Raw genomic sequence first — 51,731 nt, 5'->3', positions numbered from 1 at the left:
GCAATACGCTATCACGCGCGGTCTGGTGGGCTCGTTTTTGTTAATAAGACACCCCCCCCCCCCCCCCCTTTCGTCGTGCCGCGCCGCCGCCGGACCCCACCGCAGACGGTCGTCGGCGTTCCCATGTCGGGCCCCGCGCGCCCGGCAGCCCCGCAACCCCGCGCCTCGCGCACCGCGGGCCCAGCGCTCCCCATGCCCCGCAACCTCGGGCCCCGCGCGCCCGCGCCCCGCAACCTCGCGCCTCGCGCACCTCGGGCCCCGCGCACCCCATGCCCCGCACAGACGAACCCCGCGCCGGCGAGCCCGCTACCGCCGCGTCAGGCGGAAGAGCCTGATCTCCCGCTCCACCCTGGCCTGGTACGTCGCGTACGGCGGCCAGAACCCGAGCGCCGTTCTCCACGCGGTCTCCCGCTCCTCCCCGCTCAGCAGCTCGGCCCGCACGAGGATCGTCTCGCCGCGCCAACTGACCTCCGCTTCCGGGGACTTCAGCAGGTTTCCGGTCCACGCCGGGTGCCCCTCCCGCCCGAAGTTCGACCCGATCAGCAGCCAGGTCCCGTCGGGCTCGGGGATGCAGGCCAGCGGCGTCACCCGCGGGAGCCCCGACTTCGCGCCCCGTACCGTGAGGATGAGGCCCGGCAGCATCTGGGCGCTGAGCATCACCTTCCCCCGCGTCAGCCGGTGCACCGCCCGGTCCATGGCCGGTATGAAGTGCGGCGCGACCTTCGCGAACGTCCGCGTGGACGACACCTTCTGCATCAGACGCACTCCGACGGCCACTACGCCGCCACCTCCCCGAAGAGTCCGGTCTCCTGGGCGACCCGCGCCCGCAGCCGGCGCGCGGGCCCGAAGAGCAGCTCGTCGGCGGTCGCCCGTTTGAAGTACAGATGGGCCTCGTGCTCCCAGGTGAAGCCGATGCCGCCGTGCAGCTGGATCGTCTCCCCGGCCACCGCCCGCAGCGCCTCCAGGGCCGCCGCGAGCGCGAGCGTTCCGGTGGCCGGTTCGCGGGCCGCGCCGTAGGCCAGTGAGCGCGCCGCCTCCACCTGCACGTACAGGTCGGCGAGGCGGTGTTTGACCGCCTGGAAGGAGCCGACGGGCCGGCCGAACTGTTCACGGGAGCCGACGTACTCGACCGTGCGGTCCAGGGCCGCCTGGGCCGCGCCGACCGACTCGGCCGCGAGTGCCGCCGCCGCCGTCCGTCCGGTCGCGGCGAGCGCACCGAGCACGTCGACCGGCTCCTCGCCGAGCAACTCCGCTTCGACGTCCCGCAGTTGCACGGTGGCCTGGGAGCGGGTGGCGTCCAGGGCGGGCTGCCGTACGCGGAGGAGTCCGGCGGCTTCGCCGCGCACCAGGAAGAGCAGGGTCCGGCTCCGCGCGAAGCCGCCGGCGTGCGCGGCGACGACGAGCAGTCCGGCGCTGTGTCCGTCGAGGACCTGTGCGGCCTCCCCGTAGAGCCGCCAGCGCCCCTCCACGGAGCGCGCCTGGATTCCGCCCGCCCGTCCGCCGCCGGCCCAGGAGCCGTCGGCGTTGTCGCCGGTCAGTCCGAGCGCGAGGGCGAGCGAGGTGCCGGCGACCGCGAGGGCGCAGGTCAGGGAGGAGTCGGCGATGCGTGGCAGGAGGTCGGCGCGCTGCTCTTCGCTGCCGAGGGCGAGGATCAGCGGGGCGGCGAGGACGGCGGTGGCGAGGAGCGGGGAGGGTGCGAGGGCCCGGCCGGTCTCCTCGCAGGCGAGGACGAGTTCGGCGGGGCCGCAGCCGACGCCGCCGTACTCCTCGGGCAGGGCGAGTCCGGCGAGTCCGAGGGTGCCGGACATCCGGTGCCACAGGTCGGTGTCGTACCCCTCGGGGGTCGCGACGGCGGTGCGGACCTCGGCGGGTCCGGAGCGTTTGGCGAGCAGTTCGCGCAGGGTGCGGCGGATCTCGTCCTGCTCCGCGGTGAAGGCGGCGTCCATGGAGCTCCCCTCCGTATCTGACGGCCCGTCATGTTAGGCCGGGGAGGGACAGAAGCACAGAGCCGGGATCAGCAGATCTCACCGGGGTCGCGCGCGGTCGCCCGAAGAAGATCCCGTACGAGGTCGAAGTCGACGTTCTCGGTACGCCGGAAGCGCAGGCAGCCCTTGCCCATGTCCTGGTCGGCCAGCCGGTCCTCGAAGCCCTCGCGGATGTCCGGCCGCATCAGATAGAAGGAGATGTACTGCTTCTGCGCCGCGAAGGCGATCTCCGGCTCGCCGCCGGGGCGGTGATAGGCGGGCATTCCATAGGCCATGACCTCCTCGAAGCCGTGGAGCTCCGTGCGGCACAGCTCGCGCAGCCGGACCAGGACCGTGAGCCGGTCCGTCTCCGGGATCTCGGCGAGGTAGCCGTCCACATCTTCGGCCGCGCTTCTCGGCATCCGTGCCTCCCTGTCCAAGGTCTTCCACGCATATCTGATGTACCGTCAGATTCATGCCCACCACTTCACGGAACCGCGCCGGGCGCCGCGTCGCCGTCGTCGGCATATCCCTCTCCGACTGCGGCCGGGTCGACGAGGCCACTCCCTACACTCTGCACGCCCAGGCCGCTCGCCGCGCCCTCGCGGACAGCGGACTCGACCGCTCGGTGATCGACGGCCTCGCCTCGGCGGGCCTCGGGACGCTCGCGCCCGTCGAGGTCGCCGAGTATCTGGGGCTGCGCCCCCGCTGGGTGGACTCCACCGCCGTCGGCGGCGCCACCTGGGAGGTCATGGCCGCGCACGCGGCCGACGCCATCGCCGCCGGGCACGCCAACGCCGTCCTGCTGGTCTACGGATCGACCGCCCGCGCCGACATCAAGGCGCGGCGCCGCACCGCGAACCTCTCCTTCGGGGCACGCGGCCCGCTGCAGTTCGAGGTCCCGCACGGGCACACGCTGATCGCGAAGTACGCGATGGCCGCCCGGCGCCATATGCACGAGTACGGCACCACCCTGGAGCAGCTCGCCGAGGTCGCCGTCCAGGCGCGGGCGAACGCCGCGCTCAACCCGGAGGCGATGTTCCGCGAGCCGATCACCGTCGACGAGGTGCTCGACGGGCCGATGATCGCGGACCCCTTCACCAAGCTGCACTGCTGCATCCGCAGCGACGGGGGCGCCGCGGTGCTGCTGGCCGCCGAGGAGTACGTGCCGGACACGGCGAAGGCGCCCGTCTGGATCCTCGGCACGGGCGAGCACGTCTCGCACACCACGATGTCGCAGTGGGAGGACTTCACGGTCTCCCCGGCGGCAGTCAGCGGCCGGCTCGCCTTCGAACGGGCGGGGGTGCGGCCGGAGGAGATCGACCTCGCGGAGATCTACGACGCCTTCACCTATATGACGCTGGTGACGCTGGAGGACCTGGGCTTCTGCGCGAAGGGCGAGGGCGGTCCGTTCATCGAGGAGAAGGGCCGGCTTCCGGTCAACACCGACGGCGGCGGGCTCTCGGCCTGCCATCCGGGGATGCGGGGCCTGTTCCTGCTGGTGGAGGCCGTGCGACAGCTGCGCGGGGAGGCGCCGGGCCTCCAGGTGCGGCGGGCGGACGGGAGCCTTCCGGAGCTTGCGGTGGCGTCGGGGACGGGCGGCTGGTTCTGCTCCTCGGGGACGGTGGTGCTCGGTCGCGGGTGACCCCGGGGCCGGCGGCGGCCACGTCCGGGACCGCGCGCGGCGACCCGGAGGAAGGATCTATACAAGCGTCATAGACAAGCGTGTAGGACATCCGTATAGTCATCTGCGCGGGGCCGGAGAGGCCCCGCACACCCGACAAGGAGTCCCGCCATGACGCGCACGAACCCGCTCGTGAACAAGACCGTCCTGATCTCCGGCGCCTCCGTCGCCGGCCCCGCCCTCGCTCTCTGGCTCCACCGCTACGGCTTCACCGCCACCGTCGTCGAGCGCGCCCCCGAACTCCGCACCGGCGGCTACAAGGTCGACATCCGCGGCACCGCCGTCGAGGTCTGCCGCCGGATGGGCGTCCTCGACGAGATCCGCGCCAACTCCACCGACATGGACGGAGGTTCGTACGTCGACGCCCAGGGCCGCACGGTCGGCCGGATGCCCGCGGAGATCTTCGGCGGCCGGGTCGAGCAGGACGACGAGATCATGCGCGGCGACCTCGCCCGGATCCTGTACGAGCGGACCCGCGACGACGTCGAGTACCTCTTCGGCGACTCCATCGCCGCCCTGCACGACGACGGCGACGGCGTCGACGTCACCTTCGAGAGCGGGACCCGCCGCCGCTTCGACCTGGTGGTCGGCGCCGACGGACTGCACTCGAACACCCGCCGGCTCGTCTTCGGCGACGAACAGCGCTTCAAGCGGCACCTCGGGGCGTACATCTCGATCTTCACCGCCCCCAACCGGCTGGGCCTCACCCGCTGGGAGACCTACCACGCCCGCCCGGACAAGCTGATCTCCGTCTACAGCGCCGCCGGCGAGCAGGCGCACACCGCGAAGAACTGCTTCGTCTTCTCCTCCCCCGAGGAGCTCTCCTACGACCACCGCGACACCGAGCGGCAGAAGCGGCTGCTCGCCGAGGCCTTCGCCGGCGACGACTGGGAGATCCCGCGGCTGATCGCGGACTCGGCCGACGCCGAGGACTTCTACTTCGACTCGATCGCCCTCATCGAGATGGACCGCTGGTCCAGCGGCCGCGTCGTCCTGCTCGGCGACGCCGCCCACTGCACCTCCCCCGCCTCGGGCCAGGGCACGGGCCTCGCCCTGACCGGCGCGTACGTCCTGGCGGGCGAGCTCGCGGCGGCACACGGGGACCACCGGGTCGCCTTCGCGGCGTACGAGCGCGAGATGCGGCCGGGCGTGGAGCTGAACCAGAAGTTCGCCGCGGGCTTCGTCAAGGAGATGACTGTCTCCTCCCGCTGGAAGATCGCCCTGCGCATGGCCATGGTCCGCACACTCCCCCGCACGCCGTGGAAGAACCTCATCGCGAAGAAGATCCGCGACGACATCCAGCGCGCCGCCAACGCCGTACCGGTGAAGGAGTACGGGCAGGCATATGGGCCTACGGTTGCCGCATGACCGACTTCGACAGCACGCTCCGCTCCCTCCGGGTCTGGGACACCGACCTCCCGGGCTTCGCCCCCGAGACCGCCCCCGCCGAGCCGCTGCCGCTCTTCCACGACTGGTTCGTGGCGGCGGCCCGGGCCGGGCAGACCGAGCCGCACACGATGTCCCTCGCGACCGTCGACGAGGACGGACGGCCCGACGTCCGCACGGTCATGCTGCACGGCGCCGACGAGCGCGGCTGGCACTTCGCCTCCCACGCGACCAGCGCGAAGGGCCGCCAGCTCGCCGCCCGCCCCGAGGCAGCCCTCGGCTTCTACTGGCCGGTCCAGGGCCGCCAGGTCCGGGTGCGCGGCCGGGTCGTCACGGGCACGGCGGGCGAGGCGTACGACGATCTGCACGCGCGCTCGACGGGCGCCGTCGCCTCGGCGCTGGTCGGCCGCCAGAGCGAGGTGCTCGACTCGGTCGAGGAGCTGAACGTCGCCAGCCGGGCCGCCTGGGAGCGGGCGCAGGCCGAGCCGGGGGCCCACGCGCCCACCTGGACGCTGTACGTCCTCCAGCCCTCCGAGATCGAGTTCTTCCAGGGCGACGAGCAGCGCCGGCACCTCCGGCTGCGGTACCGCCTCGACGCGGCGTCGGGCTGGGTACGGGAGCTGCTCTGGCCCTGACCCGCGGGCGGGGCGCACCATGAGAGGAGGAGGTGGAACGAGATGGGTACGTACATGGACGTCCACCACGGCATGGTGGGGATCACGGGCGATCAGCTCCGGGAGGCGCACGCCGCCGATCTCGCCATCGAGAAGGACGAGGGCGTGCACTTCAAGCAGGCCTGGGCGGACCCCGAATCCGGCACGGTCTACTGCCTCTCCACCGGCCCCTCGGCCGACGCGGTCCAGCGGATCCACGAGCGCACCGGCCACCGGGCCGACGAGATCCACGAGGTCCCCCTCAGCGTCTGAACGAGCCCCCGAAGGCCCGGCCCGAGGCGGGGCGGCCGCCCTCCGCCCGACCCGCTCCGGGAGGGTCCGTATGGTGGCGTGCGAATACCGCTCGGACGTACGGGGGTTGGGTGCGGATCGCAGATCACGCCAGGTGGGACCGGGACTTCCCGGTGAAGTACCTCCTGGTCCAGGAGGACGACGACGGGGTGGAGCAGCTCTGGGGGAGGTGCGCGGGGGTCGACGGGCTGTTCGTCGACGACGTCCCGCCGCCGCGGGAGATCCTGACCCTCCGCGGATGCGTCCCCGACGGCCCGCTGAAGGACGCCCTGTCCGGTCCCGGCACCTCGTTCCGAGGCCTCGGCGAGATCGGTGTCGAGGTCTGGGACGGCGAGGAGCCCGTCCAGTGGTGGACCCTGGTCGACGCGGAGCTGGTGGCCCACCGGCCCCATCCGGGCGACCCGGCGCGGTACGACATCGTCCTCGGCGCCGGCGTCAGGCACGGGGAAAGCTTCGTCGAAAGGCCCCGGACACCGCGCCTCGAACTGTTCGCGGGAGCGAGCGTGTCCGCGAAGAGCATGGGCAGCTGCTCCACGGTCGACGGCCTGTCCGATCCGCGACCGGACCCGGCCCCCGTCCCGATGGAGCTGATCGGCTGCGAAGCCGTGGAGCCCCTGCTCGTGGGAACGCAGCGGCCGCGCCGGTGGAACCACGACTGGGTGCATCTGCTGGTGCTGGACCGCCACGGCACCGTGATGGCCTCCCCTACCGTGCGCCTGGCCATCGACGGAGCGCGCCCGTCCGTGCTCGGCGACGGGCTCGAGGACATCACCCTCACCGACGGCGGCGACGACCGGCGACCGACGGTGGCCCGCCCGATCTGGGAGCAGTGGTACCAGGGCCCGCCGACGGAGCCCAACCTCTGGGCCCCGTACGACTCGGAGGGCCGGGACGAGTGGCTGGAGCTGACCACACGCGCCTGGCGGGCACCGGCGCCCTCACCGGACCGTTCCGGTGGTGAGCACCACCTCGACGGCCGGTTCGTCACGGACGTCCCCGGCCTGCACTGCGCGATCGGCGAGGCGCTGCTCGGACCGGGCCGCTACTTCGGCCGGGAGTGGAACGCCTTCAAGGACTGCCTGGGCGGTGGGTTCGGTGTGGTCCCGCCCTTCACCCTGACCTGGCACGACTCCGAGGTCGCACGCCGCGCACTGGCGGACGTCGTGGAGGGTCCGGACGGAATCCCGTACTTCGAGGAGACCGTGCAACTCCTCGAACGGCGGGGCGTCACGGTCGTACTCCGCTGAGCCCCGCCTTCGGCGTCATCGGGGAGACCAGCGCTCGCTCTTCATGAGGTTGCCGAGCCCCGCCCAGGCGAAGTTCATCAGCGTCGCCGCCGCCTCCCAAGCCGTCATCCCCGTCGTCTCGTTGGCCCAGCCGGCCAGCGACTCCGCCGCCCCGACCAGGGCCTGGGCGAGCCCGGCGACATCCCGTTCGGCCAGCTCCGGATCCCGCTCCGTCTCACGGTGGGTCTGCTTGGCGGCGGCCCCGATCAGCGTCCCCACGTACGCCACGATCTCGTCGCGCATCAGCGCGGCCTCACTGGCGAACGGCTCCCCGTGCGTCCGCGCCTGCCGGTTCAACACCGCCCAGCCGTCGGGGTGCTCGGCGGTGTGCGTGAAGAAGGCCAGCAGCCCGGCCCACAGCTGCTCGTCGGCGGGCAGCCGCGGATTGACCGCGGCGGCCACGGCATCGAGCAGCGCCTTCGCCTCCCGCCGGATGCAGGCGGTGAAGAGCTCTTCCTTGGAGTTCAGATACAGATAGACCAGAGGCTTGGACACACCCGCCAGCTCGGCGATCTCGTCCATGGAAGCAGCCTGGTACCCCAGCTGTCCGAAGGTCTGCACGGCGGCATCCATCATCTGCTGCTCGCGCACCGCCCGCGGCATCCGCCGGACCTTCGCGCCACCGACCTCGGCCATCTTCTACCCCCAACTCGCGTGCATCGGGGGAGAGCCTACGTGTCGCACAAACACCTGTGCCCCTGTCCGGACGGGGACAGGGGCACGGGCACCGGGCGGAGCGACGGATCAGGCGGCGACCGTCAGCGGCTCGCGCTCGTCGACCGGGGACGAGGAGGCGGCGTTGTACGCGTCGACGTCCAGGATCTTCTCGCGGGCGGCGACGACGACCGGGACCAGAGCCTGACCTGCGACGTTCGTGGCCGTCCTCATCATGTCCAGGATCGGGTCGATCGCCATCAGCAGGCCCACGCCCTCCAGCGGGAGGCCCAGCGTGGAGAGGGTCAGGGTCAGCATGACCGTCGCGCCGGTGAGGCCCGCGGTGGCCGCGGAGCCGACGACCGAGACGAAGGCGATCAGCAGGTAGTCCTGGATGCCCAGCTGCACGTCGAAGATCTGCGCGATGAAGATCGCGGCGAGCGCCGGGTAGATCGCGGCGCAGCCGTCCATCTTGGTCGTGGCGCCGAACGGGACGGCGAAGGAGGCGTACTCCTTCGGGACGCCGAGGCGCTCGGTGACCTTCTGGGTGACCGGCATGGTGCCGACGGAGGAGCGGGAGACGAAGGCCAGCTGGATGGCCGGCCAGGCGCCCTTGAAGAACTGGATCGGGTTGACCTTGGCGACCGTCGCGAGCAGCAGCGGGTAGACGCCGAACATCACCAGCGCGGAGCCGATGTAGACGTCGGCGGTGAAGGTCGCGTACTTGCCGATCAGCTCCCAGCCGTAGTCGGCGATGGCGAAGCCGATGAGGCCGACGGTGCCGATGGGGGCGAGGCGGATGACCCACCACAGGGCCTTCTGCAGCAGCTCCAGGATCGACTCGGAGAGCGCGAGGATCGGCTTGGCGCGGTCGCCGAGCTTCAGCGCGGCGACGCCGGCGACGGCGGCCATGAAGACGATCTGAAGGACGTTCAGCTCGGTGAAGGGCGTGATGACGTCCGAGGGGATGATCCCGGTCAGGAAGTCGATCCAGGTGCCCTCGCGCTTCGGCAGCTTGCCGTCCTGCGGGGTGAGGCCGGTGCCGGCGCCCGGGTTGGTGATCAGGCCGATCGCGAGGCCGATGGCGACCGCGATCAGCGAAGTGATCATGAACCAGACCAGCGTCTGGGCGGCCAGGCGGGCCGCGTTGTTGACCTTGCGGAGGTTGGTGATGGACACCAGGATCGCGAAGAAGACGAGCGGGGCGACGGCCAGCTTCAGGAGCTGGACGAAGATGTCGCCGACCTGACCGAGGGTCTCCTTGAGCCAGCTGACGTCCTGGCTGCGGGCGAGCCAGCCGAGCAGGACGCCGAGCACGAGACCGGCGACTATCTGGGCCCAGAAGGGGATCTTCGGTATGCGGGAGGAAGTCGGGGACTTCGTCTCGGGCGTGGACGCGGACGCGGACACAGACACACTCCACAGGTGCGTATCGGGGAATACGGGGACGGGGGTGCGGTACACCGCGCTGAGGCGGTACCGCTGCATGATGCCGGGGTCAGAGCTCGCGGCAACAGACCGCGGACATACAGCGGCACAGATCGACATGCAGGCGCGCCACGAGCGGAGTGCTCACGGCATCGGAGAGGCGCACAGCTGTCTTCATGGCGAACACGTTAACACTTGAACTTTGAGAACCTCAAAGCCCTTCTTTGAGGTAGCGAAAGTCGCCCAGAGCCTCCGAAACGCAGAACACCCCGGTCAGGAGCCTTCGAAGCTCCCGTTCCGGGGTGTACGTCTGTGATGAACCTTACGCAGTCCTTACGCGCCGATCACGCGTCCTTCACGCGTCCTCGCGCGTCCGGTTCTCGGCCAGGCGGCCCTTCGCCCGGTCGACCTTGGCCACGATCTGCTCGGACATCGCGTCCCGCTGCCCGCGCAGCAGCACGAAGCTGAGCGGCGCGGAGATCACGATGGAGAGCAGGAGCACCCAGAGCAGGTTGGAGTCGCCGAGGCCGCGCGGCAGCACGCCGATGTAGACGAGGCCCCAGAGCGCGAAGAAGCAGCCGGCGAAGATGCCGAGGCGCATGAGGGTGTAGCGAAGGGTCGCAGCACCCGTTCCGTTCTCGGCCACGACGGCCCCTTTCTCTGTCTGTACGTTTTCGCCCCACCAGTGAAGCACGGCACGAATTCGATCAATTCAGCGGGAGCAGCATGAAGATGTCGTCGCGGTCGTCGCCCTCGGCCACCCGGATCGCGCCGGGCACCCGCCCGACCTCCTTGTAGCCGCAGGAGCCGTAGAAGCGGTCGACGCCCGTGCCGCCGCGACAGGTGAGGCGTATCGCCTCGATCCCGTCGAAGCCGCGGACCGCGTCCTCGACCGCGGCCATGAGGTCGCGCCCGTACCCCTTGCCCTGGTGGGAGGGGTGGACCATCACCGTGTACAGCCACACCCAGTGCTTCATCAGCCGGTGCGTGTTGTACGCGACGAAGGTGGTGGCGGCGACGGTGCCGTCCTCCTCGTACCCGACGACGAGTCGCATCCGGCCCTGGGCCATCGCGGCGAAGTGGGAGACGAGCTCGGGCCGTACCTCGTCGACCGTCACCGGCGGCACGAAGCCGACGGCGCCACCGGCGTTGGAGACGTCCGCCCACAGCCGCAGGATGCCGTCGCGCAGCTCGGGGGTGGCCGGGGGGTCGAGTTCGAAACTCAGGGACATCGGGCCGAGACCGCCTCAGACCCGCATCGGCTGGGGCGACTCGCGGCGGTCCGCGTCCGGTCCCGGGTACTCGCGGATGATCTCGTAGCGGGTGTTGCGCTCCACCGGGCGGAAGCCGGCGTCACGGATCAGCTCCAGCAGATCCTCGCGGCCCAGCTTGTTCGGCGTGCCGTAGTTGTCGGCGTCGTGCGTGATCTTGTACTCGACGACCGAGCCGTCCATGTCGTCCGCGCCGTGCTGGAGCGCCAGCTGGGCGGTCTGGACGCCGTGCATGACCCAGAAGACCTTGACGTGCGGCACGTTGTCGAAGAGCAGCCGGGAGACGGCGAAGGTCTTCAGGGCCTCGGCGCCGGTCGCCATGGTGGTGCGCGCCTGGAGCTTGTTGCGGACCTTGCCGTCCTGCATGTCGACGAAGTCGTGCTGGTAGCGCAGCGGGATGAAGACCTGGAAGCCGCCGGTCTCGTCCTGGAGCTCACGCAGCCGCAGCACGTGGTCGACGCGGTGCCGGGGCTCCTCGATGTGCCCGTACAGCATCGTGCTCGGGGTCTTCAGACCCTTCTCGTGCGCGAGGCGGTGGATCCGGGACCAGTCCTCCCAGTGCGTGCGGTGGTCCACGATGTGCTGGCGGACCTCCCAGTCGAAGATCTCCGCGCCGCCGCCGGTGAGGGACTCCAGGCCGGCCTCGATGAGCTCGTCGAGGATGTCGGAGGCCGACATCCCCGAGATCGTCTCGAAGTGGTGGATCTCGGTGGCGGTGAACGCCTTGAGCGAGACGTTCGGCAGGGCCTTCTTGAGCTCGGAGAGCGAGCGCGGGTAGTACCGCCAGGGCAGGTTGGGGTGGAGCCCGTTGACGATGTGCAGCTCGGTGAGGTTCTCGTTCTCCATCGCCTTGGCGAGGCGGACGGCCTCCTCGATGCGCATCGTGTACGCGTCCTTCTCGCCCGGCTTGCGCTGGAACGAGCAGTACGCGCAGGACGCGGTGCACACGTTCGTCATGTTGAGGTGACGGTTGACGTTGAAGTGGACGACGTCACCGTTCTTGCGGGTCCGGACCTCGTGGGCCAGGCCGCCGAGCCAGGCCAGGTCGTCGGACTCGTACAGAGCGATGCCGTCCTCGCGGCTCAGCCGCTCTCCGGAACGGACCTTCTGCTCCAGCTCGCGCTTGAGTCCCGCGTCCATGCGGCCGCCTCCCATGTCTGACGATTTCAGGCTCCACCCACCGTACTCTCAGCTCTCCTCGGGCAGATCTCCGACCCGGTTCTCCCACTTGGTGGAGAGCACGATCGTCGTGCGGGTGCGGGAGACGCCCTTGGTGCCGGAGAGCCGGCGGATGGTCTTCTCCAGACCGTCGACGTCGTTGGCGCGGACCTTGAGCATGAACGAGTCGTCGCCCGCGATGAACCAGCAGTCCTCGATCTCGGCGAGGTCCTTCAGCCGGCGGGCCACGTCCTCGTGGTCGGCGGCGTCGGAGAGGGAGATGCCGATGAGTGCGGTGACGCCCAGGCCGAGCGAGGCGGCGTCGACGGTCGCGCGGTAGCCGGTGATGACGCCGGCCGCCTCGAGACGGTTGATGCGGTCGGTGACGGAGGGGCCGGAGAGCCCGACGAGCCGGCCGAGTTCGGCGTAGGAGGCCCTGCCGTTCTCGCGCAGTGCCTGGATGAGCTGCCTGTCCACGGCGTCCATAGGTAAGAAGCCTTCCATTGTCCAGCGATACCGCGAGTATAGGTATAGAATCTAAGGCACACAGGGCCGACACCCTGTGAATCTTTCAGTCGATCAAAGACGATCTTTCAGGAGTGGTGTTCACCGTGTACACGATCGAGATGGCCTACGCCCGTATGCGCGAGCTGCAGGACCTGGCCAACCGCTCGCGTGCCCACCAGCCGTCCGCTTCGAAGCGCGCCGAGAAGAAGCGCGCCGCCAAGAAGCGCTAATCACCACGGGAGGCCCCACCGAGCTCTCCCTCCCAACGGCGGTACAGCCGGTGCGGCACCCCTGCCGCGTCGAGCACCCGCCCGGCGACGAAGTCCACCAGATCCTGGATGTGCGTCGCCCCCGCGTAGAACGCCGGAGAGGCGGGCAGCACCACAGCGCCCGCCTCGTCCAGCGCCACCAGGTGTTTCAGCGTCTGCCCGCTCAGCGGGGTCTCCCGCACCGCGACCACCAGCGGCCGCCGCTCCTTGAGCATCACGCTCGCCGCCCGCTGCAGCAGGTCCTTCGAAAGCCCCAGCGCCACACCCGCCACCGAGGCGGTCGACGCGGGCACGATCAGCATCCCCTTCACCGGGTACGAGCCACTGCTCGGCCCCGCGGCCAGGTCCCCCGCGTTCCAGTACCGCACGTCGTCGATGTCGGGAGCGAACGTTCCCGGCTTCCCGTCGGCGCCCCGTGCCAGCCACTCCGTCAGGTCCTCGCGCCAGTGCGCGTCCCGGAAGGCGATCCCCGTCTCGTCGAGCAGCGTCAGCCGCGACGCGCGCGAGACGACCAGATCGACGCTCTCCCCCGCTGCGAGCAGCCCCCTCAGGACGGCGGCCGCGTACGGGGTCCCCGATGCCCCGGACACCCCGACGACCCAGGGGCGACGCTGCTGTTTCTCTACCGGCTCCACGCCGACGAGCCTATCCGGCGACCCGGAACGAGAACTGTCCTAGGGGTCCCGTACGTTCACCCGAGGCAGAGGACGAAGCGCTTCAGGGGGTTGTCATGACGGATATCGACACCAGGCAGTGGGGTACGGCCGACCGGGCGAAGGCGGCGGCGTGGCTCATGGCGGGCTGGGTCGCCCTGCTGTGGGTCCTCGAAGCGATCGACCACGCGACCGGGCACGCCCTCGACACGTACGGCATCACCCCGCGCGACCCGGACGAGCTGGCCGACATCGTGCCGGCCTCCTTCCTCCACTTCGGCTTCGACCATGTCGCCTCCAACAGCGTCCCGCTGCTGGTCCTCGGCTTCCTGGCGGCCCTCGGCGGCATCCGCCGCTTCGTCGGCGTCGTGGCGCTCGTCATCGTGGCCGACGGCCTGGGCGTCTGGCTGATCTCCCCGTCGCACACCAACACTGCGGGCGCCTCCGGCCTGGTCTTCGGCCTCTTCGGCTATCTGCTGGTCCGGGGCTTCGTGGACCGCAGACTGCTGGACGTCGGCGTGGGGCTGTTGGTCGGGGCGGTCTGGGGCAGCTCGATCCTGCTGGGCATCTCCCCCACCAACACGACGGTGAGCTGGCAGGGCCACCTGGTGGGCCTGCTCGCGGGTGTGGGGGCGGCGTTCCTCTTCCGCCGCCGGCGCGGAACCGCCATCACTGCGGCGTGAGCCGGGGCGGGCTCCGTCAGCCGGACCGCTCCGTGAGCCGGCCCCGGCCCGTGGACCGGACCCGGCTCAGACGGTCAGGCCCCGCACCAGCAGATCGAGCAGCGTGCACACGAACAGGGCCATCCCGATGAACCCGTTGACGGTGAAGAACGCCCGGTTCAGCCGGGACAGGTCGTGGGGCTTCACGATCGTGTGCTCGTAGCAGAACGCCGCGACCACGATCACCAGGCCGACCCAGAAGAACGTCCCGGCCTCGGTGGCCAGCGCGTACCCGACCAGCAGACCCGTCGTCACCACCGCCGAGCCCCGCGCGCCCCACAGCGCCGCCGGGACGCCGAAGCGGGCCGGGACCGACATCACGCCGTGCGCACGGTCCGCCTGGACGTCCTGGCAGGCGAAGATCAGGTCGAAGCCGCCGATCCAGACGCCGACCGCGAGCCCGAGGATCACCGCGTCCCAGGACCACGCCCCCGTGACCGCGATCCAGGCCCCGATGGGCCCTATGGCCTGGGCGAGACCCAGGATCGCGTGCGGGTAGTTCGTGAACCTCTTCCCGTACGGATAGACCACCATCGGCACCACGGCGAGCGGCGCCAGGGCCAGGCACAGCGGGTTCAGCAGGGCCGCGGCTCCGAGGAAGACGACGACCGCGATGCCGGCGCCCGTCCACGCCGACCGCACCGACACCGCGCCGGTCACCAGCTCGCGCTGGGCGGTCCGCGGGTTACGGGCGTCGATCTCGCGGTCGATGATCCGGTTGCAGGCCATGGCGAACGTCCGCAGCCCCACCATGCAGATGGTGACGAGGAGCAGCTTCCCCCAGTGGATGTTCTTGTCCAGCTGGAACATCGCCGTCAGCGAGGCGATGTACGCGAACGGCAGCGCGAAGACCGAGTGCTCGATCATCACCAGGCGCAGGAACGCCTTCGTACGCCCCGGCTGGGCGCCGGGTACGGCCGCGGTGGTCACAGGCCGTACTCCTTCCAGCGGCGGTCCACCAGGGCGGCCGTCGCCGGGTCCGACTCCACCATGTCCGGCCAGCCGCCGTCCCGGGTGTAGCCCTCCTCGGGGAGCTTCTTGGTGGCGTCGATTCCCGCCTTGCCGCCCCAGAACTGCTGGTACGAGGCGTGGTCGAGATGGTCCACCGGGCCCTCGACGACCGTGAGGTCGCGGGCGTAGTCCGTGTTGCCGAGCGCGCGCCAGGACACCTCGTGCAGGTCGTGCACGTCGCAGTCCTTGTCCACGATGACGATCAGCTTGGTCAGCGACATCATGTGGGCGCCCCAGATGGCGTGCATGACCTTCTGCGCGTGCTTCGGGTACTTCTTGTCGATCGAGATGATCGCGCAGTTGTGGAAGCCGCCCGACTCGGGCAGGTGGTAGTCCACGATGTCCGGCACGATGATCTTGAGGAGCGGCAGGAAGAAACGCTCCGTCGCACGCCCGAGCGGCCCGTCCTCCGTCGGCGGCCGGCCGACCACGATCGACTGGAGCAGCGGACGCTTCCGCATCGTCACGCAGTCGATCTTCAGTGCTGGGAACGGCTCCTGCGGCGTGTAGAAGCCGGTGTGGTCGCCGAAGGGGCCCTCGGGGAGCATCTCGCCCGGCTCCAGCCAGCCCTCGATGACGACCTCGGCCTGCGCCGGCACCTGGAGCGGCACCGTCTTGCAGTCGACCATCTCGATCCGCTTGCCCTGCACGAAGCCGGCGAACAGGTACTCGTCGATGTCGCCGGGCAGCGGCGCCGTCGACGCGTACGTCACCGCGGGCGGGCAGCCGAAGGCGATCGCGACGGGCAGCCGCTCGCCGCGCGCCGCGGCCACCGCATAGTGGTTGCGGCTGTCCTTGTGGATCTGCCAGTGCATCCCGATGGTGCGCTTGTCGTGACGCTGCAGCCGGTAGAGGCCGAGGTTCCGGATACCCGTCTCCGGGTGCTTGGTGTGCGTCAGACCCAGGTTGAAGAAGGATCCGCCGTCCTTGGGCCAGGTGAAGAGCGCGGGCAGCTTGTCCAGGTCGACGTCGTCGCCGGTGAGGACGACCTCCTGGACGGGAGCGTCCTTCACCTTCTTCGGCGGCACGTGGACCATCGATCCGAGCTTGCCGAAGGCCTCACGGACCCCGACGAAACCGTGCGGAAGCTCGGGCTTGAGCAGCCCGCCGATCTTCTCGCTGATCTCGCCGTACGACTTGAGGCCCAGGGCCTTGAGCAGTCGGCGGTCCGTCCCGAAGACGTTCATCGCGAGCGGCATGGCGGAGCCCTTGACGTTCTCGAAGAGGAGCGCCGGGCCTCCCGCCTTGTTCACCCGGTCGACGATCTCCCCGACCTCCAGGTACGGATCGACTTCGGCCTTGATGCGCTTGAGGTCGCCTTCGCGCTCCAGCGCCCTGAGCAGCGAGCGGAGATCGTCGTAAGCCATAGGGGTCAGTATCCGCCACGGGCTACGCTTGGCCTGTCACCGGGGCCTTCGAAACGAGCCCTGCCGTTGCTTCCAGGGGGCTGTCCCACATGCTCAGGGCGCTGATGTACATCCTGCCGCTGGCGCTGACGATCTACGCCTTCATCGACTGCCTCAACACCCCCGAGGACGAGGCCAAGCATCTGCCCAAGGTCGTCTGGGTCATCATCATCCTGCTCTTCTGGATCGTGGGCCCGATCGTCTGGTTCGCCGCGGGCAAGATGCGCAAGGCCCCCGCCGGCGGCCGCACACCCTCCGAATGGCACCGCAACCACCGCCAGGAGTGGGTCGCCCCCGACGACAACCCCGACTTCCTGAAGTCCCTCAAGGACGAGAACAAGAAGGACGAGGCCGTCCTCAAGGACTGGGAGGCGGACCTGCGCCGCCGCGAGGAGGAGCTGAAGAAGCGCGAGCAGGGCGACGACGCCAAGGACAGCGACAGCTGATGGAGCTTCGGCTCCTGGTCACCTTCGAGAAGGTCGCCGGTGTCCTCTCCTTCACCCGCGCCGCCGCCGATCTGCGGTACGCCCAGTCCAGCGTGACCAGCCAGGTCCGCACCCTGGAGTCCTCGCTCGGCGTGGAGCTCTTCGAACGGCTCGGCAGCCGCATCCGGCTCACCGAGGCCGGTGAGCGGCTGCTGCCGTATGCCCGCCGGATCATCGAGCTGTCCGAGGAGGCGCGGGCCGCGGTCGTGGAGACCGAGGAGCCGGCCGGGACGATCGCGGTGGGCACGATGGAGTCGCTGACCTCCTACCGGCTGCCGCCGCTTCTGGAGTTGTTCCACCACCGCTATCCAAAGGTCCGGTTGGCGCTGCGCCCGACCCTCGGCGACGAGACCCGGCAGGCGCTGCGCCAGGGAACGTACGACATCGGCTTCCTGATGGAGCCGGAGACGGAGCACGCCGGCCTGGAGAGCGAGGTCCTCGCCGAGGAGCCGCTGGTGCTGGTGGCCTCGCCGCGCCATCCGCTGGCGGGGCGTACGGATCTGACGCCGGCGGACCTGGCGGCGGCGCAGCTGGTGGGGACCGAGCCGGGCTGCCCCTACCGCGACCTGTTCGAGCGAGAGCTTCGGGACTGGTCGCCGCCGTTCATGGAGTTCGGCACGATCGAGGCGACCAAGCGGGGTGTGGCGGGCGGGCTCGGCATCGCCCTGGTGCCCCGGGTCACCGTCTCCGAGGAGCTGGCGTCCGGGGCACTGGTGGAGCTGGACTGGCGTCCGCCGTTCACGCTCTTCACGCAGATCGCGTGGCGGCGGGGGAAGCGGCTGCCGGCGCATGTGCGGCTGTTCGTGGAGCAGGCGCGGCGGCTGGTGTCCGAGCAGCGAGGGTGACCTTCAGGCTCGCCAGGACGATCAGCGGGACGCCGAGCGCCTGGACGAGGCCGATGTGGTGCCCGTACACCGCCCAGTCGGCGAACATCGCGACGGCGGGGTAGGTGAAGGCGAGCACGGCGATCTTCGCGGTGGGCAGTTTCTGGTACGCCGCGTACATCAGGACGTACATGAGCCCCGTGTGGATGAGTCCGAGCCCGGCGAGCCAGCCCCACCCGGCGCCGAGCCGGGAGGCGGCGCCGAAGTCGGCGAAGGGCAGCAGCAGCGGGATGCCGGCCAGGACCTGTACGAGGGCGATCAGGTGGGGCCGGACGCCGGTGATCCGCTTGGTGACGATCGTCGACAGCGCGTAGAGCACGGCGGCGGCGAGCGCGAGACCGAGCCCCTTGAGGGAGGCGGTGTCCCCGGGCCGTATGCCGGAGACCAGCACGAGCCCGACGAAGGCGAGACCGAGCCAGCCGAGCTTCGCCGCCGTGATCCGCTCCCGGAAGAGCACGGCCCCGAAGATCACCAGGAAGAACGGCTGCGTGTGGTAGACGACGGTGGCGAAGGAGATCGAGGTGGCTTCGTACGCCTCGAAGAGGAAGACCCAGTTGAAGACGATGAACACCCCGCCGAGCACGGCGAGTCCGAGCTTCTTCGGCGTGAAGCCGTGTCCGGTGAGGTAGCCCCGGGCGAGGCTGTACGCGCCGAGGGCGGCGGCCCCGAAGAGGCACCGGAAGAACACCACGTCGAAGGGCGACGCCCCGGACTCGACGACGAAGATGCCGAGGGTGCCGGAGAGCACCATGGCGAGGGTCAGTTCGACGGTTCCCCTGGTCTCGTTTCTCATGCCCACGACGCTACGGAGAGCGGCGGGATCCGGTCCACGAGCCAGTGGGGCGTCCTGCCGATGGGGGCGATCGGCGCGTCCGATGGGGGCCTGTGCCGGCCCCGGCCCCGGGGACGCCGACCGGGTGGCGCGACCGATCTCGTATCGGTCTACGCCGCCCTGGGGCGGGACCGAGCGCGCGGCGTGACCCGGTCACGCCGCTGGGAGCTGCGCCCAGCAGCTCCCAGCCCTGGCGTACCACGCCGTCGTCGGCGTCGGCGTGGTCGCACCGGCCATCGCCGGCACGTCCCACGGACGACTCACAGACTTCGAAGCTCCGTACCGACTACCTGCCCTCGTAGTGGTGCTGCCCCTCCGGGTGGCCGCCTTCGGAGTTGCTGCAGGTGTTGCCGAAGGCGGGGTTGAAGGCGGAGATCTGAGCGAGGACAGGCTCCACATCCACGACGGACAACTCGGAGATTCCGCCATAAGGGACGTCCTGCGAAGCAGAAGCCCCGGTGTTGGCACAGTTGTTGTTCGGCCGATGGTTGACATCCTGGATGGCGAACCCGGACAGGATGCCCGAACCGCTGGTCGCCGCCTTGGCATCCGCATCGGCGAGGGCCATACCCGATCCGAGCGGTGCGAGTGCCGTGACCACAACGGCCATGAGCGACATTCGGCTGACGTTCCTCACTGGGTCTCCTTCAGTCATGGTGAGCGAGGGTCTTGCGAGGCGAACGAGGGAGTCCACCCCTGGTCACGAAGGTCACGTCCGTTGGAGTGGCGTGTCGACGACCAATAGGGGACGCCCTCCGGGGCACTTCGATCGCCGTCAGGCACTGGGCGTCACGGCGACCTCTCGCCGGGAGGGACGGGCCTCGCCGGGTGGCAGAGGCACCCGCACACGAGATGGCGGACGCCCCGGACGCCGGTGTCGCGGGGCTCGTGGTCCCGGCAGCGGTCGTGGCGGCCGACGATGCAGCGCGGAGAGCGGAACTCCGGCTCGGGAGCGGCCTCGAGGGCCCGGGCGAAGAAAGCCACGCTCACGGCATCGGCGATCTCCGGGGTCACCCACCAGGCGTCCCCCGCGCGGTCACGGTGCGGACCGTCGTGCCCCACGGCGAGCACACAGACCGAGCCCGCGCAGACCGGCCGCACCGCCTCCGCGACGGCGAATACGGACCGCCGCGCGCCGCAGCGGCTCATTGGGCTCCGCCCGCGTGGATGTCCCGCTGGTCGACGTCCAGCCCGACGGTGGCCAGCCACAGCGCCTGCCGCCGCCTGCGCTGGACCGCCCGCGCGTCGGGCGGGCCGGCCATGTAGGGGCGCGCCAGTCGTGACTGGCCTCCGTCGAGGAGCGTCGACTGTTCGCGGGCGTACGGGGATCGCCGGCCGGGGGCTCGGTGGCGCGGCGAGCGGGTCGGCCGGACCGGGCCCGGGCGGTGCCTGCGCGTTCCGGTGGGCGGCAGCGTGAGCGTCAGCAGCCAGAGGAGGGCGGGGATCAGCGCCCAGCCCAGTGCGTGCGCGATAGGGTTCCGCACGTCATCAACTCCGTTGGTAGTTGGTGGCCATGCCCCGGGGCCGGTTGCAGCGGTCGCCGGGGTCTTCGGTGTCCACGAACCTAGAGGTTCCTCACAGTCCTCTGTATACAAGTGCTGAGAGATCCACCCGATCGTGTAGATGCCTATCGCTCTATGTTGGACACATGAGCGAACACTCCACCGCAAGCGGTCCCCTGGATCCGTACAGCGCCACACCGCTCTACATCCAGCTGGCCGAGATCATCAGCAAGCAGATCGCCGCCGGCACGCTCGCCCCTGATCGCCCGATCCCCTCCGAGAACCGCCTCGCCGAGGAGTACGGCGTTGCCCGGCTCACGGCCCGTCGGGCCACCCAGGAACTCCGCGAGCGCGGTCTGGTGATCACCGTGCGCGGCAAGGGCTCCTACGTCACCCCTCACGCCCCCGGGCAGGAGTGACCCCTCCCCCGCGCGGCGCGTGATACCTCCGCCCCGCCGGGGAAGAGTCCACCCGTGGACATGGAACAGGCCCGCCGGTGGCTCGCCACCGCCGTCGCCGAGGCGCGCGCCGGGCTCGCCGAGGGCGGGATCCCGATCGGGGCCGCGCTGTACGGGGCGGACGGGACGCTGCTCGGACGCGGGCACAACCGGCGCGTGCAGGACGGGGACCCGTCGACGCACGCGGAGACCGCCGCCTTCCGGGCGGCCGGCCGGCAGCGCTCGTACCGGGGCACGACGATGGTGACCACCCTGTCGCCGTGCTGGTACTGCTCCGGTCTGGTGCGGCAGTTCGGGATCTCGCGGGTCGTCGTCGGGGAGGCGGAGACCTTCCACGGCGGGCACGACTGGCTGGCCGAGCACGGCGTCGAGGTCGTGGTGCTCGACGACCCCGAATGCGCCGCGCTGATGGGGGAGTTCATCGAGAGGCATCCGGCACTGTGGAACGAGGACATCGGCGATGACTGAAGCGCGCCTTCCGACGATCGATCTGACCCGCGATCCGGCCGGGCAGCTGCCCGCGGTCGACCGGGCCCTGCGCGAGGCCGGCTTCCTGCTGGTCGGCGGGCACGGCGTCGACCCCGGTCTGCGGGCGGAGATCCGGGCGGTCGCCCGGCGCTTCTTCCACCTCCCGCCCGCCGTCAAGGAGCCGTACGCGGTGCGGGTCGGCGGGCGGGGCTGGCTCGGGCCGGGCGCGGAGGCCAACGGGTACGCGGAGGGCACGGCGACCCCGCCGGATCTGAAGGAGTCGCTCTCCTTCGCGGCGGACGAACCGACCGGGGATCCGGCCGTGGACGCCGAGTGGTTCCTGCCGAACACCTGGCCCGCCGAGGTGCCCGAGCTGAAACCGCTGGTCCAGACGTACCTGGCGCAGATGCGGGCACTGTCGGACCACATCCTCGACCTGCTCGGCGAGGCGCTCGGCGAGGAGCGGGACTTCTTCACCCGGCACACCGGGCACCCCACCTTCGGCTTCAACATCAACTGGTACCCCGGCCGGGAGCGGACCGGCGAGCCGGAGCCGGGCCAGTTCCGGATCGGCCCGCACACCGACTTCGGCACGGTCACCGTCCTGGACCGGGAGGCGGGCAAGGGCGGTCTGCAGGTCTTCACCGACGCCGGCGGCTGGCAGGACGCTCCGTACGATCCCGCCGCGTTCACCGTCAACATCGGTGATGTGATGGCGGGTTGGACCGGCGGGCGGTGGCGTTCGGGACGCCACCGGGTGCTACCGCCGCCGGCCGACGCGCCCGCCGAGGAGCTGATGTCGCTGGTGTACTTCTACGAGTGCGATCCGGGGACCACGATCCACGGCATCGAGTCACACAGCTACCTGAGGGCCCAGCTCGACGCCATCGCCACGGAGTGACAACAGCTCCACAACGGAGTCGAAAAGGCTGCCGCTTTCCCAACTCTCTGTCGATATCCTGTAGTTGTCTGTGACGGGGGTGGCAGAGGGTGGACAGAGAGCTGTACGGCCGCGAGGCGGTCTTCCAGGATTCCGGACTCGCCGCGCGGCTCGTCGGGCTGACCCCGTACCGCTTCGCCCGCACCGCGTACGAGCACGGCGACGACCCGCCGGTCACCGTCTTCACCGGCGGCCGCGGCATGGGCAAGACGGCCCTGCTCAAGCAGGTGCGCAACGCCTACAAGGGGGCCACTCCGCTCGCCCTCCTCGACTGCGCGCACATCGAGCCGCCCGCCGACCACGGGCCCGGCTGGAACGAGCTCACCGGCGCGCTCGCCGAGCTCGCCGGGCAGCTCGCGCCGCGCGGGTTCGCCAGCGCGCCGGTGGAGTTCCCGCGGCTGTCGCTCGGCCTGGTCGCCGTCGCCTCCACCAGCTGGTCGAGGGAGGACGAGGAGCGGGCCCGGCACGATCTGCAGCGCCTCGGGCCGGTCCTCGCGACCGTCGACGCGGCGAAGGGCGCCGGAGCCACCTGGGTCACCAAGGTCCTCAGCAAGCTGGCCGCCAACTTCGCCGAGGCCACCGCGCCGATGGCCGGACTCCTCGCCGAGGCGACCGTGGAGACCGTCCTGGAGGAGGTCTTCGGCCGCAGCCAGCGCAGGTCGGAGAGCTGGTACGGGAACTACCGCAACGCCGGCGGCCGCGGCAAGATCGGCCTCCAGTACCTCGCCAACGACTTCGAGCAGGGCGGTCGGCGCCGCCAGGAGGCCGAGAGCTTCCTCGTCGGAGCGCTCGTCGAGGACCTGTACCGGGCCTTCACCGGGCTGCTGCGGGCCGGCGCCCGCAGCGGCCGGCCCGTCCTCCTCCTCGACAACGCCCATGAACCGCTGGGCCGTCGCCTGATCGAACCGATCCTCCGGGACCGCGCCGCCGGACGTCGCGACCGGGTCGTCGTCCTCGCCTCCTCCCGGGTCCTTGACCACGAGGGAATGCGGCGCGCGACCCGGCTGAGGCTGCCCGAGACCGCCCGGCTGGCCGCCTGCCCGCGCGGCACGGACGTCACCTCCGGCATCCTCGCCGTCGAACTCACCCCGCTCTCCCCCGCGCACGCCCAGTCCGCGTTCGACCGGCACGACCCGGCCGGCCGGACCCCCGCCGACCTGGCCCGGGGCGTCCACCGGCTCACCGGCGGGCGCCCGCTGGGAGTGACCCTGCTCGGCCGCACCGCGGGCGAGACGCCCGCGGAGCTCCGCCCGGCCCTCACTCCGGGCGGGCTGCTCGATCTGAAGGTGGAGCTGCGCGAGGACGCCCCGCCGGTGCCGGTCGCGCCGACGCTGCTCGGGGAGCTGCTGCCCGGGGAGCACCACGGCCGGCTCGCGGTGCTGGCCGCTGCCCACGACGAGACGTCCGCGCGGCTCCTCGCCCACACCCGGCTGCCCGGGGAGTCCCCGGACGGGGACATGGCGCTGGAGGTCCGCGACCGGCTGCGCGCCGAGGGCTGGCCCGAGAGCCCTGAGCACTTCGTCGCCGATCCGCTGCTGCGCGCCCTGCTGCTGCACCGGCTGCGGTTCGAGGACGGCGAGGGGTACGCGACCTGGCGGGCCGTCCACGAGACCCTGCACCGGCACTACGACCTGGAGGCGGGGCTCGCGTACCGGCTGCACCACGAACTGGCCCTCGGCCGCACCCAGCAGGCCGTGACCCATCTACGGGTCACGTTCTCCCGCCCGGACATCGAGCAGTGGCTGGGGCGGCTGCGGTTCATCGCCTCCGCCCCGTACCCGCGCACCCGCGACCGGACGGGCCCGGATCCGCGCCGCGCCGTCGCGCTCGGGCAGCGGCCGCCCGATCTGATGCCGGCCGGACTCGACGCCGACACCACCGAACTCCATCTGCGGCTGCGGCGGTTGCTGCACGCGGTCTGGCTGCTGACCGACCCGCTCGCCCTGCCCGACGGCGAGGTGATCGAGAAGCTGGCGTTCGAGCTGCGTCAGCTGTCCGGTCGCCATCTGACGGGCAACAGACCGCTGTGGGACGCGGCCACCCACTGGCCGACGGACATCCGCGCCTGGCGGGAGCTCTCGCTGCCCCCGGCGCGCGAGGACGGAGTCTGAGGACATGTTCGCCTGGCTGCGCTTCCACCTCCTGCACACCACCCGCCAGAGGATCACCACGGCGGTGGTGGTCCTGGCCGTGCTCGGCGGGCTGACCGGTTACGTGGTCAACCGCGCCACCACCCCGGAGGACCGTTCCTGCGCCGCCGGCGTGGAGCGGCCCGAGGGCAGTACGGAATGCGTCGGCGTCAACGGCGACGGATACGACTTCGGCGTCTCGTCCCTGACCGAGGTGGCCGGGCTGATCCGCGAGGAGAACCGCGCCCTGAAGTCCGGCGAGTACGCCACGGTCGCCCTGCTGCTGCCGCTGACCTCGCCGGACGCCGGGATGCAGGCCAAGGTCCTGCACGAGGTGCAGGGCGCCTACGCCCGGCAGTACCGCGCCAACCACGAGTCCAACAGCGAGACCCCGAAGATCCGGCTCGTCCTCGCCAACACCGGCAAGGGCAACGCCCATTGGCGTACGACGGTGGACCGGCTGAAGACGATGACGGGCGGGGAGGACCGGCTGCGGGCGGTCTCCGGGGTGGCCACCTCCTCCACCGAGATACGGCAGGCGGTGGCGGCGCTGACCGGCGCGGGCATCGCCGTCGTCGGCACAACCATCACCGCCGACGACATCGCCAACGGCCCCGGCGCCGGCAACAACCGCTTCCCCGGCCTCGCCCGCGTCTCCCCCACCAACGGCGACGAGGCCAAGGCGCTCGCGCACTTCGGGAAGGTCGAGGCGTCCAAGGCGCTGCTGGTCCAGGACACCCGGACCGGCGACCACTACACGGACACGCTGAAGTCCGCTTTCGCGGCCTCGCTGAAGGGCGCGCCGTACGAGCCGCAGCTGTTCACCTCGCCCGCCGACCCGACGGAGGAGGGCACGACGGCGAACACCTTCCGCCAGATCACTCATCTGATCTGCGACACGAACGCGGAGACGGTCTTCTTCGCGGGCCGGCACACCCAGCTGCGGCAGTTCATCAACGCGCTCGGCTCGCGCGGCTGCGCGGAGCGGGCGTTCACGATCCTGACCGGTGACGAGGGCTCGTACCTGGGAGCGGACCGCAAGCTCAACCGGGCAGCGTTGAAGGCGAAGCTGACCGTCCGCTACGCCTCGCTGGCGCACCCGGACGCCTGGAAGCCGGCGCCGGGCCGGCCGGTGGCGGGGACGGGCGGTTCGACGGCCGCGTACGACACGTTCCTGACGGACATCGCCCGCGCATCGAAGGAGCCGGTCGCGCTCGCCGACGGGCAGGCGATCGTCGCGTACGACGCCATGGCGACGGCGGTGCACGCCATCCGCCAGGCGACCCCGCAGGGCGCGCAGTACCCGGAGCTGGCGGACGTGGTCACCCAGTGGCCCCAGGTCAAGGGCTCGCTCCGGGTCGACGGCGCGAGCGGCTGGATCTGTCTGGACAACTACGGCAACCCCTTCAACAAGGCGGTCCCGATCGTGGAGCTGGCCCAGGACGGCTCGCAGAGGTTCGTCCAGATGGCCTGGCCGGAGGGCAAGCCGCCCACGAAGAACTGTCTTCCCCCGCAAGGCGGTTGATCCATCCGGACCGATGCCGAGCGGCCGCCGGGTCCCGGAGGGTACCCGGCGGCCGCCTTCGGCTAGAAGCCGCCGGGGTAGTTGAAGTAGCCGTCGAACCTCGGGGTCCACAGGGACGGCCAGGGCTCGCCGACGCCGCCGCAGGCACCGAGCACCACCTGGCTGCGCCGTCCGGTGTCGAGCAGGCACTGGCCGGTGCCCACCTCGACCATCTCCCAGTGGTTGGAGCCGCGGTCCTTCCAGCGCAGGGTCAGACAGTTGCCGCCGGTGGCCTGGATGACGCCGGTCCCCGGGGCCTTGCTCGCGTTCGGGGTTCCCAGGCACATGGCGCCGCCGTAGGTGCCGACGGCGAAGTTCTCCCCGCCCATCGGGTAGAAGACGAAGCGCTGGTGGTGCCGGCCCTTGCAGTCGTACCTCTGGATGACCGCACCGACGCTGGTCGACTCACCGCGGATGTCCAGGCACTGCCAGCTGTAGGACGCCCGGATCTCGTGGATCGCCGCGTTGTACGGCGAGCTCGTGTAGCGCACGTTCGGGTTGTAGTCGGCGTGTGCCGCGGTCGGGATCAGCAGGGTGAAGAGCGCGACCAGCGAGGCCACGAATCCATGCCTGCCGAGCCGACGGAACGTTCTTCGAGCCACGTTTTCCTCCTGGCTGGGGATTGCCTTGACGCCAAGGAAGCTAGCGAGATCCACTGAGCCCCCGGTACCCGTCTTTTCAGGGGGGTTTGGTGGGGTCAGGGCTGCAACGGGCGCAGCGATTCATGCTTCTTGCCACCGGTCTGTACCGGGCCAGTCATCTGACAGCCGGCATCACCGCCCTCGTACACGCACCCACCGCCGGGGTCGCCGTCCGGGCGCTCCTCGGCGTGGCGCTGGGCACCAGCCTGCTGCTGTACGGGGCGGGGTACGCGCAGGGCGGGTTCGGCCCGCGTCTCGTGTGGGCCGATGTGCTGCTGACGGGCTGCCTGCTGCCGCACGCGGTGCTGTGGGCGAGCGGCGGACATGTGCCGGGCACGGGGTTCTGGGCACTGCTGCTCGGCGGGTCGGCCGCCGCCGCGGCGGCGGCCGGGCTGACGGCGCGGCAGGCCGGTTGCGCGGTGGTGCTGATCCTCGCCGCCCATGTGGCCGCCCAGCTGCAGACGGACGCGGCACGGCCGCTCACCGGGCACCTCGTGTCGGTGCTCTCCTCCGCCGTGATGGCCCGCGTCTTCTGGTGGTACCTGCACCGCCAGGGCACCCTGCTCGACGAGGCGCGCGAGCAGGCGGTACGGGCCGAGGCCGAGCGGGCCCGGCAGGCCGAACGGATGGCCCACCACCGGGCCCTGCACGACACGGTCCTGGCCACGCTGACCACGATCGCCTCCGGCCGGGTGGACGCCAACGCGCCGGGGGTGCGGGAGCGGTGCGCCCGGGAGGCGGCCTATCTCCGACGGCTGGTCCAGCGGTCGGAGCAGGCGGAGGCGGGAGACGAGAGGGAGGGTGCCGAGGTGCCGGCGGGCGAAGCCCTGGAGGACGTGGTGGCGGCCGCGGAGTGTCTCGGCCTCACGGTCACCGCCCAGTACCACGAACTGCCCCCGCTCCCGGGCCCCGTGGCGGCCGCGCTGACCGCCGCGGTGACGGAGGCGCTGAACAACGTACGGCGCCATGCCGGGACATCGGCCGCGTACGTCACCGCGACCGGGCGGGGCGGTGGCGTCACGGTCACCGTCGTGGACCGCGGCCGGGGCTTCGACACCGAGGCGGTCCTGGTGGGCGGTCGAGGGACGGGAACGGGCACCGGGACCGGGCTGCGGCGGTCGATGCACGCGCGGATGCGGGAGATCGGCGGCGCCGCCGAGGTGGACAGCGCCCCGAGCGAGGGCACCCGGGTCGAGCTGCGGTGGCCGGCATGAGGGACGACGCGCCGGCCACGACGGCCGGCCCGAGCGCGGCGCGCACGTCGGACGACCCGAGCGCGGCGGGCACGACGGACAACCCGAGCACGGCCGGCCCGTCGGACGACCCGAGCGCGGCCGGCTCTCGCGGGATCGAGGGCGCGACGGGCGGGCCGCGCGGCTCGGTTGTGGCGGGTCGGCCCGTGACCGGCGTGGCGGCGGTCGACGACGACCGGATGCTCCTCGACGGGCTCCGCTCCTGGTTGGAGCCGGTGCCGCACCTGCGGATGCTCGGCTGCGCGGCCACCGTGGACGAGCTGCTCGCCGGCCCCGGCCGCCACGCGGACGTGGTCCTGCTCGACCTGGTGCTCCAGGACGGCTCCGTGGCCGAGGAGAACGTCCGGAAGCTGCGGGCGGCGGGACCGCGGGTCCTCGTCATCAGCACGGTCGCCGACCGGTCCCGTATCGTCGCCGCGTTCTCCGCCGGGGCGGACGGCTATCTGACCAAGGACCACGCCCTGGACTCCCTGGTGACGGCGATCGGGGAGGTCGCATCGGAAGGCCGTGCGCACTCCGCCGAGCTGGCCTTCGCGCTGGCGCACGACACACGGCCCGAGCGGCCGCGACTGGCCCCACGGGAGCTGCAGGTGCTGCTCGACTACGCCTCCGGGCTGACGCTCAAGGCGACGGCCCGCCGAGCCCGGATCAGCCCCAACACCGCCAAGTACTACCTCGATCAGGTCAAGGAGAAGTACCAGCGCGCGGGCCGCCCCGCCCACACCAAGATCGACCTGGCGGTACGGGTCCGCGAGGACGGCCTCGACGCCCTGCCGTGACCCGCGGGGGCGCTCACGGCTCCCACTTCGGCCACGGCGCCTCGTCCCGCTGGTACAGGTCCCGGAGGTGCTGCCAGCGCTCGGCGGTCCACTCCCGCCAGTCCGTCGGGCGACCGTCCAACGCCGCCGCCAGCCGCTCGAAGTGGTCGTGCCACCCCGCCAGGACGTCCAGCTTCTCCTCCTGCGTCCCACGCATCTCGTTGGTGAAACGCAGCACGGTCGACCCGCCGCGCTCGGCCGGTTCCAGATGGAACCGGATCCGACCGTGCGGCGGATCGACCGTGTACTCGGCCACGAGCTCCGGGTCCCAGGCCGTCACCCGCCCCGAGACCACCGTGTCTCCGTTCAGCCAGCGCAGCGTCACCGCTCCGCCGAGCCTCGGCTCCAGCGGATCCGCCGCGCAGAGCCACTGCGGCAGACCCTCGGGAGTCGCGACGGCCGCCCAGACCCGCACCGCCTGGTGCGGGAGATCCACCACGAACCGCAGCAGATGAGCGTCGCCGTCATGGGTCTCGTACCTGCCCCGAGGTATCTCGCTCATACCTCCAGCGTCGCGCCGGGACCGGGGAAGCGCTAGCTCACCCGCCCGCGCCCGCTCACACGCCCGCGTAGGAGTGCTTGCTGCTCACGAAGATGTTGACGCCGTAGTAGTTGAAGAGGAAGCAACCGAAGGCGATGAGCGCGATGTACGCGGCCTTGCGGCCCTTCCAGCCGGCCGTCGCGCGCGCGTGCAGATACGCCGCGTAGCCGACCCACGTGATGAAGGACCAGACCTCCTTGGCGTCCCAGCCCCAGTAGCGGCCCCACGCGTCGCCGGCCCAGATCGCGCCGGCGATGATCGTGAAGGTCCACAGCGGGAAGATCGCCGCGTTGACCCGGTACGAGAATTTGTCGAGCGAGGCCGCCGAGGGCAGCCGCTCCATGACGGAGCGGGCGAAGGCGCCCGGGTTCCCGCCGGTCGCGAGCTTGTTCTCGTACGAGTCGCGGAAGAGGTACAGCAGGGTGGCGGTGGCGCCCAGGTAGAAGACCGCGCCGCAGAAGATCGCGGTGGAGACGTGGATCCACAGCCAGTACGAGTCGAGCGCGGGGACCAGCTGGTCACTGGGGGTCTTCAGCCAGGTGGTGGCCATGCCCAGGTCGAGCAGGACCGTGGTGACCAGCGGCAGGCCGAGCCAGCGCACGTTCTTCTTGGCGACGAGGAAGCCGAGGTACGCGCCGACCGCCACCGTGGAGAAGGTGGTGGAGAACTCGTACATGTTGCCCCAGGGGGCCCGCTGCACGGAGAGCGCCCGGGTGACCACGCCCGACGCCTCGATGAGGAAGGCGAGCACGGTCAGTGAGACGGCGATACGGCCGTACAGATCGCCCTTGACCGTGCCGCCGGCCGCGCCGGGGCCGTCGGGCACGTCGCGGACTCCGGCGCCGGACCGGGTGACGACCTTGGGCTTGTCGAGGACGGCGGTGCCCCCGGCCGTCTTGACCTGGACGGTGACGGCGGGGGCGGAGGCCTCCCCGGCCGGCCGGGTCAGCGCGGCGGCCGTACGGCCGACCTTGCTCCGGCTTCCGAGCACCCACTCGGCGATGTGCGCGAAGAAGGCCAAGGTGTAGACGGCCATCGACGAGTAGATGAGCATGTCGCTCATCCGCGCCAGGCTCTCGTTGGTCTCGGCTGCGAGACTCACGGCGGCGAGATTCACTTCTCAGCCCCTTCGGCTTCTGCTGTGGCAGGTTCGGGCGCGGTCGGCGCCTGTGCGTTGAGCGTGACCGCGAGTTCGGCCAGCTCCTCCGGGAGCTTGGCGGACTCGCTCCGGCCAAGACCCGCCATCTCGACGACGGTGACGCCGTCCTTCCCCCGAACGGCCCGGACCCAGACCCGGCGCCGCTGGATGAACAGCGATCCGGTCAGGCCGGCGATCGCGGCGATCGCACCCGTGAGGGCGAGACCGTTGCCGGGCTGCTGGGAGACCTGGAAGCTCGCCCACTCCTTGATGTCCTTCTCGAAGGTGATCGAGCCGGCACCGTCGGGCAGCTTCATCGTCTCGCCGGGCAGCAGCCGGTTGGCCGTGCCCGTGCCGCCCTCGACCTCGAACTGGGTCATCTTGGACTTGTCGAGCTGGTACACGTTCTGCGGCAGCCCGGAGTTCACGCGCAGATCGCCGTGGAAGCCGGTGAGCGCCATGACGGGGAAGTCGAGCGCAGGGAACTGCGAGAACATGTCGCCCTTGCCGGCGCCCGCGAAGGTCGGCACGAAGAAGGCCTGGAAGCCCAGCTGTTCCTTCTTGCCGTTCTTGTCGCGGTAGCCGTCCATCACCTTGATCGCGCCGGTGGAGGTGATGTTGTTGTCGAACGGCAGCAGCGGTACGGCTCCGTGGAAGACGACCTTGCCCCGGCCGTCCTTGACGGTGAACACGGGGGCGTACCCGTGGGAGATCAGGTACACCTTGGAGCCGCCGACCTCCAGCGGCTCGTTGACGCGGATGACCGCCTTCTTCTCGGTGCCACCCGCCTCGGAGTACGTGACGGCGGCCTCGAAGGTGCGCGGGGTGCCGCGCTGCGGGCCGCTCTTCTCGTACGTACCGGTGAAGCTGTCCAGCTGGAAGCCGAACGGCGCGAGGTCCTCGGTGCTGTAGAGCGAGCCGGACCGGAAGTCGTCGTACTGGGGAAGGATGTTGGAGAAGCCGTCGCCCTCGACGATCAGCTTGCCGCCCTCGGACTTGAAGAGCTGCCCCCAGGCGAAGGCGACCAGCATCACGATCAGGGCGATGTGGAAGGCCAGGTTTCCGGCCTCGCGCAGATAGCCCTTCTCCGCGGCGACGGCGTCCTTGACGGTGTGCGCGCGGAACCGGCGGCCCTTGAGCAGGGCGAGCGCGGCCTCCCGGACCTGCTCGGGCTCGGCCTCGGTGCGCCAGGTCGTGTACGCGGGCAGCCGGGTGAGGCGGCCGGGGGCACCGGGCGGCAGGCTGCGGAGCTGGCCGACGAACTGCCAGCTGCGCGGCACGATGCAGCCGATGAGGGAGACGAACAGCAGGATGTAGATCGCGGAGAACCACACCGAGCTGTAGACGTCGAAGAGCTGGAGCTTCTCGTAGATCGGCGTGAGCGTCTCGTGGGCTTCCTTGAAGGTCTGCACCTTCAGCTCGTCCGCGCTGGTCTGCGGGATGAGCGAGCCGGGGATCGCGCCGAGGGAGAGCAGGAAGAGCAGGATCAGCGCGACCCGCATCGAGGTCAGCTGCCGCCAGAACCAGCGGATCCAGCCGACGACCCCGAGGGCGGGACCGCCGACGACGGTCTCCTCCTTGGGAGCGGTCGACAGCTGGGCCCCGGCTTCGCCGAGATCGTGTGTTTCGGTTTCGGTCTTGCTCATCGGAACTCTCAGATCCCCACCGTGAAGCCGCTGGACCAGCCCTGCATCGTGGAGACCATGCTGTCCCACGCTCCTGTCAGCAGCAGCAGACCGGTCACGATCATCATGCCGCCGCCGATTCTCATCACCCACACATAGTGCTTCTTGACCCAGCCGAAGGTTCCCAGCGCCTTGCGGAAGGCGACCGCGGCGAGGATGAAGGGGGCGCCCAGGCCGACGCAGTACGCCACAGTCAACAGTGCGCCGCGCCCGGCGCTGGCCTCCTGCGCGGCGAGTGCATTGACGGAGGCGAGCGTCGGGCCGATGCACGGGGTCCAGCCGATGCCGAAGAGCGCGCCGAGCAGCGGAGCGCCGACGAGTCCGGTGACGGGCTTCCGGTGGAAGCGAAACTCCCGCTGGGTGAACCAGGGCATGAGGCCGAGGAAGAAGACGCCGAGCGCGATCATCAGCACACCGAGCACGGTGGTGAGTGTGTCGCGGTACTCCTGGAGCGTCGAGCCGAAGTAGCCGAAGAGGGCGCCGCCGGAGACGAAGACGGCGGAGAAGCCGAGGACGAAGAGGGAGGCGCCGGCGGCCATCCGGCCGCGCTTGGCCTCGGCCAGGTCGGTGCCGGTGACGCCGGTCACGTAACTCAGGTAGCCGGGGACGAGCGGCAGGACGCACGGGGAGAAGAAGGAGACCAGGCCGCCGAGGACGGCGATGGGCAGGGCGAGGAGGAGTGCCCCGCTGAAGACCGTCTCGTTCACCGGATCACTTCTCCGCGAGAAGCGGCTCGATCATCGAGCGGAGCTTCTTCTCGTCGAGGGCCATGAGGGAGCGGGCGGCGATCTTCCCGTCCTTGTCGAGGACGACGGTGGAGGGAATGGCCTGCGGGTTGAGCGTGCCCTTGGGGAAGCCGTTGAGGATCAGCTTGCCGTGCGGGTCGTAGAGGCTCGGGTACGGGACCTCGTAGTCCTCTTCGAAGGCGAGCGCGGGCTGCTTGTTGAAGTCGCGGGTGTTGATCCCGACGAACTCCGCGCCCTTGGCCTTGAGGTCGTTCGCGACCTTGGTGAAGTTCGGGGCCTCGGCGCGGCAGGGCGGGCACCAGGAGCCCCAGACGTTCAACACGACGACCTTGCCCTTGAGGTCGGCGAGGTCGAGCTTCTCGCCCCCCAGCGTCTCGCCCGCGATCTTGTTGGGCGCCGTGCGCTCGCCCTTGGCGACGGTGGAGACACCCCCCGTGTTGGTCACGAAGTTGGTTCCGCCACCGCCGCCGGACTTGCCGTTGTTGTCCGATGTGCAGGCCGACAGCACGAGGGCGGCCGACAGCGTTCCGACGGCGAGCAGGGTGCGACGCGAGGCGCGGCTAAGGCTCATGTGAAAAGTTTCGCATGGGCGTTTGGGGGATCTTGGGCACCCCCCTGGGTGCCCGTAAAGCCCCTTGTCAAGGGGGCTTAAGGGACGTACGAGGCCTAAGCGGCCTTCAGGAAGGCGTTCCAGCCGCCCGCGGGCGACTGTCCGACCTCGAGAGTACGGAGCTTGGCGAGGATCTTGGGGTCCTGCACGTCCAGCCAGTCCACGAACTGCCGGAACGAGACCAGCCGGACGTCCTTCTTGCCGGCCATGCCCTTGAGCGCGTCCTCGACGGCGTCCATGTAGATGCCGCCGTTCCACTGCTCGAAGTGGTTGCCGATGAAGAAGGGCGCGCGGTTGGATCCGTAGGCGCGCCGGAAGCCCTCGAGGTACGCCTCGGTGGCCTGCTTGCGCCAGCCCGGGTAGCGCGAGGGCATCCCCTTGGTCGTGTTCTTCGACTGGTTGGCGAGGATGTTGTAGTCCATCGAGAGGACCTCGAAGGAGTGTCCGGGGAAGGGCACGGCCTGCAGCGGGAGGTCCCAGATCCCCTGGCGCCTGTCCGGCCACATCTGGCGGCCGCCGGGGGAGCTGGCGTCGTAGCGCCAGCCGAGCCGCTTCGCGGTGGGAAGCAGGTTGTCCTGGCCGAGGAGACACGGGGTGCGGCCGCCGACGAGCTCCTTGCGGTAGTCGAAGGGCAGCGGGTCGAGGTCGGTCCAGCCGCTGTTGGTCTTCCACTCGGTGACGAACTTCGTCGCCTGGTCGATCTCGCTCTGCCACTGGGCCGGGGTCCAGTTGCCGACGGAGCCCGAGCCGGCGCAGAAGTGGCCGTTGAAGTGGGTGCCTATCTCGTGTCCGTCGAGCCAGGCCTGGCGGACGTTCTTGAGGGTGTCCTTGATGTGGTCGTCGGTGAGGTAGCCGATGTCGGAGGCGCCGACGCGGTTGTTCGGCGGGCGGTAGAGGTCCTGCTTCGACTCCGGAAGAAGGTAGATCCCGGAGAGGAAGAAGGTCATCGCGGCGTCGTGACTCCTGGCGAGTTCGAGGAAGCGCGGGAAGAGGCCGTTGCCGACCTCGCCGGCACCGTCCCAGGAGAAGATCACGAACTGCGGCGGGGCCTGGCCGGGTTCGAGCGGCACGGGGGCGTCGGACTGGTTCGGCTGCTTTCCGGTGTCGGCGGTGGAACCGTCACCGATGAGCTTGGCCTCCTTCTCGGTGGGTGCGGGCGCACTCGGGGATCCCGAGGCGTCACCACCCTTGCCGGGTATCGAATCACCCGATTTGCCGTTGTTGGTACTGCACCCGGCCACCCCCAGCGCCGCCGCCGCCCCAACGCCCGCCCCCAGTAGTCCCCTTCGACTGATCCCTCGCATGACGTCCCCATTCGCACTCACGTCTGACCGAATGGTCATCCAAACCGACAATGAGTGAGATGCAGGGAGGAACAAGGAGGTTCCGGGAATTAGCACAAAAATTTCAGGGCGACCAGATGACTTCACGTCATCCGATCGCCCTGATGGGTGTACCCGGCGGGCCGCGCCTCGAACGTACGGGCGCAGAACCTCCACACGCCGAACCCCGGTACGCCGAGGCCCGCGTACCGCTACGCGGGGGCATCTCGGCGCGCCAAGGGCCGCGGCGGAACCCGCCCGCTCCGACTTGGCCACGCGCCCAGGGGCGCGGGGAACCGCGCGACCAGCCCCGACCGGTCCGCGGCTTACCTACCAACTCTCCCCGCGGAGCGCTACGCGGGGAATCTCGGCGCGCCAAGGGCCGTGGCGGAACCCGCCTGCTCCGACTTGGCCACGCGCCCAGGGGCGCGGGGAACTGCGCGACCAGCCCCCACCGGCCCGCGGCTTACCTACCACTCCCCCGCGGAGCGCTACGCGCCGAAGGCCTTCGCCCCACCCTTGACCGGCTTCGCGCCCGCGAGCAGATGCGCCGGTACGAGATCGCGGGCCGGTTCGCTGTAGCCGACCGAGACGATCTTGTCTCCCTGGTACGTGAACGAGGTCAGCGAGGCCAGCGTGCACTGGCGCCGCCGCGGGTCGTGCCACAGCTTCCGCTTCTCGACGAAGCTGCGCACGATCCAGATCGGCAGCTGGTGGCTGACGCAGACCGCCTCATGACCACGGGCCGCGTCCTTCGCCGCGTCCAGCGCCCCCATCATCCGTACGACCTGCTCGACGTACGGCTCGCCCCAGGACGGCTTGAACGGGTTGGTGAGGTGCTTCCAGTTGCCCGGCTTCCGCAGGGCCCCGTCGCCGACACCGAAGGTCTTGCCCTCGAAGACGTTGGCGGCCTCGATCAACCGCTCGTCCGTGGCCAGGTCCAGACCGTGCCCCTTGGCGACCGGCTGCGCCGTCTCCTGGGCACGCTCCAGCGGGGACGACACGACGTACGTGATGTCCCGGGCGGCCAGATGCTCGGCGACCCGGTCGGCCATCTGCCGGCCGAGCTCGGACAGGTGGTAGCCCGAGCGGCGGCCGTAGAGCACACCGTCGGGGTTCTCGACCTCGCCGTGGCGCACCAGGTGGACGACGGTGATGTCGTCGCCGCCGGGGCGGCTCATGCCGGTGGCGCTCATGCGGTGGCCTCCGCGGCGGCGCGGGCGGCGGCCGGCAGCGCGGCGGCGATCCGCTCGATCGCACGCTCGTCGTGGGCCGTGGAGACGAACCAGGACTCGAAGGCGGACGGCGGCAGGTAGACCCCGTCGGCCAGCATCGAGTGGAAGAAGGCGTTGAAGCGGAACGCCTCCTGCTTCTTCGCGTCGTCGTAGTTCCGGACCTCGTCGGCCGTGAAGAAGACCGAGAACATGTTGGAGGCGGTCTGCAGCCGGTGCGCGACGCCCTCCTTCGTGAGCGCGCCGGTCACCAGCCCCTGGATCTCCTTCGAGACCGCGTCGATCGTGTCGTAGGCGGCGGCGTCCAGCAGGCGCAGCTGTGCGAGGCCGGCGGCGGTCGCGATCGGGTTACCGGAGAGCGTGCCGGCCTGGTAGACCGGGCCCGCCGGGGCGAGGTGCCCCATGACGTCGGCGCGGCCGCCGAAGGCCGCGGCCGGGAAGCCGCCGCCCATGACCTTGCCGAAGGTCATCAGGTCCGGCTTCACCCCGTCGACGCCGTACCAGCCGGCGCGGGAGGTACGGAAGCCGGTCATGACCTCGTCGGAGATGTACAGCGCGCCGTTCGCGGAGCAGAGTTCCTTCAGGCCGGCGTTGAAGCCGGCCAGCGGCGGGACGACGCCCATGTTGCCCGGCGAGGCCTCCGTGATCACACAGGCGATCTCGCCCGGGTGCGCGGCGAACGCGGCCCGGACCGCCTCCAGGTCGTTGTACGGCAGGACGATCGTGTCGCCGGCCTGGGCGCCGGTCACTCCGGGCGTGTCGGGCAGACCGAAAGTGGCCACGCCGGAACCCGCCGCGGCCAGCAGAGCGTCCACGTGCCCGTGGTAGCAGCCGGCGAACTTCACGACCTTCGCCCGGCCGGTGAAGCCTCGGGCGAGCCGGATCGCCGACATCGTGGCTTCCGTACCGGAAGAAACCAGCCGAACCTGCTCGACGGGCTCGATCCGGGAGACGATCTCCTCGGCGAGGGCGACCTCGCCCTCGCCGGGGGTGCCGAAGGAGGTGCCGCGGGCGACGGCGGCCTGCACCGCGGCGATCACGTCAGGGTGGGAATGGCCGAGGATCATCGGCCCCCACGAGCAGACGAGGTCGACGTACTCACGACCGTCCGCATCGGTGAGGTACGGGCCGGTACCGGACACCATGAACCGGGGCGTTCCGCCCACGGCCCGGAAGGCGCGCACCGGTGAGTTCACGCCGCCGGGCGTCACGAGGGACGCGCGGTCGAAAAGCGTCTGTGAGACTGGGGCTTCGTATGAATACGGCACTGTGGTCCTGACCTGCGAGTAAGTCTGCGAGTACGGAGAGACGGCGTGGGCACCCTGTGAATTACGCCAAGGCGTGGGTCCTCCGCGTCTGCGAAACTGGGGCGTCATAGGGATGGCTCACGGAATCCATGGTGTCAGAGGGCCGGACGTTCTTGCGGACAGGTGTTTCACCGCGAGAGCGTGGGGGAGGTCACTGTCACGATGATCGGGTTGCGCGGCGGGGGTCGTGTTGCCTAAAAAGCAGTCGGGTGGAGATATGCATCGCGGTGGCGGACTGGGTGAGGGGACGGACGATCTGGGTCCCGAGCCTGCCCGGCGGGGGCGGCACCGGCGACGGCGTACGGAAGATCCCATACAGTCCTCGGAAATCACGGGACCCACGACGGGGGGCGGGAGTGGCCGGTTGGGGGTGACGTACAAGTACTTCGGCGCACCCGATGGCGCCACGGCGGCCCGCGTCCCGATCTCGATGCGCCCGGAGGAGCTGGGCGGCGACGAGCTCGGCATGGGCGGCATGTTCACCAAGATCAAGCCCGAGACCATAGCCGCGATGGTCCTCACGGGCATCCAAGGGATGCCCCTGCACAAGGTGCCCCCGCTGGAGCTGGTGGTCCTCCACCCCGACTACGCCGTGGTGAAGCTGCCCATGACCGTGGTCGACCCGCTGCGCGGAATCGGCGAGGAATCGGTCGGCGCGGCGGCCTTCATCTGGTCCACGGTCCCGGACCGCGGCGGCCCGCGCGACGCGTTCAACGTCTACCAGCTGCTCCACGAGTGGCAGGACTTCTCGGTCCGCCTCCACGAGGCGGGGCACCAGCCGTACTGCCTGGTCTGGCCGTAGCGCCCCGGGGCTCAGCTTCCCTGGTCCCGTGCGTCCGCGGCGGCCTTCGCGCGCTCGGCCGCGAGTTCGCGGGCCGAGGCGAGCCGGTACGGGACGTCGATGACCACGACGTTCTTCATGAACAGCAGCCGGGTCTTGAGCCGTAGCGCGCTCTGGTTGTGCAGCGGCTGCTCCCACCAGTGACCCACCACGTACTCGGGGATGACGACCGACACGACCGAGTCCCCCGTCCGCTCGGGCGCCTCCCGGATGTGCCGCAGGACCGGCTGCACGATCGAGCGGTACGGGGAGCTGAGCACCCGGAGCGGCACGTCGATGCCATGGGCCTCCCAGGTCGCCCTGAGCACCTCCACCTCCGCCGGGTCCTCGGCGACCGTGACCGCGGTCAGTGAGGCGGGCCGCAGGGTCTTCGCGTACGACAGAGCCCGCAGGCTCGGCGCGTTCACCGAGGCCACCAGGACCATGACGTGGTTCTCCGCGAGGGTCCGCGGATGGGCGCCGGGCTCGACGGCGACCTCGGCGGCCACGGTCTCGTAGTGCCGGCGGACGCCCTTCATCCCGGCGAAGAGCACCGGCATCGCGATCACGACGATCCAGGCGCCGTGCGTGAACTTGGTGATCAGCACGATGACGAGGACGACCGCCGTCAGGCAGGCGCCGAAGGCGTTGATCGCCAGGCGGGGCATGATCCGGCGCCGGTCGGCGGCGCCCGCCGGCGTGGCGAGTTCTCGCCGCCAGTGCTTGACCATGCCGGCCTGGGACAGAGTGAAGGAGACGAAGACGCCGATGATGTAGAGCTGGATGAGGCGGGTGAGGCTGGCATCGAAGGCGACGATCAGGGCGATGGCGGCCAGCGCGAGCAGGACGATGCCGTTGGAGTAGACGAGCCGGTCGCCGCGGTGGAAGAGCTGGCGGGGCGCGTAGCGGTCGCGCCCGAGGACGGAGGCGAGCATCGGGAAGCCGTTGAAGGCCGTGTTGGCCGCCATGATCAGGACCGCGGCGGTGACGGCCTGGAGCAGATAGAAGAGGAAGTGCCAGCTGCCGAAGGTGGCGCGGCCGATCTGGGCGAGCGCGGTGGGCATCGCGGTGCCGGGGGCGAGGCCGAGCTCGGTGGGGTCCTCGGCGACATGCACCTCGTAGACCATGGCGAGGGTGGTGATCCCGAAGAACATGGTCACCGCCACCGCGCCCATGATCGCGAGGGTCGTGGCGGCGTTGCGGCTCTTGGGCTTCTCGAAGGCCGGCACGCCGTTGCTGATGGCCTCGACACCCGTCAGCGCCGTACATCCCGAGGCGAAGGCGCGCATGGCGAGCAGTACGAGCGCGAGGCCGGTGTAGCTGGAGACCTCGTGGATCGGCAGGTCGGCCGATTCGGCGCGGATCGTCGCCCCGGTCGCCATCCGGACCGCCGCCACGGCGAACATCAGGTAGATCGTGGCGATGAAGGCGTACGTCGGAATGGCGAAGTACCGCCCCGACTCGCGGACACCGCGCAGATTGAGCCAGGCCAGGACCGCCACGAAGGTCACCGACATGGCCACCGCGTGTCCGTCGAGCGCGGGCATGGCGGAGGTGATCGCCGCGACGCCGGAGACGACCGAGACGGCGACGGTCATCACGTAGTCGATGAGCAGCGCGCTCGCGGCGGTGAGCGCGGCGGTCTGCCCGAGGTTCTCGGCGGAGACGACATAGGCCCCGCCGCCGCCCGGGTAGGCGTAGCAGGTCTGCCGGTAGGAGGCGACGACGACCACCAGCAGGATGACGATCGCCACCGCCGCGTACCAGGCCAGATGCAGCACGGCGAGCCCGCCGAGGGCGAGGATCAGCAGGATCTCCTCCGTGGCGTACGCGACGGACGAGAGCGGGTCGCTGCAGAAGATCGGCAGGGCGAGCCGCTTGGGCAGAAGAGTCTCGCCGAGCCTGCCGCTGTCCAAAGGTCGCCCCACCAGCAGGCGTTTCGCCGCACTTCCAGCTCTCATAAGTGCTGAAGTTAGGACAAACACAATGAACGGGGCGGGAGCCGCGCCCGTTGGTGCCAGCACAAGGAAGGACGGACGACGTGAGAAGACTGCGCCTGGCCGGCGAACCCATGCAGATCGGCGAGGTCGCCGCACGGACGGAGCTGTCCCTGCGGTCCATCCGCCAGTACGAGGACACCGGTCTGGTCGTCCCCTCCGCATCCTCCCCGGGCGGATTCCCCCTCTACACCGAAGCCGATGTGGACCGGCTGATGGTGATCGGCCGGATGAAGCCACTCGGCTTCACCCTCGACGAGACCCGAGAGCTGCTCACGGCGATGGACCGCCTCGCCGCGGACCACCCCGGCACGGACGGGGAACTCCCGCCCGACGAGCGGTCCGCCCTGGCCGCACGCGTACGGCGCTACGAGCGGGCCGCCAGCGAGCGGGTCGCCGAACTGCGTGCCGAGCTGGCCCGCGCCGAGGAGTTCGCCGGCTCCCTGCGGGCCCGCCTGGTCGGCCGCGCCGAAATCCCCGTCTACTCCTGAAGCAAGGCGGCCAGCTCCGCGAAGAAGCGGGCGTACGCCGCCGGGCTCGGCGGAGTCTCCGGATTCCACGGCGCCACCCGCGCGTGCGCCACGGGCGGGAACGCGTCGGGCCCGACGGCGTTGGCACGGCTGTCGTAGAGCACCAGGCCCGGGTTCAGCCGGGCCGCGTGCTCCCAGTCGGCGGTGAGCCAGTTCGCGCCCGCGCCGGGACCGGGATCGAGCAGACGGACGCCGAGCTCCTGGAGCCGGGCCAGCTCGGGCCAGGCATGGGGCCGGGCCAGATGGACCTGATCGGGCCCGGCACCGGAGAGAGCGAGGACGGTGACGTCCGAACGCGCGGCGACGGAGCGAAGGACGGCCTCGGGATCCTGGTGCGCGGCGGGGACCGCCGAGCCCCCGAGCGCCGCCCCCAGCTCGCCGAAGCGACCGATGATCGCCGACAGTGTGAGCTCGTTGCCGACGGAGAGCACCATCAGCGGCACGCCGAGCCGCTCGGCGACGGCCTCGTCCAGCGCGTACGCGCTCTTCCCGTCGTAGGTGACGTCCACGATCAGATCGGGGCGCAGCCCTCGCACGGCCTCCTCGTCCAGGGTCCGCCCCGGCCCCAGATAAGGGACACCGGCCGCCGCCAGCTCCCCCGCCTTGACCGGATCGAGCGCCCCGCCGTCGTGCCCGGAGCCGTACACCGCCACGGGCGTCACGCCCAGATCCCGCAGCGCCGCCCCGGCCCGCACATAGGCCACGACCCGCTCGGGCGGCTGTACGGCGGTCAGCTCGGTCCCCCTGTCGTCGGTGAACCCCCACACCCCTGCGTCCGACATGCGGCTGCTCCCTCCCCGGCCGGAATGCTCCCTGTCCCGGCCACCTTGAAGCGCTTCCCCGACCCGCACAAGAGGGCCTCGCGCCCCTCCGGACCGGGCGGGACTTCGGTCCCGGACCCCCCTGCCGAAAGTCCCCCACGGTGGTGTTAACTGAACAGGTCGGGAGGAACCAGTAGCAATCGTCAGCGCCGTGCGCAGGCGCCGTCCCCCGCAGGACATGCCTCCCGTACCGGCCCTCGCGCCCTGGAGTCAGCCATGTCGTCCTTGCCCGGCCAGTTCTCGGACCCCCGTGTGATCACCCTCTTCGGGCTGCTCGCCGTCTCCGCCGCCGTGTGGGTGGCGCTGGGGCTGCGCTCCCGTGCCCGCCGCGCGCAGGCGGACGTGCCGCTGGAGCGGGTCTGGCACCCCCAGGAGACCGTGCCGCTCACCCCGGCCGAGGAGCACGCCTTCGGCCAGGTCGTCTCACGCCTCTCGGTGGGTTCCGCGGGCCGCCTGCGGTAGGCGGCCGGATCCGACCAACGGCGGGGCGGGCGGATTCGGTGCGCCCGGGGGCGGTGTCAGCGGGCGCCGCCCCCGGGCGGGCGGCGTCACCGGGCGCCGGACGTCGGGGGAGCCGACACGCGTCAAAGGGGGCGTCACCAGCTCCCTCACGTCGGGTCGATCCGGCCCGGGTCCGGCCCGGGTCCGGCCCGGGTCCCGTCCAGGTCCTGCCCTGGTCCCGTCCAGGTCCTGCCCTGGCCCCGTCCAGGTCCTGCGGACCAGGCGGCCTCACGGCCAGGGTCAGTGCACCGCGGCCGCCCAGTCGCGCGGGTTCCGTCCGGTCGCCGCGAGAAGACGCTCGAACGCGGAGGCACCCTCCGACGGCGCCACCTCCTCGCCGAAGACATTCATCGTCCGGGCCGTCGGGGCCATCTGCTCCACCAACTCCGCCAGGTTCTCCACGACGTCCGGGTCCGGCTCGAAGGACCGGCCGGTGGCCTGGGCGAGGTCCCAGATGTGCACGGTCAGGTCGAGGAGCGCCATCGATCCGACGGTGCGGGCCGGCAGCCCCATCCCCGCCGAGACACCCTCCTCCGCACCCGGCGCCGCCCACGCCGCGACGAGCTTCGCCGTCTCGGCATCGAACCGGGTGCGCCAATCGGCGTCGGCCAGATAGTCGGGGTTCGAGGCGAAGTCGGCGGGCTGCTTGGCGGCCAGGGCCTGGAAGTTCACGACGACGTGGAAGAGGTGGTTGAGCAGCGCGCGCACGTCGTACTCGGAGCACGGCGTGGGCGCGGCGAAGCTGTCGTCGGCGATACCGCGCACCACGGGGGCGGCCTGGGCGGCAGCGGTACCGAGCAGCTCACTGATGGGTTGCGTACGGTTCGTCATGAATCGACGCTAGGTCATCCTGCCCAGGGCGTCTTGAAGAAACACGCCAACGGCAGGTCGGCGCATACGCTGGGTGGCATGGCTCCCTCCGGTCCGCGCCGCGACACCCGGGGAATCGTCGACCCCGACGAACTCCTCGCCCGCGTCCGCTTCCGCCGCCACGACCCGGCGCCGGAACTGCGCCCGTATCTGGAGCACTACTGGTTCATCGACTGGGCGCTCTCCGAGCCGTACGCCAGTCATGTCGTCCCGCACCCGTCCGTGAACATCGTCTTCCAGCGGTACGAGGGCGACGGCCAGGAGGTCGTCTTCGGGGAGGTCGCCGGGATCGGGCTCGAACTGTTCACGAAGAAGCTCACGGGCGTCGGCCGGGTCTGCGGGGTGCAGTTCCGGCCGGGCGGCTTCCGGCCGTTCGCCCCCGCGTGGCCGGTCTCGGAGTGGACGGGCCGCCGCGTCCCGCTCGACGAGGTGTTCGCGGACGCCGACGAGGCCTCCGTGGAGACCGTGCTCGCCCCGGAGGCCGACCACGCGCGCGTGGCGGCGCTCGACGCCTTCTTGATGGCCCGTGGCCCCGCGCCCGATCCTCAGGCGGCGCAGGCCATGGCGCTGGTGGACCTGGTCCGTACGGACCGTACGATCCGGCGGGTCTCCGAACTGGCCCGCGCGGAGGGCCTGTCGAGCCGCTCGCTGCAGCGGCTCTTCTCCAACTGCGTCGGCGTCGGCCCGAAATGGGTCATCCTGCGCTACCGCATCCACGAGGCTCTGGAGCGCGCCGAGGCCGCGGGCGCCGAGGAGCCCCCGGACTGGGCAGGCCTCGCCGCCGAGCTCGGCTACAGCGATCAGGCCCATCTCGTACGGGACTTCACGGCGACGGTCGGAGTGCCGCCGACCGCGTACGCCCGCCAGGTGTCCGAACCCTGACCTACAGTGCGCGCATGGATGCCGACACCACACCCACCTCGCCATCTTCACCCTCCTCGCCCGCCTCGACCGCCTCGCCCGTGCGTCTGGAGCCTTGGTCGGTGGACGACTTCGGGCTGCTGCGCGCCATGAACGCACCCGAGTTGATGGAGCACCTCGGCGGCCCCGAGACCGAGGAGGCGCTGGTCAAGCGGCATCGACGCTATGTGGATCTGAGTGCTTCGGGTACGAGCGCGGGCCGGATGTTCCGGATCGTGCTGCTCCCCGAGGAGGTCGTGGTCGGCAGCATCGGCTTCTGGGAGCAGACCGTGGACGAGAGGCCGGTCTACGAAACGGGCTGGACAGTGCTTCCCGGGTTCCAGGGGCGGGGCGTCGCGACCGCGGCCACGCGCGCCGTCGCAGAGCTGGCGCGCGCCGCGCGCTCGCACCGCTTCCTGCACGCCTTCCCCTCGACGGACAACGGCCCGTCGAACGCGGTGTGCCGCAAGGCCGGCTTCGAGCTGCTCGGGGCGCGCGACTTCGAGTACCCGCCCGGCCATCCGCTGCGCTGCAACGACTGGCGCCTCGACCTGGAGACCCTCTAGCGCTCGACCGGCCCGCTGTCGGCCCTCCGCCGGCCCCGCCCTCAGCGCTTCCTCACTTCTCCGCGCCGTCCGTGGGCAGCGACTTGGTGAAGTGGAAGGCCACGATGTCGAGGCGCTCACGCAGGTAGAAGCGGTGGGCTCCGGTGCGGTGGGTGCCGGAGTCCAGGTTGAGCTCGCGGCAGCCGGTGGCGCGCGCGTGCTCCTCCAGGTGAGCAAGGAGCGCGTGACCGACGCCGGTGGAGCGCGCGGTGGCGGCGGTGACCAGGTCGTCGACGTAGAGCTTGCGGACCGAGCTGGTGTTGTCGATGATCCGCCAGCCGGCGGCGCCCACGCAGGTGTCGTCGTCGCCATAGGCCGCGCTGAAGCGCAGGCCCTGCGGCCGGCCGTTGCGGTGGATCTCGTGGAAGAGCTCGGGCGTGAGGTGCGGGCGCAGCTCGCGCAGGACGGGGAGCATGTCGGCTTCCAGGCGCGGGTCACCCGGCTCGAGGTCGATGATCTTCATGGCGGGACGGTATCCCAGGCCTCGGCGCCCCTGGCCGGGCCTCGGGGTTTTATCAGGGTTGACGAACGGGGCACGGTCACGAATAGTTATCTGCGTGACACAGATTATTCTTTGCGCAGCCAACTGCGTGAGGATCGCCTCGCCGAAGGGACCCCTGCCATGACCGTCCTCGTCACCGGAAGCCGCGGCCGCGTGGGCTCCGCCCTCCTCGAACTGCTCCACGGCGCCGGAATCAAGGCCAGAGCCGCGTCCAAGAACCCCGCGGACCTCTCCCCACCCGACGGCATCGACACCGTCCGCTGCGATCTCTCCGATCCGGCGGACTTCGAGGCCGCTCTCGACGGCGTCGACTCCGTCTTCCTGTACGCGGAGCCGTCGCATGTCGACGCCTTCGTCTCGCGAGCCCGCGTGGCCGGCGTCCAGCACATCACCCTGCTCTCCTCCAGCTCCGTCCTCGCCCCCGACGCCGCCGAGAACGCGATCGCCGCCTCCCACCTGACCGTCGAACGGGCCCTCGCGGCCGCGGCGGCCGACGGCACCTTCGAAGCGACCCATCTCCAGCCGGGCGCCTTCGCGACGAACGCCCTGCAGTGGTCCTGGGCGATCAGGTCCGCACGCGCGGTGGAGCTTCCGTACCCCGGGTCGCACAGTGATCCGATCCACGAGAAGGACATCGCCGAGGCCGCGTTCGCCGTCCTGACCGAGCCCGCGCTGCGCGGCTCCTCGTATCTGCTGACCGGCCCCGAGTCGCTCGACTTCACCGAGCAACTGGCGATACTCGCCGAGGCGACGGGCCGGCCGACGACCACCGCCGCCATCACTCCCGAGCAGTGGAAGCAGTCGGTCACCGCCCACATACCGGAGACCTTCGCCGACGCCCTGCTCTCCTACTGGGCCTCGCACGACGGCCGACCGGTCACGACGACCCGGACGGTCGAGGAGCTCACCGGACACCCGGCCCGCACCTTCGCCGAATGGGCCACCGACCACGCGGACGCCTTCCGCCCGTAGGAACGGGAACCGCGGCCGAATTCCCTGGCCGCCCGGCCGTTCACGGTGACATCCTGTCCCCGTGAACGGACCGGAGATCCAGATCAGCTTCGCCCCCGACCTGCGGCTCTTCGTCTCGGCGGATCGCCGCCCGGGACGCACCGCCGTCGCGACGGACGGCGCCTCGACGCTCGGCCATGTCGTGGAGTCGCTGGGCGTTCCGCTGACCGAGGTCGGACGGCTGTCGGTGGACGGACGCGCCGTGGAGGTCTCCCACATCCCCGCGGCGGGCGAGACGGTCGAGGTCGAGGGCGTGGAGCGCCCCCAGCAGGTCTCCGGGGCTCCGCTCCGGTTCCTCCTCGACGTGCACCTGGGCACGCTGGCGCGGCGGTTGCGACTGCTCGGGGTGGACGCGGCGTACGAGAGCGAGGACATCGGCGATCCCGCGCTGGCCGCGCTCTCCGCGAAGGAGCAGCGCGTGATGCTCTCCCGGGATCGCGGGCTGCTGCGCCGCCGGGAGCTGTGGGCCGGCGCCTATGTGTACAGCGACCGGCCCGACGACCAACTCCGTGACGTGCTGGAGCGGTTCGCGCCCCCCTTGGCGCCCTGGACCCGCTGCACCGCCTGCAACGGGCAGCTCACGGACGCCGACAAGGACTCGGTGCGTGAGCGGCTGGAGCACGGCACGGAGAAGACGTACGACGTCTTCGCGCGGTGCACGGAGTGCGAGCGGGTGTACTGGCGGGGCGCCCACCACGCCCGCCTGGAGGCGATCGTCACCGACGCGCTGCGCGAGTTCGGCGGCGCGACGACGCGCTGAGCCGGGCTGGCCGGCCCGCCGGGTCAGCCGATCTCGCCCTTGCGCAGCCGCTCGACCTGCTCCGCGCTGAGCTCGACGGTCCGTCGCATATGGGCGATGAGCAGGGCGACCTCGGCGTCGCTGTAGGCGTCGAACATCGTGCCCCAGGCCCCGTTGAGCCGCCGCCAGAACGCGCCCAGTTCGGCCATCCGCTCCGGCACGGCGGTGACGAGTACGCGCCGCCTGTCCTCGGCGTCGCGCTCGCGCGTGACGTAGCCGGCCCGCTCCAGCCGGTCGACGAGCCGGGTCGCGGATCCGGTGGTCAGCCCGGTCAGCTCGGCGATCCGGCCGGTGGTGACGGGGCCGGACTCCAGGGAGAGCAGGTTGAGGCACTGCACGTCCGTCGGGTGGAGCTTCAGACGGTCGGCGACGGCCTGGTTGAACAGCGCGTACGCGGCCATGTAATGGCGGGCCTCGCCGTACAGCTCGGCCATCAGGCCGTCCCGCTGGGCGGAGCTCTTCTGCGTCATGCAGAGATTGTACGAAGCGGCATCCCGCGGCCCTACGGCTCCGGGGCCGTCAGATAGCGCTGAACGGTCGGCCCCAGCCAGGCGACGATCTCGTCCGTGGACATCTCGACCGCGGGCGGCAGCCGCAGCACATAGCGGGTGAGTGCCATACCGAGGATCTGCGAGGCGACCAGCGCGGCACGGCGCGGCGCCTCGGCGGGGTCGGGACAGACGCCGCGGGTGATCGGACCGAGCTGCCCGGCGAAGATCGCCTGCATGCGCTCCATACCGGCGGGGTTGGTGACACCGACGCGCAGGAGCGCGGTCAGGACGTCGTCGCGCTCCCAGCGGTCGAGGAAGTGCCTGACGAGGGCCGCGCCGATGTGCCGGGACGGCAGCACGGCGAGCTCGGGAAGCTCCAGCTCGAAGTCGGACGCCGCGGCGAACAGCCCCTCCTTGCTGCCGTAGTAGCGCATCACCATCGACGGATCGATTCCGGCGTCGCGGGCGATGGCGCGGATGGTGGCGCGCTCGTAGCCGTCGGCGGCGAAGCGTTCGCGGGCGGCTTCGAGGATCGCGGCGCGGGTGGCGTCGGAGCGGCGGGCGGTCGTCATGCCAACAACTGTAGGCCAACGGGTGTTGACAGTCCATCGAGGGCAGATCTACCGTTGCCAACAAGCGTTGACCAACGGGCGTTGGCCAGCGATCGTGGGCACCACCTTCGGTCAGGAGTGAGCCATGAACCACCTGGACGCGGACGTCGTCGTCGTGGGCGCGGGCCCCACCGGAATGCTGCTCGCCGGCGATCTCGCCGCCGCGGGCCTGCGGGTCACCGTCGTCGAGCGCCGCCCGCACGGCATCAGCAACATGACCCGGGCCTTCGGAGTGCACGCCCGCACTCTGGAGCAGCTCGACGCCCGCGGCCTCGCCGACGAACTGATCGCAACCGGCACCCCCATCACCGAGCTGCGGCTCTTCCGCCGCCTCACCCTCGACCTGACCCGGCTCCGCTCCCGCTTCCCGTACCTCCTCATCACTCCCCAGTACGAGGTCGAGCGACTCCTCGAACGGCGCGCGCTGTCCACAGGTGTGGATTTCCGGTACGGAACGGAACTGCGCGAACTGAGCCAGGACGCCGACCGGGTCACCGCCGAACTCAACGGCCCCGACGGCACACCCCTCACCCTCCGGGCGCGCTACCTCGTCGGCACCGACGGCGTGCGCAGCGCCGTACGGACAGCCCTCGGCCTGCCCTTCCCCGGCGCCTCGGTGATCCGCTCCATCGTCCTCGCCGACGTTCGCCTCACCGAGAAGCCCGAAGGACTGCTCACGGTCAACGGCGTCGGGGACGCCTTCGCCTTCATCGCCCCCTTCGGCGACGGCTGGTACCGCGTCATGGGCTGGGACCGCACCCGCCAAGTCCCCGACAGCGAGCCCGTCGACCTCGAAGAGGTCCGCACCATCGCCCGCCGCGCACTCGGCAGCGACTACGGAATGCACGACGCCCGCTGGATCTCCCGCTTCCACAGCGACGAACGCCAGGCCCCGTCCTACCGCGTCGGCCGCGTCTTCCTCGCCGGAGACGCCGCCCACGTCCACTCCCCCGCTGGCGGCCAGGGCATGAACACCGGCCTCCAGGACGCCGCCAACCTCTCCTGGAAGCTCGCCGCCGTCCTGCGCGGCGAATCCCCCGACCCCGAGGCCCTGCTCGACAGCTACCAGTCCGAGCGCCACCCCGTCGGTGCCATGGTGCTCCGCAGCAGCGGCGCCATCGTCCGGCTCGCCATGGCCCGCGGCCCGCTCCAGCGCACCGCGCGCGCACTCGCCGCACGGATCCTCGACACCGTCCCCGCCGCCTCCGCCAAGGCCCTCGGCATGATCAGCGGCCTCGGCATCTCCTACGGCCGAACCACCCGGCGCGTCCCCGACCTGAAGCTGCGCGAGGGCAGGCTCTACGAACTGCTGCGCAAGGGCGAGTTCGTACTCATCGCCCCCGAGGGCACCACCCCCGCCCTGCCGACATCCCCCACCACCCCCGCCCGGCTCGTCAGGGCCACCTGGACCGACCCCACCCGCCGCTCGACGCTCCTGGTCCGCCCCGACGGCTACACCTTCTGACCGCGCGACCGGAAGCGGCCGAAGCGGTCAGAAGACGTACGGGTCACCGGTGGCCAGGACCAGCACACGATGCCGGTCGTTCCGCGGATTGCCGTCGGTGGCCCCGTCACGCCACAGGGTGCCGATGTCCACCGTCATCTCGTCCGGAGAGCCCGCCATCCGCAGATCGAGAGCCAGCGCGTCGGGCGCCCCTGCCGCCCGCAGCGCACCCGTCCGACAGAGCACCACCCGGTCGCTCCCCCACAGACAGGCCGGGGGCAGCTCCTACCCGCCCGCCGGCGGCTCGGAGAAGGACAGCCGCACGGTCGCCCGGGACACGTCCGACGGCCCATGGTTCTCACTCACCAACCAGACACCGACCCGGCCCTCCCGGAGGGAGACATGACCGTGGTGGGCCAGATCGGCCTCAGGGCCCACGGCCCGGGCACTCTCGCCCGCACCGAGCACCACCGCGGCCGCCAACGCCGCCCCGAGCAGGGCCTTGCGCATCACACTCATGCCCCGAAGATACTGATAACCACCCATATGCTCTGACTATCCGTCAACCCGCGTGTCCCCTGGACCCCCGACGCCCCATGGCACCCTGACCCCATGGTGATCGCCCGCTCCGCCGCCCTCTTCGCCGTCGCCGCACTCTTCGAGATCGGCGGAGCCTGGCTCGTCTGGCAGGGAGTCCGCGAGCACCGCGGCTGGATCTGGATCGGCACCGGAGTCCTCGCCCTCGGCATCTACGGCTTCGTCGCCACCCTCCAGCCCGACGCCGAATTCGGCCGGATCCTGGCCGCCTACGGCGGAGTGTTCGTCGCCGGATCCCTCGCCTGGGGCATGGTCGCCGACGGCTACCGCCCCGACCGCTGGGACGTCGTCGGCGCCCTGATCTGCCTCGCCGGCATGGCCGTGATCATGTACGCCCCGCGCGCCCGCTGACCTCCACCCGCCACCTATCCTGACCACGCGATCGACACAATCGACCACACGCGCGAGGAGCACGTCATGACTGCCGCCGGTACCCCCATCGCCGTCGTCACCGGAGCGAGCAGCGGTATCGGCGCCGCGACGGCCAGGCAGCTCGCCGCCGCCGGATACCGCGTGGTCCTCACCGCCCGCCGCAAGGACCGCATCGAGGCACTGGCCGCCGAAATCGTCGAGGCCGGCCACCAGGCGACCGCGTACGCCCTCGACGTCACCGACCGCGAGGCCGTCCAGACCTTCGCAACCGCCTTCCGCACGATCGCCGTCCTCGTCAACAACGCGGGCGGCGCCCTCGGCGCGGACCCCGTCGCCACCGGCGACCCGGACGACTGGCGTCAGATGTACGAGGTCAACGTCATCGGCACCCTCAACATCACCCAGGCCCTGCTCCCCGCCCTCACCGCCAGCGGCGACGGCACGGTCGTCGTCCTCTCCTCCACCGCCGGCCACGCCACCTACGAGGGCGGCGCCGGCTACGTCGCCGCCAAGAACGGCGCCCGCGTCCTCGCCGAAACCCTCCGCCTGGAGATCGTCGGCACCCCGGTCCGCGTCATCGAGATCGCCCCCGGCATGGTGAAGACGGACGAGTTCGCCACCACCCGCTTCCGCGGCGACACCGACAAGGCCGCCAAGGTCTACGCGGGCGTGGTCGAACCCCTCACCGCCGACGACGTCGCCGACACCATCACCTGGGCCTGCACGCGCCCCCCGCACGTCAACATCGACCTCCTGGTCGTCCGCCCCCGCGCCCAGGCCTCCAACACCAAGGTCCACCGCGAGCTGTAACGAGGGCCGATCACACGTCCGAGTGAACCGATCAGATCACCCGGACGGCAACCGAAAACACGACCTAGGGTCAAGCTCAAACAAAACGACGCCCGGCCAGGATTGCCGTCCCGGCTGGGCGTCTGACCACCAAGGAAGAAAGGCTTCCTCGTGGCTGAACACGACCCTAACGCGCCTGCGCTCTTCGACGTCAGCGCCCTCGCCGCCGAATCCCCGACGTCCTTCATGGACCTCGAAGACCCCCGCTACGCCTACATGTTCGGCTTCCTCCAGGCCGACGGGCACCTCGCGCAGGGGGCGGGGCAGAAGGGCAAACTGACCGTAGAGATCAATGCGCGCGACATCGCCATCCTCCGCGACTTCCAGCAACTCACGCCGTACTACACGAGCATCACCGAGCGCACTCGCTCGACGAACTTCGCGGAGACCCACCACTCCGCCACATGGACCCTGTGCGCCTTGGACGCCCGGACCACACTCAACCAGCTCGGGCTCCCATACGGCCGCAAGTCAAGAAGGATCACCCCTCCCCGGGTACCGTTCTCCCGCCCGGACTACCTCCGAGGCGTCATCGACGCCGACGGCGCCGTCGGCTTCACTGCCGACGGACTCCCCTTCGTCAGTCTCACCACCGCCAGCACAGCCATCGCTGTCTACCTCTGTCACTACACAAAGCGTGCCCTCGGCATCCAAAAGTTGCCCGGCCGCAACAAGCGCGACGGCATCTACAACGTTATGTACATGCGGGAAGCCGGAGTCGCCCTCGCTCAGCACCTCTACACCCCCGAGGCCCTCGCCCTCGGGCGGAAGAAGGCGGCGGCCGCCGAAGTCGCCCGCTGGGTACGCCCCGCCGACATGGCTCCAGCACGCACACAACGCTCGTGGACCGGACTCGAAGACAGCATCCTCCTCGACACGGAAACCGACGAAGGCGCCGCGGTCGCGCTCAACCGCACCGTCAAGTCATGCAAGATCCGACGCTGGCGGCTGAGGAAGCGCTGACCACACAGATTCGGAGGTGGCCGACGCGGGGGGGGGGGGGCCCCGCGGCGGTAGGGGTGAGGCCCTGACACAGACGCCCGGGGTGAGCGTGGGGGGCACCCCGGCCCGGTGCCCCGGGGGGGCCCGCAG

General features: G+C 70.8%; 60 protein-coding genes. 27 read left to right on the top strand and 33 right to left on the bottom strand.

What is annotated here, in order from left to right; genetic code table 11:
• Nucleotides 1–306: 306 nt before the first annotated feature.
• From ACFC0D_RS17910 to ACFC0D_RS17900, 3 genes are all read right to left on the bottom strand, one after another.
• Complete coding sequence (locus ACFC0D_RS17910) at nt 307–777, bottom strand: nitroreductase family deazaflavin-dependent oxidoreductase (RefSeq protein WP_376436413.1); 471 nt, start codon at nt 775–777, stop codon at nt 307–309.
• The gene (locus tag ACFC0D_RS17905; protein ID WP_376436410.1) at nt 777–1,946 is read right to left on the bottom strand and encodes an acyl-CoA dehydrogenase family protein; all 1,170 of its coding nucleotides are present in this window, start codon (nt 1,944–1,946) and stop codon (nt 777–779) included. The genes ACFC0D_RS17910 and ACFC0D_RS17905 overlap by 1 nt, the downstream gene beginning before the upstream one ends.
• Nucleotides 1,947–2,014: 68 nt before the next feature.
• Entirely contained in the window at nt 2,015–2,386 is a 372-nt protein-coding gene (locus tag ACFC0D_RS17900) for an iron chaperone (protein ID WP_376436407.1), read from the bottom strand.
• Nucleotides 2,387–2,439: 53 nt separating this feature from the next.
• On the opposite strand from ACFC0D_RS17900, the gene ACFC0D_RS17895 reads away from it, so the two are divergent.
• From ACFC0D_RS17895 to ACFC0D_RS17875, 5 genes are all read left to right on the top strand, one after another.
• On the top strand, nt 2,440–3,609 hold the full coding sequence (locus tag ACFC0D_RS17895) for an acetyl-CoA acetyltransferase (protein WP_376436404.1): 1,170 nt from the start codon (nt 2,440–2,442) through the stop codon (nt 3,607–3,609).
• Between the two features lie 150 nt (nt 3,610–3,759).
• Nucleotides 3,760–5,016, top strand: coding sequence for an FAD-dependent monooxygenase (locus ACFC0D_RS17890; RefSeq protein WP_376436401.1), 1,257 nt, complete (start codon nt 3,760–3,762; stop codon nt 5,014–5,016).
• A complete protein-coding gene (locus ACFC0D_RS17885) occupies nt 5,013–5,669 on the top strand; it encodes a pyridoxal 5'-phosphate synthase (RefSeq protein ID WP_376436399.1) in 657 nt (218 codons plus the stop codon). Before ACFC0D_RS17890 ends, ACFC0D_RS17885 begins: the two co-directional genes overlap by 4 nt.
• A gap of 42 nt (nt 5,670–5,711) precedes the next feature.
• Entirely contained in the window at nt 5,712–5,960 is a 249-nt protein-coding gene (locus ACFC0D_RS17880) for an SCO4226 family nickel-binding protein (RefSeq protein ID WP_376436397.1), read from the top strand.
• Nucleotides 5,961–6,070: 110 nt separating this feature from the next.
• Nucleotides 6,071–7,246, top strand: a complete 1,176-nt coding sequence (locus ACFC0D_RS17875) for a barstar family protein (RefSeq protein WP_376436394.1) — start codon at nt 6,071–6,073, stop codon at nt 7,244–7,246.
• 15 nt (nt 7,247–7,261) lie between these two features.
• Here the strand turns inward: ACFC0D_RS17875 and ACFC0D_RS17870 are convergent, their stop codons facing one another.
• The 6 genes from ACFC0D_RS17870 to ACFC0D_RS17845 form a co-directional block, all read right to left on the bottom strand.
• Nucleotides 7,262–7,921, bottom strand: coding sequence for a TetR/AcrR family transcriptional regulator (locus ACFC0D_RS17870; protein WP_376436391.1), 660 nt, complete (start codon nt 7,919–7,921; stop codon nt 7,262–7,264).
• 108 nt (nt 7,922–8,029) lie between these two features.
• Nucleotides 8,030–9,349, bottom strand: coding sequence for a dicarboxylate/amino acid:cation symporter (locus ACFC0D_RS17865; RefSeq protein WP_376436389.1), 1,320 nt, complete (start codon nt 9,347–9,349; stop codon nt 8,030–8,032).
• Nucleotides 9,350–9,722: 373 nt separating this feature from the next.
• Nucleotides 9,723–10,013, bottom strand: a complete 291-nt coding sequence (locus ACFC0D_RS17860; RefSeq protein WP_376436387.1) for a DUF4229 domain-containing protein — start codon at nt 10,011–10,013, stop codon at nt 9,723–9,725.
• A 61-nt stretch (nt 10,014–10,074) separates the two neighbouring features.
• Nucleotides 10,075–10,599 (bottom strand): GNAT family N-acetyltransferase, encoded by a 525-nt coding sequence (locus ACFC0D_RS17855; RefSeq protein ID WP_376436384.1) that lies wholly within the window; start codon nt 10,597–10,599, stop codon nt 10,075–10,077.
• Nucleotides 10,600–10,614: 15 nt separating this feature from the next.
• A complete protein-coding gene (gene mqnE / locus ACFC0D_RS17850) occupies nt 10,615–11,778 on the bottom strand; it encodes an aminofutalosine synthase MqnE (RefSeq protein ID WP_329119378.1) in 1,164 nt (387 codons plus the stop codon).
• A gap of 48 nt (nt 11,779–11,826) precedes the next feature.
• The gene (locus ACFC0D_RS17845) at nt 11,827–12,282 is read right to left on the bottom strand and encodes an Lrp/AsnC family transcriptional regulator (RefSeq protein WP_362115821.1); all 456 of its coding nucleotides are present in this window, start codon (nt 12,280–12,282) and stop codon (nt 11,827–11,829) included.
• A 113-nt stretch (nt 12,283–12,395) separates the two neighbouring features.
• Between ACFC0D_RS17845 and ACFC0D_RS17840 the strand changes: the two genes are divergently transcribed.
• A complete protein-coding gene (locus ACFC0D_RS17840) occupies nt 12,396–12,533 on the top strand; it encodes a hypothetical protein (protein WP_376436379.1) in 138 nt (45 codons plus the stop codon).
• Here the strand turns inward: ACFC0D_RS17840 and ACFC0D_RS17835 are convergent.
• Nucleotides 12,530–13,207, bottom strand: a complete 678-nt coding sequence (locus tag ACFC0D_RS17835) for a UbiX family flavin prenyltransferase (RefSeq protein ID WP_376436376.1) — start codon at nt 13,205–13,207, stop codon at nt 12,530–12,532. The genes ACFC0D_RS17840 and ACFC0D_RS17835 overlap by 4 nt on opposite strands.
• A gap of 95 nt (nt 13,208–13,302) precedes the next feature.
• Between ACFC0D_RS17835 and ACFC0D_RS17830 the strand changes: the two genes are divergently transcribed.
• Nucleotides 13,303–13,908, top strand: a complete 606-nt coding sequence (locus tag ACFC0D_RS17830) for a rhomboid family intramembrane serine protease (protein WP_376436373.1) — start codon at nt 13,303–13,305, stop codon at nt 13,906–13,908.
• Nucleotides 13,909–13,974: 66 nt separating this feature from the next.
• Here ACFC0D_RS17830 and mqnP read toward each other — a convergent pair whose 3' ends face one another.
• Nucleotides 13,975–14,877: a menaquinone biosynthesis prenyltransferase MqnP gene (gene mqnP, locus ACFC0D_RS17825; protein ID WP_376436371.1), complete on the bottom strand. Its 903-nt coding sequence runs from the start codon at nt 14,875–14,877 to the stop codon at nt 13,975–13,977.
• On the bottom strand, nt 14,874–16,325 hold the full coding sequence (locus ACFC0D_RS17820) for a menaquinone biosynthesis decarboxylase (protein WP_329119368.1): 1,452 nt from the start codon (nt 16,323–16,325) through the stop codon (nt 14,874–14,876). Before ACFC0D_RS17820 ends, mqnP begins: the two co-directional genes overlap by 4 nt.
• Before the next feature lie 89 nt (nt 16,326–16,414).
• On the opposite strand from ACFC0D_RS17820, the gene ACFC0D_RS17815 reads away from it, so the two are divergent.
• On the top strand, nt 16,415–16,810 hold the full coding sequence (locus ACFC0D_RS17815) for a PLD nuclease N-terminal domain-containing protein (protein ID WP_376436367.1): 396 nt from the start codon (nt 16,415–16,417) through the stop codon (nt 16,808–16,810).
• Nucleotides 16,810–17,694, top strand: a complete 885-nt coding sequence (locus ACFC0D_RS17810; protein ID WP_376436363.1) for a LysR family transcriptional regulator — start codon at nt 16,810–16,812, stop codon at nt 17,692–17,694. Before ACFC0D_RS17815 ends, ACFC0D_RS17810 begins: the two co-directional genes overlap by 1 nt.
• On the opposite strand, the gene ACFC0D_RS17805 is transcribed toward ACFC0D_RS17810, so the two are convergent.
• From ACFC0D_RS17805 to ACFC0D_RS17790, 4 genes are all read right to left on the bottom strand, one after another.
• Nucleotides 17,597–18,526 carry a DMT family transporter gene (locus ACFC0D_RS17805; protein ID WP_376436361.1) on the bottom strand — a complete coding sequence of 310 codons (930 nt, stop codon included), beginning with the start codon at nt 18,524–18,526 and terminating at the stop codon, nt 17,597–17,599. The two genes, ACFC0D_RS17810 and ACFC0D_RS17805, sit on opposite strands and share 98 nt — an antisense overlap.
• A gap of 325 nt (nt 18,527–18,851) precedes the next feature.
• Nucleotides 18,852–19,184 carry a hypothetical protein gene (locus tag ACFC0D_RS17800; protein WP_376436358.1) on the bottom strand — a complete coding sequence of 111 codons (333 nt, stop codon included), beginning with the start codon at nt 19,182–19,184 and terminating at the stop codon, nt 18,852–18,854.
• A gap of 170 nt (nt 19,185–19,354) precedes the next feature.
• Entirely contained in the window at nt 19,355–19,714 is a 360-nt protein-coding gene (locus ACFC0D_RS17795; RefSeq protein ID WP_376436355.1) for a hypothetical protein, read from the bottom strand.
• On the bottom strand, nt 19,711–20,049 hold the full coding sequence (locus tag ACFC0D_RS17790) for a hypothetical protein (protein WP_376436353.1): 339 nt from the start codon (nt 20,047–20,049) through the stop codon (nt 19,711–19,713). The genes ACFC0D_RS17795 and ACFC0D_RS17790 overlap by 4 nt, the downstream gene beginning before the upstream one ends.
• A 164-nt stretch (nt 20,050–20,213) precedes the next feature.
• Here ACFC0D_RS17790 and ACFC0D_RS17785 point away from each other — a divergent pair, with 164 nt between their 5' ends.
• The 5 genes from ACFC0D_RS17785 (at nt 20,214) to ACFC0D_RS17765 (ending at nt 25,587) form a co-directional block, all read left to right on the top strand.
• Nucleotides 20,214–20,486 carry a GntR family transcriptional regulator gene (locus ACFC0D_RS17785; RefSeq protein ID WP_376436350.1) on the top strand — a complete coding sequence of 91 codons (273 nt, stop codon included), beginning with the start codon at nt 20,214–20,216 and terminating at the stop codon, nt 20,484–20,486.
• A 60-nt stretch (nt 20,487–20,546) separates the two neighbouring features.
• Nucleotides 20,547–20,993: a nucleoside deaminase gene (locus ACFC0D_RS17780; protein ID WP_376436426.1), complete on the top strand. Its 447-nt coding sequence runs from the start codon at nt 20,547–20,549 to the stop codon at nt 20,991–20,993.
• Nucleotides 20,986–21,894 carry an isopenicillin N synthase family dioxygenase gene (locus tag ACFC0D_RS17775; RefSeq protein ID WP_376436347.1) on the top strand — a complete coding sequence of 303 codons (909 nt, stop codon included), beginning with the start codon at nt 20,986–20,988 and terminating at the stop codon, nt 21,892–21,894. Before ACFC0D_RS17780 ends, ACFC0D_RS17775 begins: the two co-directional genes overlap by 8 nt.
• Nucleotides 21,895–21,983: 89 nt before the next feature.
• Complete coding sequence (locus ACFC0D_RS17770; protein ID WP_376436344.1) at nt 21,984–24,044, top strand: hypothetical protein; 2,061 nt, start codon at nt 21,984–21,986, stop codon at nt 24,042–24,044.
• 4 nt (nt 24,045–24,048) lie between these two features.
• Nucleotides 24,049–25,587: a hypothetical protein gene (locus ACFC0D_RS17765; protein WP_376436342.1), complete on the top strand. Its 1,539-nt coding sequence runs from the start codon at nt 24,049–24,051 to the stop codon at nt 25,585–25,587.
• 62 nt (nt 25,588–25,649) lie between these two features.
• On the opposite strand, the gene ACFC0D_RS17760 is transcribed toward ACFC0D_RS17765, so the two are convergent.
• A complete protein-coding gene (locus ACFC0D_RS17760) occupies nt 25,650–26,228 on the bottom strand; it encodes an RICIN domain-containing protein (RefSeq protein WP_376436340.1) in 579 nt (192 codons plus the stop codon).
• Nucleotides 26,229–26,350: 122 nt separating this feature from the next.
• On the opposite strand from ACFC0D_RS17760, the gene ACFC0D_RS17755 reads away from it, so the two are divergent.
• A complete protein-coding gene (locus ACFC0D_RS17755) occupies nt 26,351–27,481 on the top strand; it encodes a sensor histidine kinase (RefSeq protein WP_376436338.1) in 1,131 nt (376 codons plus the stop codon).
• A complete protein-coding gene (locus tag ACFC0D_RS17750; protein ID WP_376436335.1) occupies nt 27,478–28,299 on the top strand; it encodes a response regulator in 822 nt (273 codons plus the stop codon). The genes ACFC0D_RS17755 and ACFC0D_RS17750 overlap by 4 nt, the downstream gene beginning before the upstream one ends.
• A 13-nt stretch (nt 28,300–28,312) precedes the next feature.
• Here the strand turns inward: ACFC0D_RS17750 and ACFC0D_RS17745 are convergent, their stop codons facing one another.
• The 8 genes from ACFC0D_RS17745 to hemL all read right to left on the bottom strand — a co-directional run bounded on the left by ACFC0D_RS17745 (nt 28,313) and on the right by hemL (nt 36,880).
• A complete protein-coding gene (locus ACFC0D_RS17745; RefSeq protein ID WP_376436332.1) occupies nt 28,313–28,840 on the bottom strand; it encodes an SRPBCC domain-containing protein in 528 nt (175 codons plus the stop codon).
• Between the two features lie 55 nt (nt 28,841–28,895).
• Nucleotides 28,896–29,981, bottom strand: a complete 1,086-nt coding sequence (ccsB, locus tag ACFC0D_RS17740; RefSeq protein ID WP_376436329.1) for a c-type cytochrome biogenesis protein CcsB — start codon at nt 29,979–29,981, stop codon at nt 28,896–28,898.
• 11 nt (nt 29,982–29,992) lie between these two features.
• Nucleotides 29,993–31,663, bottom strand: a complete 1,671-nt coding sequence (locus ACFC0D_RS17735; protein WP_376436326.1) for a cytochrome c biogenesis protein ResB — start codon at nt 31,661–31,663, stop codon at nt 29,993–29,995.
• A gap of 8 nt (nt 31,664–31,671) precedes the next feature.
• Complete coding sequence (locus tag ACFC0D_RS17730; protein WP_376436323.1) at nt 31,672–32,409, bottom strand: cytochrome c biogenesis CcdA family protein; 738 nt, start codon at nt 32,407–32,409, stop codon at nt 31,672–31,674.
• 4 nt (nt 32,410–32,413) lie between these two features.
• Nucleotides 32,414–33,019, bottom strand: a complete 606-nt coding sequence (locus ACFC0D_RS17725) for a TlpA family protein disulfide reductase (RefSeq protein ID WP_376436320.1) — start codon at nt 33,017–33,019, stop codon at nt 32,414–32,416.
• Between the two features lie 95 nt (nt 33,020–33,114).
• A complete protein-coding gene (locus ACFC0D_RS17720) occupies nt 33,115–34,362 on the bottom strand; it encodes a hypothetical protein (RefSeq protein WP_376436317.1) in 1,248 nt (415 codons plus the stop codon).
• 509 nt (nt 34,363–34,871) lie between these two features.
• A complete protein-coding gene (locus ACFC0D_RS17715) occupies nt 34,872–35,561 on the bottom strand; it encodes a histidine phosphatase family protein (RefSeq protein WP_376436422.1) in 690 nt (229 codons plus the stop codon).
• 11 nt (nt 35,562–35,572) lie between these two features.
• Nucleotides 35,573–36,880, bottom strand: coding sequence for a glutamate-1-semialdehyde 2,1-aminomutase (hemL, locus tag ACFC0D_RS17710; protein ID WP_376436314.1), 1,308 nt, complete (start codon nt 36,878–36,880; stop codon nt 35,573–35,575).
• 256 nt (nt 36,881–37,136) lie between these two features.
• On the opposite strand from hemL, the gene ACFC0D_RS17705 reads away from it, so the two are divergent.
• The gene (locus ACFC0D_RS17705) at nt 37,137–37,721 is read left to right on the top strand and encodes a hypothetical protein (RefSeq protein WP_376436311.1); all 585 of its coding nucleotides are present in this window, start codon (nt 37,137–37,139) and stop codon (nt 37,719–37,721) included.
• 11 nt (nt 37,722–37,732) lie between these two features.
• On the opposite strand, the gene ACFC0D_RS17700 is transcribed toward ACFC0D_RS17705, so the two are convergent.
• The gene (locus tag ACFC0D_RS17700; RefSeq protein ID WP_376436308.1) at nt 37,733–39,700 is read right to left on the bottom strand and encodes an APC family permease; all 1,968 of its coding nucleotides are present in this window, start codon (nt 39,698–39,700) and stop codon (nt 37,733–37,735) included.
• A gap of 95 nt (nt 39,701–39,795) precedes the next feature.
• Between ACFC0D_RS17700 and ACFC0D_RS17695 the strand changes: the two genes are divergently transcribed.
• Entirely contained in the window at nt 39,796–40,227 is a 432-nt protein-coding gene (locus ACFC0D_RS17695; RefSeq protein ID WP_376436419.1) for a MerR family transcriptional regulator, read from the top strand.
• Here the strand turns inward: ACFC0D_RS17695 and ACFC0D_RS17690 are convergent.
• The gene (locus ACFC0D_RS17690) at nt 40,218–41,048 is read right to left on the bottom strand and encodes an ABC transporter substrate-binding protein (RefSeq protein ID WP_376436305.1); all 831 of its coding nucleotides are present in this window, start codon (nt 41,046–41,048) and stop codon (nt 40,218–40,220) included. The two genes, ACFC0D_RS17695 and ACFC0D_RS17690, sit on opposite strands and share 10 nt — an antisense overlap.
• A 255-nt stretch (nt 41,049–41,303) precedes the next feature.
• Here ACFC0D_RS17690 and ACFC0D_RS17685 point away from each other — a divergent pair, with 255 nt between their 5' ends.
• A complete protein-coding gene (locus ACFC0D_RS17685; protein ID WP_376436303.1) occupies nt 41,304–41,549 on the top strand; it encodes a hypothetical protein in 246 nt (81 codons plus the stop codon).
• A 279-nt stretch (nt 41,550–41,828) separates the two neighbouring features.
• Here ACFC0D_RS17685 and ACFC0D_RS17680 read toward each other — a convergent pair whose 3' ends face one another.
• Entirely contained in the window at nt 41,829–42,419 is a 591-nt protein-coding gene (locus ACFC0D_RS17680; protein WP_376436300.1) for a TIGR03086 family metal-binding protein, read from the bottom strand.
• A gap of 78 nt (nt 42,420–42,497) precedes the next feature.
• On the opposite strand from ACFC0D_RS17680, the gene ACFC0D_RS17675 reads away from it, so the two are divergent.
• The gene (locus ACFC0D_RS17675) at nt 42,498–43,340 is read left to right on the top strand and encodes a DUF6597 domain-containing transcriptional factor (protein ID WP_376436297.1); all 843 of its coding nucleotides are present in this window, start codon (nt 42,498–42,500) and stop codon (nt 43,338–43,340) included.
• A 14-nt stretch (nt 43,341–43,354) separates the two neighbouring features.
• Complete coding sequence (locus tag ACFC0D_RS17670) at nt 43,355–43,924, top strand: GNAT family N-acetyltransferase (protein ID WP_376436294.1); 570 nt, start codon at nt 43,355–43,357, stop codon at nt 43,922–43,924.
• A 52-nt stretch (nt 43,925–43,976) separates the two neighbouring features.
• Here the strand turns inward: ACFC0D_RS17670 and ACFC0D_RS17665 are convergent, their stop codons facing one another.
• Nucleotides 43,977–44,426, bottom strand: a complete 450-nt coding sequence (locus tag ACFC0D_RS17665; RefSeq protein WP_376436291.1) for a GNAT family N-acetyltransferase — start codon at nt 44,424–44,426, stop codon at nt 43,977–43,979.
• Nucleotides 44,427–44,585: 159 nt separating this feature from the next.
• On the opposite strand from ACFC0D_RS17665, the gene ACFC0D_RS17660 reads away from it, so the two are divergent.
• Both ACFC0D_RS17660 and ACFC0D_RS17655 read left to right on the top strand, forming a co-directional pair.
• Complete coding sequence (locus ACFC0D_RS17660) at nt 44,586–45,437, top strand: NAD(P)H-binding protein (protein WP_376436288.1); 852 nt, start codon at nt 44,586–44,588, stop codon at nt 45,435–45,437.
• 61 nt (nt 45,438–45,498) lie between these two features.
• Entirely contained in the window at nt 45,499–46,236 is a 738-nt protein-coding gene (locus ACFC0D_RS17655) for a Mut7-C RNAse domain-containing protein (RefSeq protein ID WP_376436286.1), read from the top strand.
• Between the two features lie 23 nt (nt 46,237–46,259).
• Here ACFC0D_RS17655 and ACFC0D_RS17650 read toward each other — a convergent pair whose 3' ends face one another.
• Together ACFC0D_RS17650 and ACFC0D_RS17645 are read right to left on the bottom strand one after the other, a co-directional pair.
• Nucleotides 46,260–46,745, bottom strand: a complete 486-nt coding sequence (locus ACFC0D_RS17650) for a MarR family winged helix-turn-helix transcriptional regulator (protein WP_376436283.1) — start codon at nt 46,743–46,745, stop codon at nt 46,260–46,262.
• Between the two features lie 32 nt (nt 46,746–46,777).
• Entirely contained in the window at nt 46,778–47,338 is a 561-nt protein-coding gene (locus ACFC0D_RS17645; RefSeq protein WP_376436281.1) for a TetR family transcriptional regulator, read from the bottom strand.
• Nucleotides 47,339–47,462: 124 nt separating this feature from the next.
• Here ACFC0D_RS17645 and ACFC0D_RS17640 point away from each other — a divergent pair, with 124 nt between their 5' ends.
• Complete coding sequence (locus tag ACFC0D_RS17640; RefSeq protein WP_376436278.1) at nt 47,463–48,842, top strand: FAD-dependent oxidoreductase; 1,380 nt, start codon at nt 47,463–47,465, stop codon at nt 48,840–48,842.
• Between the two features lie 27 nt (nt 48,843–48,869).
• Here ACFC0D_RS17640 and ACFC0D_RS17635 read toward each other — a convergent pair whose 3' ends face one another.
• The gene (locus tag ACFC0D_RS17635; RefSeq protein ID WP_376436275.1) at nt 48,870–49,070 is read right to left on the bottom strand and encodes a hypothetical protein; all 201 of its coding nucleotides are present in this window, start codon (nt 49,068–49,070) and stop codon (nt 48,870–48,872) included.
• A 36-nt stretch (nt 49,071–49,106) separates the two neighbouring features.
• Nucleotides 49,107–49,340, bottom strand: a complete 234-nt coding sequence (locus ACFC0D_RS17630; RefSeq protein WP_376436272.1) for a hypothetical protein — start codon at nt 49,338–49,340, stop codon at nt 49,107–49,109.
• Between the two features lie 93 nt (nt 49,341–49,433).
• Between ACFC0D_RS17630 and ACFC0D_RS17625 the strand changes: the two genes are divergently transcribed.
• The 3 genes from ACFC0D_RS17625 to ACFC0D_RS17615 all read left to right on the top strand — a co-directional run bounded on the left by ACFC0D_RS17625 (nt 49,434) and on the right by ACFC0D_RS17615 (nt 51,602).
• Nucleotides 49,434–49,769, top strand: coding sequence for a YnfA family protein (locus ACFC0D_RS17625; protein WP_376436269.1), 336 nt, complete (start codon nt 49,434–49,436; stop codon nt 49,767–49,769).
• A gap of 66 nt (nt 49,770–49,835) precedes the next feature.
• On the top strand, nt 49,836–50,600 hold the full coding sequence (locus ACFC0D_RS17620) for an SDR family NAD(P)-dependent oxidoreductase (RefSeq protein WP_376436266.1): 765 nt from the start codon (nt 49,836–49,838) through the stop codon (nt 50,598–50,600).
• 150 nt (nt 50,601–50,750) lie between these two features.
• Nucleotides 50,751–51,602 (top strand): hypothetical protein, encoded by an 852-nt coding sequence (locus ACFC0D_RS17615; protein ID WP_376436263.1) that lies wholly within the window; start codon nt 50,751–50,753, stop codon nt 51,600–51,602.
• Nucleotides 51,603–51,731: the final 129 nt, after the last annotated feature.

This window comes from Streptomyces sp. NPDC056222 (assembly GCF_042264065.1).
GTDB lineage: Bacteria > Actinomycetota > Actinomycetes > Streptomycetales > Streptomycetaceae > Streptomyces.
Note: the sequence above shows the minus strand (reverse complement) of the source record. Positions and strands in the feature narration are given on the sequence as shown.

Excerpts from the sequence above, each read along its gene's own strand:
- ACFC0D_RS17905 (WP_376436410.1), bottom strand. The coding sequence starts at position 1,946 with ATGGACGCCGCCTTCACCGCGGAGCAGGACGAGATCCGCCGCACCCTG.
- ACFC0D_RS17900 (WP_376436407.1), bottom strand. The coding sequence starts at position 2,386 with ATGCCGAGAAGCGCGGCCGAAGATGTGGACGGCTACCTCGCCGAGATC.
- ACFC0D_RS17895 (WP_376436404.1), top strand. The coding sequence starts at position 2,440 with ATGCCCACCACTTCACGGAACCGCGCCGGGCGCCGCGTCGCCGTCGTC.
- ACFC0D_RS17890 (WP_376436401.1), top strand. The coding sequence starts at position 3,760 with ATGACGCGCACGAACCCGCTCGTGAACAAGACCGTCCTGATCTCCGGC.
- ACFC0D_RS17885 (WP_376436399.1), top strand. The coding sequence starts at position 5,013 with ATGACCGACTTCGACAGCACGCTCCGCTCCCTCCGGGTCTGGGACACC.
- ACFC0D_RS17880 (WP_376436397.1), top strand. The coding sequence starts at position 5,712 with ATGGGTACGTACATGGACGTCCACCACGGCATGGTGGGGATCACGGGC.
- ACFC0D_RS17870 (WP_376436391.1), bottom strand. The coding sequence starts at position 7,921 with ATGGCCGAGGTCGGTGGCGCGAAGGTCCGGCGGATGCCGCGGGCGGTG.
- ACFC0D_RS17855 (WP_376436384.1), bottom strand. The coding sequence starts at position 10,599 with ATGTCCCTGAGTTTCGAACTCGACCCCCCGGCCACCCCCGAGCTGCGC.
- mqnE (WP_329119378.1), bottom strand. The coding sequence starts at position 11,778 with ATGGACGCGGGACTCAAGCGCGAGCTGGAGCAGAAGGTCCGTTCCGGA.
- ACFC0D_RS17845 (WP_362115821.1), bottom strand. The coding sequence starts at position 12,282 with ATGGACGCCGTGGACAGGCAGCTCATCCAGGCACTGCGCGAGAACGGC.
- ACFC0D_RS17830 (WP_376436373.1), top strand. The coding sequence starts at position 13,303 with ATGACGGATATCGACACCAGGCAGTGGGGTACGGCCGACCGGGCGAAG.
- ACFC0D_RS17820 (WP_329119368.1), bottom strand. The coding sequence starts at position 16,325 with ATGGCTTACGACGATCTCCGCTCGCTGCTCAGGGCGCTGGAGCGCGAA.
- ACFC0D_RS17815 (WP_376436367.1), top strand. The coding sequence starts at position 16,415 with ATGCTCAGGGCGCTGATGTACATCCTGCCGCTGGCGCTGACGATCTAC.
- ACFC0D_RS17810 (WP_376436363.1), top strand. The coding sequence starts at position 16,810 with ATGGAGCTTCGGCTCCTGGTCACCTTCGAGAAGGTCGCCGGTGTCCTC.
- ACFC0D_RS17805 (WP_376436361.1), bottom strand. The coding sequence starts at position 18,526 with ATGAGAAACGAGACCAGGGGAACCGTCGAACTGACCCTCGCCATGGTG.
- ACFC0D_RS17800 (WP_376436358.1), bottom strand. The coding sequence starts at position 19,184 with ATGTCGCTCATGGCCGTTGTGGTCACGGCACTCGCACCGCTCGGATCG.
- ACFC0D_RS17795 (WP_376436355.1), bottom strand. The coding sequence starts at position 19,714 with ATGAGCCGCTGCGGCGCGCGGCGGTCCGTATTCGCCGTCGCGGAGGCG.
- ACFC0D_RS17785 (WP_376436350.1), top strand. The coding sequence starts at position 20,214 with ATGAGCGAACACTCCACCGCAAGCGGTCCCCTGGATCCGTACAGCGCC.
- ACFC0D_RS17780 (WP_376436426.1), top strand. The coding sequence starts at position 20,547 with ATGGAACAGGCCCGCCGGTGGCTCGCCACCGCCGTCGCCGAGGCGCGC.
- ACFC0D_RS17775 (WP_376436347.1), top strand. The coding sequence starts at position 20,986 with ATGACTGAAGCGCGCCTTCCGACGATCGATCTGACCCGCGATCCGGCC.
- ACFC0D_RS17765 (WP_376436342.1), top strand. The coding sequence starts at position 24,049 with ATGTTCGCCTGGCTGCGCTTCCACCTCCTGCACACCACCCGCCAGAGG.
- ACFC0D_RS17755 (WP_376436338.1), top strand. The coding sequence starts at position 26,351 with ATGCTTCTTGCCACCGGTCTGTACCGGGCCAGTCATCTGACAGCCGGC.
- ACFC0D_RS17750 (WP_376436335.1), top strand. The coding sequence starts at position 27,478 with ATGAGGGACGACGCGCCGGCCACGACGGCCGGCCCGAGCGCGGCGCGC.
- ACFC0D_RS17745 (WP_376436332.1), bottom strand. The coding sequence starts at position 28,840 with ATGAGCGAGATACCTCGGGGCAGGTACGAGACCCATGACGGCGACGCT.
- ACFC0D_RS17735 (WP_376436326.1), bottom strand. The coding sequence starts at position 31,663 with ATGAGCAAGACCGAAACCGAAACACACGATCTCGGCGAAGCCGGGGCC.
- ACFC0D_RS17725 (WP_376436320.1), bottom strand. The coding sequence starts at position 33,019 with ATGAGCCTTAGCCGCGCCTCGCGTCGCACCCTGCTCGCCGTCGGAACG.
- ACFC0D_RS17720 (WP_376436317.1), bottom strand. The coding sequence starts at position 34,362 with ATGCGAGGGATCAGTCGAAGGGGACTACTGGGGGCGGGCGTTGGGGCG.
- ACFC0D_RS17715 (WP_376436422.1), bottom strand. The coding sequence starts at position 35,561 with ATGAGCCGCCCCGGCGGCGACGACATCACCGTCGTCCACCTGGTGCGC.
- ACFC0D_RS17705 (WP_376436311.1), top strand. The coding sequence starts at position 37,137 with ATGCATCGCGGTGGCGGACTGGGTGAGGGGACGGACGATCTGGGTCCC.
- ACFC0D_RS17700 (WP_376436308.1), bottom strand. The coding sequence starts at position 39,700 with ATGAGAGCTGGAAGTGCGGCGAAACGCCTGCTGGTGGGGCGACCTTTG.
- ACFC0D_RS17690 (WP_376436305.1), bottom strand. The coding sequence starts at position 41,048 with ATGTCGGACGCAGGGGTGTGGGGGTTCACCGACGACAGGGGGACCGAG.
- ACFC0D_RS17685 (WP_376436303.1), top strand. The coding sequence starts at position 41,304 with ATGTCGTCCTTGCCCGGCCAGTTCTCGGACCCCCGTGTGATCACCCTC.
- ACFC0D_RS17680 (WP_376436300.1), bottom strand. The coding sequence starts at position 42,419 with ATGACGAACCGTACGCAACCCATCAGTGAGCTGCTCGGTACCGCTGCC.
- ACFC0D_RS17675 (WP_376436297.1), top strand. The coding sequence starts at position 42,498 with ATGGCTCCCTCCGGTCCGCGCCGCGACACCCGGGGAATCGTCGACCCC.
- ACFC0D_RS17670 (WP_376436294.1), top strand. The coding sequence starts at position 43,355 with ATGGATGCCGACACCACACCCACCTCGCCATCTTCACCCTCCTCGCCC.
- ACFC0D_RS17665 (WP_376436291.1), bottom strand. The coding sequence starts at position 44,426 with ATGAAGATCATCGACCTCGAGCCGGGTGACCCGCGCCTGGAAGCCGAC.
- ACFC0D_RS17660 (WP_376436288.1), top strand. The coding sequence starts at position 44,586 with ATGACCGTCCTCGTCACCGGAAGCCGCGGCCGCGTGGGCTCCGCCCTC.
- ACFC0D_RS17650 (WP_376436283.1), bottom strand. The coding sequence starts at position 46,745 with ATGACGCAGAAGAGCTCCGCCCAGCGGGACGGCCTGATGGCCGAGCTG.
- ACFC0D_RS17645 (WP_376436281.1), bottom strand. The coding sequence starts at position 47,338 with ATGACGACCGCCCGCCGCTCCGACGCCACCCGCGCCGCGATCCTCGAA.
- ACFC0D_RS17640 (WP_376436278.1), top strand. The coding sequence starts at position 47,463 with ATGAACCACCTGGACGCGGACGTCGTCGTCGTGGGCGCGGGCCCCACC.
- ACFC0D_RS17630 (WP_376436272.1), bottom strand. The coding sequence starts at position 49,340 with ATGAGTGTGATGCGCAAGGCCCTGCTCGGGGCGGCGTTGGCGGCCGCG.
- ACFC0D_RS17625 (WP_376436269.1), top strand. The coding sequence starts at position 49,434 with ATGGTGATCGCCCGCTCCGCCGCCCTCTTCGCCGTCGCCGCACTCTTC.
- ACFC0D_RS17620 (WP_376436266.1), top strand. The coding sequence starts at position 49,836 with ATGACTGCCGCCGGTACCCCCATCGCCGTCGTCACCGGAGCGAGCAGC.